The following is a 57671-nucleotide window of genomic DNA, read 5'->3' on the forward strand; positions in this document are numbered from 1 at the left end:
CCTGTCCCTGTCATTAACGACACAAAGCCCTTGCAAAAAGGGGGGAGACCATATACGGACTATCCATGAACTGGCTGCAAATCCGTGCGTTCGGCCCATATCCCAGCTCCATTTTGCCCCATAGCCACTGCTATGAGGCTGCAATTGAGCCGAAATCTGTGCTCAAACGCCCGAATTTTCGCTTCAGCCTGTATAGTCCGACAGTCTCCTAGCGCTGAATACCGAGTTTCTTCAGGTATCGATAGAGCGTTGCGCGATGAACACCGAGGCGCCGGGCCGCGGCGCTCAGATTGCCGCGATGATAGTCCAGGGCTTCGCGGATCATTTCACGGGTCAACCCGACCGGGCAGGTGGAATGGGAGTGCCGGTCGCGGCTGGAAAGCTCGGCCGGGGCTTCGAGCAGGCGTTCAGTCTGCGGCAGGGGATAAGGAGGGACAATCGGAGCGTCCGTCCGCGACTGGCCGCCGGACGCGAACGCCTGCCGCTCCCGCACCCATTCGGCAAAGGCGCGCGCTCCGATCACCTCGGCCCGGGTCTCGATAAAGACCCGCTCCAGGACGTTGCGCAGCTCGCGGATATTTCCCGGCCAGAGATAGGCCTGCAGCAGGGAAATGGCCTCGGGCGTCAGGCGTTCGATACGCCGCCGGTATTTTTTCGAGAAGGACCGCAGGAAATGGTCGACCAGCGGCGGAATATCCTCGACCCTTTCCCGCAACGGCGGCAGGTGGATACGCAGCACCGCCAACCGGTGGTAGAGGTCGGCACGGAAGCGCCCTTCTCCGACCGCCTGCTCCAGCGGCACGTTGGTGGCACAAACGACACGCACATCAACCCGCTGTTCCCGCTCGGCACCGACCCGCTCAATGCAGCCGGTCTCCAGTACCCGCAGCAACTTGGCCTGGATCTCGGCCGGCATGTCACCGACCTCATCGAGAAACAGAGTGCCGCCGTCGGCCCGTTCAAAGCGACCGCGATGGCTGCGGATCGCTCCGGTAAACGCACCCTTTTCATGTCCGAACAGTTCCGACTCAAGCAACTCGGAACTGATCGCCGCACAATTGACCGCCACCAGCGGGCCATCGCACCGCTCACTGGCCCGGTGCAGCGCCGCGGCCACCAGCTCCTTGCCGGTGCCGGTTTCGCCGGTCACCACCACCGCCGCCTCGGTCGGACCATAACGTTCAATCTTGCGAAGCACATCGCGCATCGCCGGGCTGCTTCCGATCAGGCCGAAGGTCTCCCCGGGGGGTTCGGACTCATGCTGTTGCAGGAACAGAGCGACCCGGTAACCGCTGTAATCATCACTCAATCCCAGCGGCTCCAACGCCAGGTTAACCGTCTCGCCGGAAGGAAGACGCAGGACAACCCCGGAGAGAAGCGCGTCCTTCTCCACCACTTCGCGCAACAATTCGACCAGTGACGGCTGGCTGCCGGCGAACAGGGTCGAAAGATCTCTCCCGCGCAGCGCCTCGGGATCACTCGCGAACCGGTCGGCCAGTCGCACCGAGCAGCGTTCAACCCGCCAGCGCGAACCGCCGCCGAGCGCCACCAGGTCGGGTCTGACCGCGGGGAGATGTTCGATGGTCAAAGGAGAGGTCGATTGCATGACACAGACAATGTAACCGCTCTGCGGCGCGGCTTCAAGGGTTTGCGTGGCGGGTGCGGCAGGAATTGGCTTGTGGTTTGCGGATGTTACGGGAACAAGTGGAGCCGGCCGCCCCCCAGCACCACCGTTCCGAGGCGGTCGAGATTCGTGCAGATGCAAGGCGCCCGAGGGCTGAAACCACAGGCGTAGCGACAGCTACGTCGAGGATTGAAGACCGAGGGCAACGCAGCAGATGTGCGGATATCGGCCGCCCTACCTCTCAAGCTGTGTTGTGGTGTCGGATGATCTTCCCTTCAACCATATACACCACATCCTCCGCCACGTTGGTGGTCAAATCGGCGATTCGCTCCAGGTAGCGGGAAATCGAGAGATACTGAATCAGGCCATCGAGTTGTTCGGGCTGCTGACGAATGCGGTCCTTGGTCCTGGCGAAGCTCTCGCGGTGCAGACTGTCAACCTCATCGTCAAGATCAAGGACATCCAGGGCGAGGGCCAGATCCATGTTGACCAGGGAATCGAGGGTCTTCTTGAGCATCTTCTCCACCACCTCACTCATCCGCTGCACGGCGAAGGGCGGCTCCAGCTCCGGATCATTCATCAGCTGCAGGGCGCGTTCGGCGAGATTGCCGGCTAGATCGTTGATCCGTTCGAAATCGTTGTTGATCTTCAGCACCGCGACGATATAGCGCAGATCGACGGCGACCGGCTGATGCAGGGCGAGGATTTTCAGGCACTCTTCCTCAAGGTCGACTTCCAGCTGGTTGACCTGGTCTCCCATTTCAATCACCTTGCGGGCCAGGTCGGCATCTCTTTTCAACAGAGCGAGAACCCCCTGCTGGACACTCTCTTCAACCAGCGCTGCCAGAGCGAGAATCATCTTTTTCAGCTTTTCCATTTCCCGCAGCATGTGCACAGTCATCTTGACCTCCTCAGCCGAACCGGCCGGTAATATAGTCCTCGGTCTGCTTGACCTTCGGCTTGGTGAACATGGTCTCGGTCTCACCGTATTCAACGATCGTCCCCTGGTAGAAAAAGGCGGTGTAGTCGGAAATTCGCGCCGCCTGCTGCATGTTGTGGGTGACGATGACGATCGTGTAGCGACCGCGCAGGGCGCCGATCAGATCCTCGATCTTGGCAGTGGCCACCGGATCGATGGCCGAGGTCGGCTCATCCATCAGCAACACCTCGGGCTGCACGGCGATCGCCCGGGCGATGCAGAGGCGCTGCTGCTGACCGCCGGAAAGGGCGGTGCCGGGTTTGTCGAGCTTGTCGTTGACCTCGTCCCAGAGCGCGGCAGCCTTGAGCGCCTCCTCCACCCGGTCCCGCATCTCGCTGCGGGGCAGAAGATAGTGCTGCTTCAAACCATAAGCGACATTGTCGAACACGCTCATCGGGAAGGGGGTCGGCTTCTGGAAAATCATGCCGATGCGGCGACGCAGCTCCAGAACGTCGATTTTCGAATCGAGAACATTCTCCCCGTCGAGCAACAGTTGCCCCGTAGCCCGCTGTCCCTTGTAAAGTTCGAAGATCCGGTTGTAGATACGCAGGTGGGTCGACTTGCCGCAACCGGACGGCCCGATAATGGCGGTCACTTTGCCGCTCAGAATGTCGAGATCATTGTTGATCAGCGCCTGCTGGTTGCCGTAGTAGAAATTCAATCCGCGCGCGGAAATTTTCACCTCCCCGCGGGGGCGGCTGATAACGTCGGAGTGTGTCCGGTCCATACTGTCGTCGTCCGGGCTGAGAGCCAGGCCGGTCTTGGGAACTGCGGTTGCGATATTCATCGTTTATTTTCTCCTCAACCAGAGGGTGGTTCGGGCCAGCAGGGTGGCACTGAGAACGCCGAGGGTAATCAGCAGCGAGGCGCCCCAGGCCTTGGCCTGCCAGTCGGCATAGGGACTCATCGCGTAGTTGAAGATGGTGACGGTCAGGTTGCCGATCGGCTCGTTGAGGGTCTCGAACCAGAACGGACTGTTCAGCGAGGTAAACAGCAGCGGCGCGGTTTCACCGCTGACCCGGGCCACGGCCAGCAGAATGCCGGTCACCAGACCGCTGCCGGCGGCCCGAAAAAGGATCTGCAGGGTGGTTTTCCAGCGCGGCGTGCCGAGACCGAGGGCCGCTTCGCGCAGACTGTCAGGAACCAGGTTGAGCATCTCCTCGGTGGTCCGGGCCACCACCGGCAGCATGATGATCGCCAGGGCGACGGCGCCGGCCCAGGCGGAGAAATCCCCCAGCGGCACCACGATCAGTCCGTAGACAAAGACGCCGACGATGATCGAGGGGGTCCCCATCAGCAGGTTGCTGCAGAAGCGGATGGCTTCGGCCAGACGAGACTGGCCGCCGAACTCGGCCAGGTAGACCCCGGTCAGCAACCCGAGAGGGATGCCGATCAGGCTGGCCAGCACGGTAATCAGCAGGGTGCCGACAATGGCATTGGCCAGTCCGCCGCCCATCATCCCCGGGGGAGCCGGCAGCTCGGTGAAAAACGCCCAGTTGATAGCGCCGACACCCCGCGCCATGATCACGTAGAGAATCCAGCCAAGGATGAAGAGACCGAACAGGGCGGCCAGCACGGAGATGATCCGCACCAGCAGATCGGTCAACTTGCGCCTCGCCAGCGACCGCTCCCTCACAGCCCACCTCCCATCTTGCGCCGGGTCCGTTTCAGCCACCACTGGGCAAGGATCTGCAGCAGCAGGGTCAGACCGAACAGCACCAGTCCCAGTTCCACCAGTGAACTGAGGTAAATATCCTCGGAGGCCTCGGTGAACTCGTTGGCCAGGGTCGAAGCGATGCTGTTGCCGGCGGCAAACAGACTGGCGGATATTTCATGCCGGTTGCCGATGACAAAGGTTACCGCCATGGTTTCGCCGATGGCGCGCCCGAGACCAAGAAAACAGGCGCCGATGATCCCCTGGATGCCGTAGGGAATGGTCACCTTGCGGGTCACCTCCCAGGTGGTCGACCCCATCCCGTAGGCCGATTCCTTGACCACCGCCGGCACCATGCGGAAAATGTCACGGGTCACCGCGGTGATAAAGGGCAGGATCATCAGCGCCAGGATGAACCCGGCACTGAGCATGCCGATGCCCATCGGCGTTCCGGTAAAGAAGGGCCCGGGAATATGGGCCAGCAGCGGCTGTACCGTTTCGGACATGAAGGGAGCAAAGACGAACAGGCCCCACATGCCGTAGATGATGCTCGGAATCGCCGCCAGCAGTTCGATTCCGCCGCCGACCAGGGCCGAAACCCGCGGCGGCGCCAGCTCCACCAGAAACAGGGCGATCGCCAAACTTAAGGGGACGGCAATCAGCATGGCGATCAGGGTTGAAACCAGGGTTCCGTAAATGGTGCTGGCGGCGCCGAAGGTTTCACTGACCGGATCCCAGGTTTCGGTGACCAGGAAAGACCAGCCGAATTTTTCCAGCGACAACTGGGAGCCCTGCCAGAGCTCCCAGAAAATTGCCCCCACCACCAGCATCAGGACCAGTCCCCCGCCAAGAGTCAGGTAGTGGAAAACAGGATCCCAATCAAAACGTCGATGTGTCTGCATGTATTCAACTCCGAAACCGGACTGCCTATGCACCAAAACCGGCCCCTCTCAACAGGGGCCGGCTCTGATCGTCAGTTTTCTGCTCCCGCAAGGAGCGTTTCGTCTCGAACCTACTTCCAGACCGGCTTTCCGGAAGCCTTGATTTCCTGGCGCCAGGTTGCTTCAACCATGTCCACGACCTTGGCCGGCATCGGCACATAGTCGAGATTGTTGGCAATCTCGCCGCCATTCTTGTAACACCAGTCGAAGAAGGAGAGAACCGCCCGGGCGGTCTCCGGCTTGACCTGGTTCTTGTACATGAGGATGAAGGACGCCCCGGTAATCGGCCAGCTGTTTTCCCCCGGCTGATTGGTCAGGACCATGTAGTAACCCTTGGCGTTGGCCCAATCGGCACCGGCAGCCGCAGCCTGAAACGTTTCACTGGTCGGAGCGACATAGTTGCCGTCGCTGTTTTTCAGCAGCACATGGTTCATCTTGTTCTGCAGCGCGTAGGCGTACTCGACGTAACCGATGGAACCCTTGACCCGCTGGACATAGGAGGCGACGCCTTCATTGCCTTTGCCGCCGACCCCGACCGGCCAGTTGACCGCCTTGTTGTTGCCGATCTTTTTCGCCCAGGAGGACGAAACCTTGGTCAGGTAATTGGTAAAAATCCAGGTGGTCCCGGAACCGTCCGAACGATGCACCACGGTGATCGCCTGGTCGGGGAGGGCAAGACCCTGGTTGTCGGCCTGGATGCGGGCATCATTCCATTTGCTGATCTTGCCCTGGAAAATGTCGGCCAGCAGCTTCCCGGAAAGTTTCAGCTGTCCCGCACTGATACCGGGGACATTGACTACCGGTACCACGCCGCCCATGATCATCGGGAACTGCAGCAGCCCGGCGGCTTCGAGATCAACCGGCTTGAGGGGAGCATCGGACGCACCGAAATCAACGGTTTTGGCCTTGATCTGGCGAATTCCTCCACCGGAACCGATCGACTGGTAGTTGAGTCTGACCTTGGCCACCCGGTAGTACTGATAGGCCCACTGCGAATAGACCGGGAACGGGAAGGTCGCGCCGGCGCCATTGATGGTGCGGGATTTGGCCAGGGCCGGAACCGCGCCGACGGCCAGGGTCAGGGCCAGAGCGATCAGCAGGATCCGTTTACATTGCTGCAGCATCTGTTTCATCCTCTCAAGTCTCCTTTTCGGCCCGGGCTCATCCCGGCGCCACGTTTATTGATCATTCACGCGGTCGATTCTGGAGAGGGCGGGTTAGAGTTTTGTTAGCAATCGGTTAAAAGTCTGCAAAAGGCGACCGGAAGCGGATCTGTTCAGAGGCCGGAAGCCAAGTTCAGCCTGGTTAGCAAACCATTGTTAGGGCGGTGTTAGGACTTGACGAATAACGGCAGGAAGAGAAGAATGTGGTTTCATCAGGAGGAGTACCGACGATGTCCGAACCGATCAACCTGCCAGTCGAGCCGAATCTGCAACTGAAGATCATCGCCCGGGCGCGCTCTCCTTTTCGGGAGAAGTTCGCCGCGCCAAGGCAACCGGGACTGGTTCCGGCAGCAGAGGGATTCATTGAACTGCTGCCGCCCTACAACCGCAAAGAAGCGTTGAAGGACATCGAACAGTACAGCCACATCTGGCTGCTGTTTCTCTTTGACCAGGTTCCGGCCGACAAGCCATGGCAGCCGACGGTGCGGCCGCCACGCCTCGGCGGCAACCGGCGCAGCGGGGTCTTTGCCACCCGCTCCCCTTTCCGCCCCAATCGTATCGGCATGTCGGTGATCAAACTGTGCGGCGTCGAACAACGGGAAGGAAAGCTGGGCCTGGTCGTGACCGGCCTCGACCTGATTGATCGGACTCCCATCATCGATATCAAGCCCTACCTCCCCTACGTCGACCAGGTGGAGAACGCCTCGGCCGGCGCCTTCGCCAAAGCCCCGGCGGCGGAACGCCGGGTACGCTTCAGCGCGCCGGCCCGCGAAGCCCTGGCCGGACGGCAGGAGCTGGAAACCCTGATCAACCAGACCCTCGCTCTCGACCCGCGTCCCGGCTACCGGCACGGCGAAGGCACGGGCGAATTCGGCATGAACCTCTCAGGCTGCAACATCCGCTGGCGGGAAGAAGAAGACGGGCCGCTGGTGATAAACATTGAAGATGATCACGAAAAATGAACCCGGTTCAACTCGCTGATTTTGCCTTATCTATTGATTTCATCGTACGATGCGGCATCATCCCGATTCACGGTGAGACACTTAAATGACACTGGTCCTTGCCTTACTCCAGCAGATGTCGCTGTTCCTGGTCATCGCCTACCTGTTCACCAAGTCGCCGATTTTCCGGCCGCTGGCGGGAGATACTCTGCGTGCCCGCCACAAGCTGATTCTCTATTTCGTCTTCTCAGTCTTTTCGATCCTCGGCACCTATTTCGGGTTGCCGGTCCAGGACGCCATTGCCAATACGCGAGCCATCGGCGCGGTTCTCGCCGGGCTGATCGGCGGGCCGGTACTCGGGCTCTCAGTCGGTCTGACCAGCGGCCTGCATCGCTATTCGCTGGGAGGCTTTACCGCTTTTTCCTGTGGTGTTTCCACCACCATTGAGGGCCTGGTTGGCGGACTGGTCCATCTCTACCTGGTCAGACGCGGCCAGTCCGACAGGGTTTACAGTCCACAGACCGCCTTTGTTGCCACCTTCTGCGCCGAACTGCTGCAGATGGCCATCATTCTGCTGCTCTCGCGACCGTTTGAAGATGCCCTGTCCCTGGTGCGGGCCATTGCCCTGCCGATGGTCCTCGCCAACAGCACCGGCGCCGCCATTTTCACCAGTATCATCCGCGACCAGAAACGGATGTACGACAAATTCGGCGCCATTTTCTCAGCCAAGGCCCTGCGCATCGCCGAACGGGCACTGGGGCTCTTGTCCCGGGGTCTCAATCAGAAAACCGCTGAGCAGCTGGCCCTGATCATCCACGACGAAACCGGGGTCGGAGCGGTGGCGATCACCGACCGGGAGAAAATTCTCGCCTTTGTCGGCGCGGGCTCCGACCACCATCACCCGGGCAGCGCCATCACCTCCGGTTTCACCCGCAAGGCAATCGCGAGCAACCGGGTTGTTTACGCCGACGGCGTGCGGGAACATTTTCACTGCACCATCTCCGGAACCTGCCCACTCGGCTCGGCGCTTGTCGTTCCGCTGCACGTTGACAATGAAGTCATCGGCACCATAAAGCTCTACGAACCGCAGCAGAAACTCTTTCTCAACCTCAACCGCACCCTGGGGGAAGGCATCGCCAACCTGCTGTCCCATCAGCTGCTGAGAACCCGTTTCGAAGAGCAGAAAAACCTGCTGGTCAAATCGGAGCTCAAACTGGTTCAGGCCCAGATCAACCCCCACTTCCTGTTTAACGCTCTCAACACCGTGATTGCCGTCATTCGCAAGGATGCCGACCGGGGCCGGGACCTGCTGCTGCATCTGTCCAATTTTTTCCGCAAGAACCTGAAACGGACCAGCGACCTGGCAACGCTCGAAGAGGAACTTGACCATGTCAACTCCTACCTGAAGCTTGAAAAAGCCCGATTCGAAGACCGGCTCAGGGTCGAGATGGAGGTCGATCCCGCCCTGCTCAAACTGAAAATGCCGATCTTCGTTCTCCAGCCGATCCTGGAAAACGCCGTCAAACACGGGATCTCCAACATCCTCGGGCAGGGGATCATCCGCCTGACCGCCCTCCAGCAGGGAGATTGCGTCGTCATCACCATTGAAGATAATGCCGGCCTCTACAAGGCAGGACACCAGAGCGGACTGGGAATGAACATCGTTGACAAGCGGATCCGGCGCCTGTACGGCGACCAGTTCGGCCTGGCGGTCGATTGCATCCCCGACGAGAAGACCCTGGTCACGATCAGGCTTCCGGGCGAGATGAGGTCGGTCGCATGATACGCACCATGATCGTCGATGACGAACCCCACGCCCGGGAAGAGCTTGAAGCCCTGCTGGAGGAGATCGGTGGATGTGAAATCGTCGCCAGCTGTTCCAACGGAATCGACGCGCTCAAAGCCATCAACCGGATCCACCCGGAAGCGCTCTTTCTCGATGTCCAGATGCCGGTGCTGAACGGTTTCGAGTTGCTGAGCCTGATCGAAGATAAGGTGATGCCGCATATCGTCTTTGTCACGGCCTATGACGAATATGCCTTGAAGGCGTTTGAAGAAAAAACCCTGGACTATCTGCTGAAACCGGTCGATAAGGACCGCCTGAAAAAAACCCTGCGTAAAATGCGTTCGACCCTTCGTTCCGGGGCACATCCGGAATTGACCGCCCTGACCATTGAACGGATCCCCTGCCTGAGAAAAAACCGCATCAAACTGGTCGACCTGGCAGATGTCGAATTCGTGCGCTCCTCCGCCAGCGGGGTCAACCTTGTCACCCCCGGCGGGACTTTCTTCACCGAGCTGACGCTCAAGCTGCTGGAAGACCGAACCCGCCTGCTGCGCTGCCACCGACAGTATCTGGTCAATATCGCCCAGATCGATGAAATAAACCTGCAGGAAGGCGGTGGCGCAGAAATCCGCACCCGGAGCGCCAGGACTCTACCGGTCAGCCGCCGCTATCTGAAAAAACTCAAGGAAACCCTGCTCCTCTAATATTCCTCCGCCGAATCGGCACGACGATCCGTCATCCGCCACCGCTTACCCCGCCGCAGCAACCTCTCGGCTGAAAATACAACCGCTCACCCACCCCGCACTGCCTCCGACGGCCGCCCTGCTCTAGAATCACTCCGGTGAAGGACTGCCAACCCGGTTGACGCCGCAGAAACAGGGCGTCATCCCCTATCTAAGACGGAGGAGAGAAAACATGAGAGGTCAATTCAAACGCATCATCATTCCGATGCTGGTTGTCTGCGGGCTTCTGCTCGGCGGCATCCTGCCCACCCAGGCCCAGGCCGCCGACCAGAAGGTCTATCACTGGCGCCTGGCCCAGACCTGGCCGACCAATTTCCCGATTTTCGGTGACGCGGTCAAGAATATGGCCGAGATGGTCAAGAAGATGTCCAATGGTCGCCTGCTGATCCGCATCGACTCCAAAAACAAGCACAAGTCCCCGTTCGGCATTTTCGACATGGTACGTGCCGGCCAGTACGACATGGGTCATTCAGCCTCTTACTACTGGAAGGGCAAGGACCCCAACACCATGTTCTTCACCACCATGCCGTTCGGGATGATTGCCCCCGAACAATACGCCTGGTTCTACTATGGCGACGGCATGAAACTGATGAAAGAAGTCTACGGCAAGTACGGGCTCTACTCCTTTCCCGGCGGCAACACCGGCAACCAGATGGGCGGCTGGTTCCGCAAGGAGATTAAATCCCTGGATGACCTGAAGGGGCTGAAAATGCGCATCCCCGGATTTGCCGGCGAAGTCATTTCCAAGCTCGGTGTGGTCGTGACCAACATTGCCGCCGGTGAGCTTTACACCGCTCTCGACCGCGGCACCATCGATGCCCTGGAATGGGTCGGCCCCTCGCTGGACCTGAACATGGGTTTCAACAAGATCGCCCCCTTCTACTACACCGGCTGGCATGAGCCCGCCACCGAGCTGCAGTTCCTGGTCAACCAGAAGAAATTCGATGCCCTGCCGGCCGACCTGCAGGAGATTCTGACCGTCGCCATGAAAACCGCGGCCTATGACATGTATGCCCAGTCGTACCATGAGAGCGCCGTCAACTGGGCGAAGATCCAGAAAGATTATCCGAACATCAAGGTCCGCACCTTCCCGAAAGAGATCATCAGCAAACTGAAGGAAGAGAACACCAAACTGCTGAATGAAAAAGCCGCGGCCAACCCGATGTTCAAGAAAATCCTCGATTCCCAGCGCGCCTACATGAAGATGGCCCGCGAATGGACGCGGATTTCCGATTACGCCTACCTGAAAGACAATATCAAGGAATAACCGCAGCACCCCCCCGCCCACCGGCGGGGGGGGATTCTTACAGGAGCCGTCATGCTGCTTAAACTCGAAAGCTGGTTTGATAAATATGCCGACGCCATCGGCAACCTCAGCGCCTTTCTGCTGATCCTCATGCTGATCAATGTTTTTTATGATGCGATCATGCGCTACTTCTTCAGAAGCGGCTCCATTGCCCTGCAGGAAATGGAGTGGCATCTGTTTGCCCTGACATTCCTGTTCGGGATCTCCTATTGCCTGAAAGAGGATGGGCATGTTCGGGTCGACATCATCTACGACCGTCTGCCGACAAAGGCCAAGGCGGCCATCAATATCCTCGGCACCATTTTTCTGCTGCTGCCCCTCTGCTTTCTGATTGTCAACGGTTCCATCGACTTCGTGAAGGAATCCTACATGCTTCACGAAATCAGCGGTGACCCCGGGGGGTTGACACATCGCTACCTGATCAAGGCCATGATCCCCCTGTCGTTCGTAATGGTCATTATTTCAGCCGGTGGGTTCATGCTGCACAACATCAATATGTTTCTCGGCCTGGAACGGGAAAAACCGCACAACATCGAAGATGATGTCCTGTAGCGCAACTGAACCAAACGGCCCTTCTTGCCGGATTCTCTGAATCAGGTGGATTTCAGGCCCCAGCCACGGAAATAGAAGAATGATTGGAATCATCATGTTCGCCGCAGCCCTGGTGCTGCTGCTGGTCGGTTTTCCCGTTGCCTTTACTTTCGGCTCGGTCGCGGTCTTCTTCGGCGTGTTCTCTGAAGGAACCGGCATGTTCGCCATGATGCCGCACCGCATCTGGGCCATCATGAACAACACCATCCTGATGGCGATCCCGCTGTTTATTTTCATGGGAATCGTGCTGCAGAAATCCAAACTTGCCGAGCGGCTGCTGGAATCGATGGGATTCCTGTTCGGCGAGGTGCGCGGCGGCATCGCCATCTCGACTGTTCTCGTCGGTGCGCTGCTGGCCGCCTCAACGGGAGTGGTCGGCGCGAGCGTGGTGGCCATGGGGGTCATCTCGCTGCCGGTCATGCTGAAGTACAAGTACGACAAACGCCTCTCCTGCGGAGCCATCTGCGCAGCCGGCACCCTCGGCCAGATCATCCCGCCGTCGATCGTCCTGATTATCCTCGGCGATGTCTTCCAGGAGCCGGTCGGCGATCTTTTCAAGGCGGCTTTCTGGCCCGGTTTTGTCCTGGTGGCCTTCTACGTTATCTACATCCTGATTATTACCGCCATGCGCAAAGAGCTTGCGCCTCCCGTTCGGCTGGAAAACAACACGCAGACCAAACCGCAGCAGATCAAAACCGCTCTCAAGGCGATTGTCCCCCCCCTGACACTCATCGTTCTGGTCCTCGGCTCGATCCTGTTCGGCGTGGCGACGCCGACGGAATCTTCTTCGGTCGGCGGAATCGGCGCCCTGGTCCTGGCCTTCCTGTACCGGCAGCTTTCCTTCCGCATGGTCAAGGAGAGTGCTCTGGAGACGATCAAGGTTTCGGCCATGGTCTTCGCCATCCTGATCGGCGCAACGGCTTTTTCGATGGTCTTCACCTATACCGGCGGTGACATCATCGTTGAAGATTTCATGATGAATCTTCCCGGGGACAAATGGGGCTTCATCGTCCTCTCCATGATGGTCATCATGGCGCTCGGGTTTTTCATCGACTTCGTTGAAATTTCCTACATCATCGTGCCGATCCTGGCTCCCATCGCCGCCAACCTCGGCATCAATCCGATCTGGTACGCGATCCTGATCGCCATGAACCTGCAGACGTCGTTCCTGACCCCCCCCTTCGGCTTCAGCCTGTTTTACCTCAAGGGCGTCGCTCCACCGGAGGTCAGCACCATGGACATCTACAAGGGCGTCATGCCCTTTATCGGTCTGCAGGTCATCGTACTCGCCATCGTCGCCCTTTTCCCCGGACTTTTCGGGATGGGGTGACCGGACCTGCAACGCTGAAAAAAGCCGTGCTGAACACACCTTCAGCACGGCTTTTTTCATGCCTGCATTTCACTCTTTCCCTTCGTTCTCCTCCCCCCGTGCCATCTCCTGCAACATGGCTTTGGCGAAATTCTTCGCCCGGCCGCCGGGGGCCATCATCCCGTAGGCCATCGCCTCACGGATTTCATCCTCACTTGCGCCGTGCTGCTTCGCGACCGCGAAGTGTTTCTGCAGTCAGTCGGGGCAATGGACGGCGACCGCGCAGGCGACACGGATCAGTTCACGGGTCTTGACATCGAGGACTTCGCTGTACTCAAAATCAAAAAACTTCTTGCGGATCTTCATGCTTCCTCCTCTCACAGGGACGGATCGGTTGTTCAGAAATCTGTCTCAGTCTACCAGATTCAGGTCTACCCAAAATCGAAACCCGCCGCACTCTCATTGAAACCGGGTAAATTTTCTCCGCCGGGGGGTCGATAAGAAAACAATCCCCTTTATGATGCCCGAGATAGTTCACCCTCACCCAACATGATCCGCGTCATCCGCGGTCATCAGCACTTGCCGGGAGCTTCAATGGCCAAAATCGACGGACTGTTCAAAATCCTCCAGGAAAAAGGGGGGTCCGACCTGCACCTTTCTCCGCAGAATCCCCCGCTGATGCGCTCCGGCGGGCAACTGCAGCCGGCACATTCGAAGGTACTGAGCCACCCCCAGTGCCAGGCACTGCTCTACGAAATTATGAACGAGGCGCAACGGGATGAATTCGAGCAGCGGCGGGATCTCGATTTCGCCTACGAAGTCCCGGCTCTCAAGGCCCGTTTTCGCGCCAATATCTTCTGGGGGAGACTCGGCATCAGCGCCGTTTTCCGCATCATCCCGACCGAAATCCTCAGCGCCGAGCAGCTCGGTCTGCCGCAAACAGTGCTACGTTTCACAGAGCACAAGAAAGGGCTGGTGCTGGTCACTGGCCCGACCGGCAGCGGCAAATCGACCACCCTGGCGGCGATGGTCGATCATGTCAACCGCAACCGGTCCGAGCACATCCTCACCGTCGAGGATCCGATCGAATTCGTCCACCAGAGCAACCGGAGCCTGGTCAACCAGCGCGAGGTCGGCAACCACACCGCCTCCTTCGCCGCCGCACTCAAGGCGGCCCTGCGCGAGGATCCGGACATCATCCTGGTCGGCGAGATGCGCGACCTGGAAACCATCGAACTGGCGATCACCGCCGCCGAGACCGGGCACCTGGTGTTCGGCACCCTGCACACCAGCAGCGCCGCCAAGACCGTCGACCGGATCATCAACGTCTTCCCGACCTCGCAGCAGGAACAGATCCGCACCATGCTCGCCGAATCGCTCAAGGGAGTGATCGCCCAGCAGCTGCCGCGCACCGTCGACGGCAAGCGTTGCGCCGCCCTGGAGATTCTCAGCGTCACCCCGGCGGTGGCCAACCTGATCCGCGAAGGCAAGACCTTCCAGATCCCGTCCGTGATCCAGACCGGGCGAGGAGAGGGGATGCAGCTGATGGACCAGTCGCTGCAGGAGCTGCTCAGGGGAAAAAGAATCAGCGCCGAGGAAGCCCACCGTTTTGCCCACAACAAGGCGCAGTTCGCACCACTGCTCAAGGGGGTGAACCATGAGTGACCGACGCCTGGCAACCGCGACCCGCAGTGTCCTGCTGGTCCTGAGCGACGGCAGGCAACTGGCGGGAGAATTGTTTCTACAGCTGGTTAGTCCGCACCACGAAGGCATGCAGCGGGTCGGTGAAATCCTCAACGACGAAGAGCGTTTTCTGCCGCTGCGCCGTACTGACGATGTTATCCTGGTCAACCTCGACCAGGTGATCAGTGTCCAGGTCGGACGGGAAGAAGAACTCGACCCGCTGCTGCTGCTCGGCCAACGTCACCTGGTGCGGATGGAAACCATTCTCGGCCATCGTTTCAGCGCCGAGATCCACGTCAACCTGTCCGGCAGTCGCGGCCGGGTCAAAGATTTTCTCAACGACGACAAACGCTTTGTCGCCTGCCTGCTGCCGGACCAGATTCTCTATCTCAACCCCCGCTTCCTGCTGACCATCGAAGGTTGATGACGTCGCAAAAACTCACCAGCTTTTTGCTTAGCCAACACACTTGATGCTTTTTTGCAAAAGCATCAAGGTTGACATCCTACCAACCGAGTCGCCGCCCATCCATGTGAATCAGGCTGCCGGTGTCGGCCGGGCTCAGGCCGAGCAGCTGCCGGGTCAGCCCGGCCGCCGCCGCTGCCGGTTCCAGCGGCGCCTCGGCGCCCCCCATGCGGGTCCGCACCCAGCCGGGATGAAAGGCGACCACGGTGATGCCGCGCGCTTTGAGATCAAACGCCATGGTGCGCATCAGCATGTGCGCCGCCGCCTTGCTGGTACGATAGATCGGCCAGGTCCCGGAACTGTTGTCACCGATACAGCCGAGTTGACTGCCCATAATCGCGACTATTTTTCGCCCGGAGCAGGCGACATTTTCGACCAGGGACTCGGTCAGCTTCTGCGGAGCGATCACATTGACCCGAAAGACCTCCAGCCATTGCTCCGGATCGGTATTGCCGAAAGCCTGGTCGCGGGAACCGAAGAGACCGGCGTTGTGAAAGAGGATGTCGATGGGACGGCCGGCAAGGTGCCCGGCCACAGCAACAATCTGGTCGGACGCGGCAACATCGAGGTGCAGCAACTCGACTTCCGGTCTGCCATCGGCCATCTGCCGAAGTTCAGTCGCCTGTTGCAGATCACGGCAACAGGCCAGAACCTGCCAACCCAGCGCCGTAAAGCTACGCGCCAGTTCCAGGCCGATACCGCGATTGGCTCCGGTGATCAAAATCGTTTCTGCCATGACCAACTCCCGGGCAAGAGGGGTAATCCCATCTTACTCCTGAATCAAGCGCTCCCGCCAGCAGTGGGACAATAAGACCAGGTCATCGGCCTGCCCGGTTTTCTGAAAAACCGTTCAACTCACACACCTGCTCTCGGTCCGGCACAACCCGCCGTTTCAGAATCATCTCAGGCCCGGGCAAGGCGTGCCTGCACCTTGGGGATATAGACTGATGCAGGAAAATGTTCAACCAGGTTGCGGTAGTAGCCGAGGGCGACCTCGGCAAAACCGAGTTCGTCAAGGATCCGGGCATACTGAAAGAGAACTTTCTCCCGCAGGTCGGCGGGCAGTTGCCGGTCTTCGTTGAGCTGTTCCAGGCAACGTGAGGCCGTCTCCAGATCCCCGTCACGACGGAAAAGCTCGGCGAGCCGGAACTGGACCGCCGGTTCGATCGCGGTGAAATAATCCTGACAATATTCACAAAACGCCTGCATGGCCTGCGGGGGGTCGGTTCGCGACAGGCGGTCGATCGCCCGGGCGTAAAGCTGCCGACCCTCGTCGCAGGCACCGAACCTGGAGAGCAGGCGTGCCAACAGCAGCATCGCTTCGGTATTCTGCGGATCCTGCCGCAACATCCGACGCAGAGATTCCTCCCCCTCATTGAGATTGACCCGGCCACCCTCCAGGGCCGCGGCGCCAATCTCCAGGTGCCGTTCTTCAACGGCCTGATCACCGAGTTTGAAGAACATCGCCAGGCCGATGCCGGCCAGCATGCCGCCGATATGAATCCAATGACCGACACCGCCGACGGCACCATCAGCCAGCTGGGAGAATCCGCCACTTAAATTACCGAGAAAAAACAGACCGATAATGACCAGCGAGTTGAGCCGGACCTTGAGGCTGACCGGCAGAATCAACGAAAAGATGCCGAGAATCGGCAGGGGGAAAACCATGCTTTTAAAATAACAGCGCACGGCGAACACCCCCATCACTCCGGCAATCGCCCCGGAGGCTCCCAGCGCATGCAGAGTCGCCCCCATGAACAGCTTGTGAACAGCGGCCCCGAACAGGTTGGCGGCCACGCCCAGCAGCAGATAGAACGCCAGAAACCGCCCGCTGCCGATACGCCGCTCAACCACCGTGCCGACCGCCCAGAGAAACAGCATGTTGCCCCACAAATGGCCGTTGCCGGCATGCAGAAAGAGTGAGCTGAACAGGCTCAGGGGTACATTCCAGAGGTTCGGATGACGAGGCAGAAAGAGCAGATTATTGACCAGCAGGTCCGAACTGACCCGCAATTCAAACCCGTAGAACACCAGGACATTCAGCAGGATAAGGCCATAGGTAACCCAGGTCTGGCCTTCTCGCCGGCGCTCTCCCTCGGCATACATCACCGGCATGAAGGTGATGTGCTGGGCCAGCACTGCGGAGGGGTCTTCCCCACTGGTCACGGCATGCAACCGGATATAAACGAGGAACAGAACCGGAAACAGGAAGAAAGCGATGATCAGCAGTCCGCCGCTGAGAAACTGGCGAAGAAAGAGAATGGCCAGGATCATACCGAAGGCCTTGAGCAGAAAGGCCCGCTCCGGATGACGGGAAAAATGCCCGGCATCCTCCGGCGCTTCCGCTTCCGGCGGTTTTCCCGGTTTTACCGGCGGTTCCTCGGCCCGGCGGCTGCGCTGCTCGAACTTGCTGAAGACCAGCCCGCACTGAACGCAGCTAAGACCCCGTTCCTGGGGAAATCCGCACTTCGGACAACGGAAGTTCTTCGCGACAGCAACGGCTGGCGCCGCGACCGGCATGGTCTCGATGGCAACCTCCGCCCCGGTCCGGTCCAGAGCAGCCTGGTAACGCCTGGCCCCGGCTTCGTCGAGACCACTCTTGAGGACCGCGCAACGGCCATCGAACAACTTGTCGACGGTTGCCTGATCGTAGCGGCAGAGCCGTTGCAGGTTCTGCTTGACCTCCTCAACCTCGAAACCGTAGCGCAGGCCGCCGCGAAAAACAATCCGGTAGCGTTGTTCGGACATTTCCCCCCTCCCATCAATGGATGTTGCCGGCCCCGAGTTCCGGGAACCGGCAGGTTCAGAGTTGCCGCGCCTGTTGGCGCAGGGCCAGATCGACCAGCACCAGGGCGGTCATGGTTTCGACAATCGGCACTGCCCGCGGAACTACGCAGGGATCGTGCCGCCCCTTGGCCTCCATGACCGCCGGCTTGCCGTCGAAATCAACCGTCTGCTGGCTCTTGCCGATGGTCGCCACCGGCTTGAAGGCGGTGCGAAAAAGGATCGATTCACCGCTCGAGATCCCGCCGAGTACGCCACCGGCGTGATTGGTGAGAGTACCGAGCTGCTCCCCCTTGCGGACAAACAGGTCGTTGTGCTGCGAACCGAGCAGCTCGGTGCCGGCGAACCCGGAGCCGATCTCGAAGCCCTTGGTCGCCGGCAGCGACAGCATCGCCTGAGCCAATCCCGCCTCAAGCTTGTCGAACACCGGCTCGCCCCATCCGGCCGGAACCTTGCGGCAGACACAGGAGACCACCCCGCCGATCGAATCGGCGGCGTCGCGCACCTCGCGTACCGTCTCGGCCATCTGCTCGGCGACTGCCGGATCGGGACAGCGGGTGATATGGGCGTCGACCTGCTCGCGGGTCAGCTGCTCGGGATCAACCGCGCCACAGCGCACGTTGCCGATGCTGGAAACCCAGGCGACGATCTCGATGTCCCAGTACTGTTTCAGTATCTTTTCGGCAATCGCCCCCGCCGCTACCCGGCCGATGGTCTCGCGGGCACTGGAGCGACCGCCGCCGCTGGCGGCGCGGTTGCCGTACTTGACCTGGTAGGTGTAGTCGGCGTGAGAGGGACGCGGCACCCGGCTCATTTCGCCGTAGTCGCCGGGACGTTGGTCCTTGTTGCGCACCAGCAGCCCGATGGGCGTGCCGAGGGTTTTGCCGTTTTCCACCCCGGAAAGGATCGACACCTGGTCCGCTTCCTGGCGCGGGGTGGTCAGATCGGACTGCCCGGGCCGACGTCGGTCGAGCTGGGGCTGGATATCAGCCTCGGAAAGCTCCAGGTTGGCCGGACAGCCGTCAACGACGGCGCCGACACCGATCCCATGAGATTCACCGAAGGTACTGACTTTATACAGGGTTCCGAAACTGCTCGACATAATGGGCTCCTCGGCTGGAAATGAGGCCTATTATAGCTGAAGGGGCGGGAAAGGGAAGTCCCGGGGTCGATCAAAAGCACCCGTCTGCTTCGTTGCCCTGGAACGTTCGCTGGATGGGGGAGGGTCCTGCTCCGACTCAGCGTTGGAGCGTCTCACGGCCGGTCAGGGACGTCGGGCAACCGGATGGTGAAGCAGCTCCCCTGTCCCGGTTCGCTCGCGACGCTGACCGTGCCGCCGTGGGCCTGGACAATGTGCTTGACGATCGCCAGTCCGAGCCCGGTGCCGCCGAGCTTGCGGCTGCGGGCCTTGTCGACCCGGTAAAAGCGCTCGAACAGACGGGAGAGATGCTTGGCGGGAATTCCACAACCCTGATCGCGCACCTCGATAATTATCTCCCGGTCGAGACGTTCGGCCCGGATCAGCACCTCGGCACCGGCCGGGCTGTACTTGACGGCATTGTCAACCAGGTTGGTCACCGCCTGCTCCAGCAGCGGCCCGTTGATGCTCGCCGGCAGCGACTCGGGACATTCGAGGCGGAGAGGAATAGTCTCCTTCCCGGCCTGCATGCAGCAGGCCTGCAGGGCGCTGCGCAACAGCGGGGCGATATCGCCCGGCTCCAGGGGGATACCCTCCAGACCCGCCTCCTGCTCGATACGGGAGAGCTGCAGCAGATCCTCGATGATGGCGTTGAGCCGCTCGGCCTGCCTGAGAACAATGCCGAGAAAGCGCCGGGCATCCTCCGGCTGTTCGATGCCGCCGTCAATCAACGTTTCGACAAATCCCTTGATGGCGGTTATCGGGGTCTTCAGTTCATGCGAAACATTGGCGACAAAGTCACTGCGGACCCGCTCCAGCCGCCGCAACCGGGTGACATCGTTGAGAACGATCAGGGCTCCGAGCTGTTGTCCTCCGGAACCAGTCAGGCGGGTACCATGGGCCTGCAGATAACGATCCCGGGAACCACGCAGCACCAGGTCATCCTCGACCGGCTCGCTGCTGCCCAGCGCCAGGTGGACGAACCGCTGCAGATCGACCTTGCGCACCACTTCCTGCACCGGCCGACCGACCGCGCCGTCGGAACTGACACCGAGCATCTCCGCCGCAGCACGGTTCAGGCGCAACAACCGCTCGTCGACATCGACCGCCAGAACCCCCTCGACCATGCTCGAAAGAACCGCCTCGATTTCGTTGCGCTGCTGCAGCACCGTCCGGATGCGGCCGTGGAGTTCCGCCGCCATGCGGTTCATCGCCTCGGCCAGGCTCCGGGCCTCTTCCGAACCGCCGACCTGCAGCCGTGACTCCAACTCACCACGGGCAAACCGCTCGGCGCCGCGCTTCATCTCCTCCAGCGGCCGACTGACACGCCGCGCGATCCAGAGACTGACCAGCGCGGCAAAAAACGCCACCAGCACCCCGCCGGCGAAAATGCGCCAGTGGATATCCTGCAACGCTGCTTCCACCGCGGTCATCGGCAAAGCGGCACGAATACTGCCGACCACCTTGTCACCATCAACTGCCGGCACGGCCACGTACATCAGGGGTTTGCCCAGGGTATGACTGAAGCGCACCGCACGACCGATTTTCCCGGAGCGGGTGGCAATGATCTCCGGCCGCCCGGCGTGGTTGTCCATCCGCAGCGGATCCTTATCCGAATCACCGAGTACCTTGCCGTCGGCCAGCACCACGGTCAGCCGGGTACCGGTCCGTTTTCCCAGGGCCTTGCACTGGCTGTCAATCCACAGCGCATGACGGAGATCGACCTGACCGCGCAACTGGTAGGCCAGCATCCGCGCCCGCGCCAGCAGATCGGCCTCGGCCTGCTGCATGTGGAACTGGCGCAGGGCATGGGTCATGTACCAGGTCACACCGAACAGGGCGACCAGGGTCACCAGCAGGTAAGCGGGGAAAATATGCCAGAGCAGGCGCCTACGGGCCATGGCTGCTCCGGACTTCGGCATCGAGATCCTTGAAGCGATAACCGACCCCGCGCACCGTTTCGATCAGCGCGCCACAGGACCCGAGTTTCCGTCTCAAACCGACGATCTGCACATCCACCGCCCGATCGGTCACGGCATAATCCTCACCACGCACGGCGTTGACAATCTGGTAGCGGGTAAAGACCCAACCGGGCCGACCGGCAAGAAAATGGAGGACCCGGAATTCCGTGAAGGTCAGTTCAACCGGAACACCCGCCACCAGGACCTCTTTGCGGCCCGGATGAATCGTCAGCTCGCCATGAACCAGGGCTTCGTCATTGCCGCCTTCACTCCCCGCCCCGCTCCGCCGCCGCAGCACCGCGCGTACCCGGGCAATGAGAATTTTCGGGCTGAAGGGCTTGGTGACATAGTCATCGGCACCGAGTTCAAGACCGGTCACCACGTCACTCTCCTCCCCCCTGGCGGTCATCATGACAATCGGCAGTGCCGCCGTTTCCGCGTCCGAACGCAGACGGCGACAGACTTCAAGGCCATCCACCCCCGGCAGCATCAGATCGAGTAGCACCAGGTCAGGGTGGTGCTCGGCCACCATCCGCAGCCCATCCTCCCCGGACGTGGCACAAACGACCTGGAAACCGTCACGGGCGAGGTTGTAGTGCACCAGGGCGAGAATATCTTCTTCATCCTCGATAATCAGAATTGTCTTGTCGGCCATGGGATCATCCTGTTTTCAGGCAAGCGGCGCCGTTTCAGGAAACAGTAATATCATATTGTTGGCATTCTGTTAGGAAAGAGGCGAAAAACAGACAGGCCCCGCCTTTGAGGGCGGGGCCTGTCTGCAAGGGGGTAAGAAGGTGGCTCTTCCCGCGGAAACCCATCGGATCCCCACTGGTGCTTCCCGCAGGTCGCTTCAGGCTTCCCACTGCGCTGTGGGCCTGCTCACCACGACCATGGCCGAAAGTCATAATTCGTCACGTTGATGGAGTTCAGCGTGAGAAGAGCCGTGCAGCACATCGGCTGTTGACTCCTGTTGTTGCCAGTCCCGTGCCAGAATGTATTTCAAGTATTTTCACTCGGTTACACAATCAAGCAGCTCCGCCGAGTCAAAATAATGTCGCTTTTCACCTCACCCGAGGTGTCGGCATTTTGACACACCACCTACAGTTGCGCCCCACAATACTTGCAGAATGCCGCGTCGGAGTCATGCCCCTCGGCACTGCACTCGGGACAGGACTGAGTCGACACTTCCAGCTTCCGGGTCTGGGCCAGCTCCACCGAGACGATTCCGGTCGGGACGGCGATGATGCCGTAACCGAGAATCATGATGAAGCAGGAAATCGCCTTGCCCAGGGGGGTTATCGGAATGATATCACCGTAGCCGACCGTTGAGAGGGTGACTATGGCATAGTAATAGGCCTCAAAGAGATTGGTGAATCCGGCTTCGGGCCCTTCGACCAGGTAGATCAACGAACCGAAAATCACCACCATCGTAGCTACGGCAAACAGAAAAACGATAATCTTGCGGCGGCTCGCCCGCAGCGCCCGCACCAGGTGGTTGGCCTCGCCGACATACTGGGCCAGCTTCAGCACCCGGAAAATGCGCAGGATGCGCAGAATACGGATGGTCAGCAGGTACTGGCTGCCGGGCAGCAGCAAACTCAGGTAGGTCGGCAGGATCGAAAGCAGATCGACAATGCCGAAGAAACTGACCGCGTATTTCAGCGGTCGACCGATACAAAGCAGGCGCAGCAGATATTCGACACTGAACAGGATGGTGAAGCCCCACTCGATCCGCAGGAAGAGCCCTCCGTAATCAGCATGCAGCGGTCCGACACTGTCGAGCATCACCACCAGCACACTGAGCAGGATACTGAAAATCAGCCCCAGATCAAAAAGCTTGCCGGCCGGGGTATCAGCCTCGAAAATGATGGTATGCAGCCGATGGCGGATCGCTGCCGCCTCAGGCCTGGGTGCCGGTTGTGAATGGGGTTTCAGCGTCATGCCGCCTCTCTCGATCATCTGAATCGGTGAGTTCGCTGAATTCAGGTGCAGTTGATTCCTGAACTTCGCCGCACACTCTTGATACTTTTGCAAAAAAGCATCAAGAGTGTTGGCTAAGCAAAAAGCGCCGGCAGCAAGGCGCGCGATTGTCAAGCAATGAGGCGTACTTACGTACGTCGAAGCAGCGAGTCAAGCGCAGCAACGCAGCTGCTGGTGAGTTTTTGCGACGCCATCAAGATTAGCATATTCCGGCCGACTGAGCAGACTGCCAGGGCGGGCTTTGCAAGCGGCGCTGCATGGAGTATCTTGTCACCTTCCACGCTCAGACACCTGGAGACATGCCATGGCCGAAAAACCCCTCACCATTTACCGCTCCGACTACACCCCGCCGAACTGGCTGGTCGACGAGGTCGAACTGCACTTCGATCTCGATCCGGAAACAACTGAAGTCATCAGCCGCCTGCGGCTGCGGCGCAATCCCGAGACCGAAGCCGGTCCCCTGCGGCTTGACGGTGAGGGGCTGGAGCTGCTCGGCGTGCGTCTCAACGGCCGACCGCTGGACGACGAAAACTACCTGCGGAAACCAGACGGACTGACCTTTCCCGAGCTGCCCTCACCCTGCCTGCTCGAAACCCGGGTGCGCATTAATCCTGCGGCCAACACCGCCCTCGAAGGTCTGTACGTCTCCAGCGGTAACTTCTGCACCCAGTGCGAGGCCCAGGGGTTTCGCCACATCACCTACTATCCCGACCGCCCGGACATCCTCGCCCGCTTCACCACCACCATCGTCGCCGACCAGGTCCGTTACCCGCAGCTGCTTTCCAACGGCAACCCGGTCGCCCGCCGGAAACTGCCCGACGGTCGCCACAGCGTCACCTGGGAAGACCCTTTCCCGAAGCCCTGCTACCTGTTCGCCCTGGTCGCCGGCGACCTGGTGGAGATCAGCGACAGCTTTACCACCTGCAGCGGCCGCGACATCGCCCTGCGCTTCTACGTCGAACACCATCACCGCGACAAGGTCGGCCACGCCGTCGAAGCACTGAAAAAAGCGATGCGCTGGGACGAGGAGCAATTCGGCCGCGAGTACGATCTCGACATCTACATGGTGGTGGCGGTCGATGACTTCAATATGGGAGCGATGGAGAACAAGGGGCTCAACATCTTCAACTCCAAGTACGTCCTGGCCCGCTCCGACACCGCCACCGACGCTGATTTCCAGGCGATCGAAGAGGTGATCGCCCACGAGTATTTCCACAACTGGACCGGCAACCGCATCACCTGCCGCGACTGGTTCCAGCTCTCCCTCAAGGAGGGACTGACGGTCTTCCGTGACCAGGAATTCTCCGCCGACCAGGTGCATCGCGACGCCAAACGGATCGAGGACGTGCGCCTGCTGCGCAACAGTCAGTTCCCCGAGGATGGCGGCCCCATGGCCCACCCGGTGCGCCCCGACAGCTACCAGCAGATCAACAACTTCTACACCATGACCGTCTACCACAAGGGTGCCGAACTGATCCGCATGATGCAGACCCTGCTCGGCCGCGACGGCTTCCGCAAAGGGATGGATCTCTACTTCGAACGTCATGACGGCCAGGCGGTCACCTGCGACGACTTCCGCCGGGCAATGGCCGATGCCAACGGCCGCGACCTTTCACAGTTCGAACGCTGGTACAGCCAGGCCGGTACACCGAGGCTGGACATTCGCGACAGTTTCGACGCGAAAACCGGCCGTTACCGGCTGCGGGTCCGCCAGAGCTGTCCTCCTACCCCCGGGCAACCGCAGAAAGAGTCCTTTCACCTGCCGCTGCGAATCGCCCTGCTCGACAGGGAAGGGAAAGAGATTCCACTGCGCCTGCAGGGTGAAGACACCGCCGACGGCAGTGATCGAATTCTCGAAATTCAACACCAGGAAGAGGAATTCGTCTTCTGCGACCTTGCCGACCGGCCGATGCCATCTCTGCTGCGCGGTTTCTCGGCGCCGGTGATTCTCGATTACCCGTGGAGTGATGCCGACCTCGCTTTCCTGCTGCGGTACGATCGCGACCCCTTTGGCCGCTGGGACGCCGGCCAGCAGCTCGCCTGCCGCCAGCTGCTGCAGCTTGTCGAGTTGATCCGCGAAAACCGACCGCCGGCCATCTCCCCGCTGCTGGCCTCGTCGCTGGGCGGGGTGCTGCGGGACGAAACCTGCGAGTCGGCCCTGCGCGTCCAGTTGCTGACCCTGCCGAGCGAGACCTATCTCGCTGAACAGATGCAACCGGCCGACCCGGGCGCCATCCATCGGGCCCGCCAGTTTCTGCGCCGGGAGCTGGCCGCCGAACTGCGGCAACCGCTGCTCGCCCTCTATCGGCAGCTGCACCAGACCGACGGTTACCGCTGCACCCCGGAAGATGCCGGACGCCGCGGCCTGAAAAATCTCTGTCTCGGCTACCTGCTGGAGCTGGAGGAAACAGAATTTCAGCAGCTGGCGGTGGCCCAGTACCGGCAGGCGGACAACATGACCGACCAGCTCGCCGCCCTGCAGGCACTGTGCAACAGCGACGTCGCCGAACGCGAAGAGCTGTTGAACGACTTTCACGCCCGCTGGAAAGACCAACCGCTGGTGCTCGACAAGTGGTTCACCCTGCAGGCGACCAGCCGCCGCGACGACTGCCTGGACCAGGTCATAAAACTCGCCGCCCACCCCGACTTCAACCTCAGGAATCCGAACCGTGCCCGCTCCCTGCTCGGCGCCCTGGCCCACTCCAACCCGGCCGCATTCCACCGTAACGACGGCAGCGGCTACCGCTTCATCGCCGACTATGTCCTGCGTCTCGACCGGCTCAATCCACAGATCGCGGCCCGCCTGGTCAGCTGCTTCAACCGTTGGCGGCGGATGGTTCCCGAACTGGGAGAGCAGATGCGCGCGGAACTGGAACGTATCCAGACCGACAGCAAACTCTCGCGCGATGTCAGGGAGATCGTCGGCAAGGCTCTGAATGGCTGAAAAACTCGCTATTTAGACGACAAGGGGACAGTTTTCGGGTAAACTGTGTGGAATTCCATTCAACCTGGAGCTCCTGACGCGTGACCAACGGTGACACTATCACTGCCCCGCCTTCCCCGGAGCAGCGACTGCTCGAGGCCGCCCGGGTTTTCAGCGCCTGTCGCGGACACGGCGAACTTTTTGCCGCCCTCGGCCGGTTGCTGCCCGGGTTCTGCCGCGGCCGCAGCTGGCAACTCTGGCTGCGCGATCAACTGACCGGTGACTGGCGACCGGCGGACGGCTCCGCGGCCAACCTGCAACAGGCCGCCGAACCGCTCTCCACCCTGGTCAAGGCGGTTGCCGATTCCGGTGAGCCGCGGGACGCGCCGGAAGCCCCGGCTTCCTGCAACTACTGGCTGCCGCTGCCGGGAGTCGCCGAAATCATCGGGGTTCTCGGTGTCGAATGCGGCGCTCCCGCAGATCCCGAGGTGGTGACGAGTCTGGCGTTGCTGAGCGAGCTGCTCGGCAACACCCTGGAACTGATGCTGCTGCTCGAACAGTTGCAGAAACAGAATATCACCGACGATCTGACCGGACTGTACAATGCCCGCCATTTCCGCGAGCTGGTCGACTACGAACTGGAACGCGCCCGCCGCTACGGCAATGACCTGTCACTGGTCTTTCTTGATCTGGATTTTTTCAAAAAGGTCAACGATGCCCACGGACACCTGGTCGGCAGCCGCCTGCTGACCGAGGTCGGTCATTTCATCATGCAGCACACCCGGCGGGTCAATCTCGCCTGTCGCTACGGCGGGGATGAGTTCGTACTGCTGCTCCCTTCAACAAGCAAAAGCGGCGCCCTGACCATGGCCGAAATCCTGCGCCTTGACCTGCGCAGCCAGCGCTTCGAGGCCGGCGCGCCGACACCGATCACCATCACCGCCAGTTTCGGGGTTGCCAGTTACCCCGATGACGCCCGCAGCGCCAGAGACCTGATTCACCTCGCCGATGAAGCCATGTACCGGGTCAAGGCCTCCGGTCGCGACGGCGTTGCCGGCAGCTGACCCGTACTGAACTCGTCACCGGCGGAGAGCACAAACCCGCTGATTCAGCTTCAATGATGACCGTTCGGCCGGTATTCAATGGCCAGCAGGGTCAGATCATCGGGCGGTGACTGACCACCGGAAAACTGATCCAGCACCTTCATCACCATCTCCAACTGATCATCCAGAGGGTTGTCGACACCATTTTCAAGCAGGTCGAAAAAACGCTCCTCCCCGAACAATTCACCACCGGGGTCCGGCAGCTCGGTCACCCCGTCCGAGTAGAGAAACAGGCGATCACCGGGGTTGAGCTGCAGCCGGTCCTCCTCGAAAGGAACCAGTCCCCCCATGCCGACCAGGGTGCCGCCGACATCGAGGGTTTCGACCGTTCCGTCCCGGCGGACCAGCAGTGGCGGCGGATGACCGGCGTTGCAGTAACGGACCTGTCCGCTGTTCGGATCGAGCAGCAGGTAGGCCATGGTGAAAAACTTCTCGAAACGCTCGTAGGGATATTCCCGGTCGAGTTCAGTGATCACCTCGGCCGGGGTCGAAAGCCGATAATGGGGGGGATGATCGAGGGGCTGCTTGATCAGCTGGCTGGTATGCGGCGACAGGCTCTGGTAGACCGAGACGGTCACCATCGCCGCCGATACGCCGTGACCGCTGACATCGAGCAGATAGGCCATCAGGCTGTCTTCAGCCACCTGGCGGAGATGGAACAGGTCGCCGCCGACCGTTTCGCAGGGCCGGAAGCGCCAGGCGAAACGGAAGCTGTCGCTGCGGGGCAGAAAATTGGGCAGCAGCGACTGCTGAATGATCGCCGCCGAGCGCAAGCCCTCGCGCAGTTCGATCTTTTTCGCCTCCAGACGGCCGGCGAGCAGGTCACGTTCCTCGCGCAGACGGACCAGCTCCAGTTGCAGACGCACCTGGTCAAGCACCAGATCCCGCTGTTCGGCTGACAGCAGCGGACCACTGCTCCAGGGTGCCAGTGTGCGCATCCGGTCCGGGTCCATGCCGAGTGAGGAGAAAAGCAGGCAGGGGATTTCTCCGGTGAGACACCCCTGGGCCAGGGGCTCAAGATCGGTCATCGGATCAGCCGCAAGGTCGAGATCGAGGAGCAGCAGGTCGGGAAAACGGCTGAGCGCGGTCTGAGCGGTACCCAGGTTATCGGCCGTGGTCACCGAAAATCCGGCATCCTGCAGCAGCCCCGCCAACTCTTCACCGAGGGGAGCGGCACTATGCGCGATCAGCAATTCTTCGGCCATGATCAACGGTCTCCAACAAGGTCTGCACAGCCTTCTTATCGGCGCTGCGAACAGATTTGATTAGCCCGCAGCTTTAAAATACCGAGGCCAGCCGTTCAAACGACTTGCCCAACCGGGTCGAGACCGCCAACAGCACCCCCTGCAGCAGGCGCACCGAAAGTTCCGGGGCTTCACGGGTCAGGCGCTGAAAATTCTCGCGCGATAAAAGCAGCAGATCAGCATCCTCCAGCGCCGCCACGGTCACGAACCGTTCATGGCCGCTGAGCAGACAGAGTTCGCCGACGATGCTTCCCTTGCCGTAGATGCCGACAATCACGTCCTTGCCGGGGAATTCCGTCTGTTTGCGAATTTCCAGCCGCCCGGAAACGATGAAGGCCAGGCAGTCGCACGCGTCCCCTTCCCGCCAGAGCACTTCACCGGCGGCAACTTTTCGGCATTCGAGCAATTCGGAAATGATCGGAGAGTCTTCCTGGCGTAGAAAATAGAAACTCAGCTCACCCTTGAGCCGTTCACAGAAACATTCTGAATCATGGGTCATGACAACTCCTGACAAGACGCCGAAGGATTCCGGAACCGTCCTGTTTTCAGATTATCCCAAATTCACCGACTGTTTTGCGGACCGAGGGTGGCGGGACGGGTGGAGATGCGAGGCGCCGTGCCGATTCGAGCGGAAACGTAGCCGAGCTACGTTGAGCAACGAATCGGTGAAGGCAACGAAGCAGATTCATCCGTAACGTCAGCCGAATCCCGGAATTGCCGGTGGATTTGGGTTTATTTACGCCCCTTGACAGGGGCCTTTGCGAAGATTAAGTTTTTCCTGTTTGGCCGCCCCCGGTTGATTCCGAAACCACGACAAGGGCGCGAACAAGGGAAAATCACCTTCCCGGCAATGTCCCACGGAGATCAAACTATGGAATGGTACATCGAGGCCGAGTCCCTGCGCAAGGCATTCGGCACCTTGACAGCGGTCGACGATCTCTCCTTCCAGGTCGCGCCCGGCGAGGTTCTCGGTTTTCTCGGCCCCAACGGCGCCGGAAAATCGACCACCATGAAGATGCTGACCGGCTTCCTCACTCCCGACAGCGGCAACGCCCGCATCTGCGGTATCGATGTCGGTCGGCAGCCGGTAGCCGCCAAGGCCCGGCTCGGCTATCTTCCGGAAGGAGCCCCGCTCTACCCGGAGATGACCCCCGCCGGCCTGCTCGCCTTCATTGCCGCCATCCGCGGACTGCGCGGTGACGCGAAGGACCACCGACTTGCACAGGTGGCCGAACAGGTCCAGCTCAAGGAAGTCTGGCGGCAGCCGATCGAAACCCTCTCCAAGGGATTCAAGCGCCGCGTCGGCCTGGCCCAGGCGATCCTGCATGATCCCGAGGTGCTGATCCTCGATGAACCGACCGACGGCCTCGACCCCAACCAGAAACACGAGGTGCGCCGACTGGTGCGGCAGATGGCGGAAAAAAAAGCGATCATCATCTCCACCCACATCCTCGAAGAGGTCGACGCCATCTGCAGCCGGGCGATGATCATCGATCGCGGGCGCATCGTCGCCGACGGCACCCCCGATGAACTGCGTGCCGGCTACCCGAGCCTCGAAGCGATGTTCCGCGACCTGACCGGAAAAGGCCGGGAGGATGCAGCATGAAAAACCTGTGGCCCCTCTTCAAACGTGAACTGGCCGGCTACTTCGTCACCCCGCTGGCCTATGTCTTTATCGTCATCTTCCTGGTCCTGACCGGAGTTTTCACCTTCTATCTCGGCGGTTTTTTTCAGCGCGGCCAGGCCGACCTGCAGGCCTTTTTCCTCTGGCATCCCTGGCTGTTCCTGCTGCTGGTCCCGGCCCTCGGCATGCGTCTCTGGGCCGAAGAACGCAAGACCGGCACCATCGAACTGCTGCTGACCCTGCCGGTTTCCATGACCGAAGCAGTGCTGGCCAAGTTTCTCGCCGCCTGGGCAATGATCGCCATTTCCCTGGCCCTGACCTTTCCGATCTGGATCAGTGTCAACCTGCTCGGTAATCCGGACAACGGCGTCATCATCGCCAACTACCTCGGCAGCCTGCTGATGGCCGGGGCCTACCTGGCGGTCGCCGCCTGCCTCTCGGCCACCACCCGCAACCAGGTGATCGCCTTCGTTCTCTCGACCCTGGCCTGTTTCGCCTTTCTGCTCGCCGGTTTCCCGCTGGTACTCGACTTCTTCCGCCCCTGGCTGCCGCAGGCGGCCCTCGACGCTATTGCCTCGCTCAGTTTCCTGAGCCATTTCGAAACCATCACCCGCGGGATGATCGACCTGCGTGATCTGCTCTTCTTTGTCAGCTTCATCCTCCTCTGGCTCTACCTCGGCGCCTGGGTGATCAGCCGCAAAAAAGCCTCGGGAGGATACCGAACCCGGTCCGGATCAGGCCTTTTCTCCCGTGGCGGCCTGTTGGGCGCCCTGTTGCTGTTCCTGCTGCTCAACGTCGCGGTTTCGCCGCTGCTGCGCGGTCTGCGGCTCGACCTCACCGAACAGCGACTCAATACCCTCTCCAGCGGGACCCGCCACATCCTCGCGGGAATCGACAAACCTCTCTCCCTCAAGTTCTTTCTCAGCAGGGAACAGATCAAGCAGGTTCCCGGCCTGGAAAGTTTCGCCGAACGGGTCGCCACCCTGCTCGACGAATACGCCAATCTCGCCGACGGCAGGCTGACCATCGAACAGATCGACCCCGAACCCTTCTCCGAAGCCGAGGATGAAGCGGTCCGGTTCGGCCTGCGGGGGGTGCAGATCACCGCCGGCGGCGACAGCATCTATTTCGGACTGGTCGGGGAACTTGACGGCCGCCGCAAGGTGATTCCCTTCTTTCAACCGGAACGGGAGCGGTTCCTTGAATACGACCTGAGCCAGCTGCTCTACCAGCTCGTCCATCCGAAAAAGCTGGTGGTCGGCCTGCTCTCCGGAGCCCCCATCGAAGGCGGCTTCACCCCCGGACCGAACCCGCGCATGCAGCGGCCCTGGCTGATCCTCGACCAGCTGCGCCGACAGTTCGAGATCCGCACTCTGCCGCGAACTGCTGAGCCGATCGCCGACGACGTCGATCTGCTGATGCTGGTTCACCCGGCCGGGCTCGATGCCGAAACGCTCTATGCCGTCGATCAGTACCTGTTGCGCGGCGGCAAAGCCCTGATCTTCGCTGATCCCTTGAGTGAAGCCTCCGCCGAAGGCAACCCGGCCGGCGCCATCAACAGCAACCCCGATTTCGAGCGACTGCTGGCCGCCTGGGGAATCGCAATGGAACCCGGCAAGGTGGTCGGCGACCTGCCCCAGTCACACAAGGTCAACTACCAGGGACGACTCCGCAGCATGCAGATCAATTACCTGCCCTGGCTGAATATCGGCCGGAATTCCCTGGCGGACGATGACGTGATCACCAGTCAGCTCGGCAATCTCAATCTCGCCACCGCCGGCGCCCTGCGCCCCCTCAAGGGCGCGAAAACAGTCTTTACCCCGCTGATCAAAAGCAGCGACCAGGCGATGCTGATCGACGCCGCCAAAATCGCCTTCGCGCCCAACCCGGCCAAGCTGCTGGCGGATTTCAAACCCGCCGGAAAACCCTTCGTGCTTGCCGCCCGTATCGACGGTGAAATCGTCAGCGCCTTCCCTGAAGGAAGACCGAAAGCGGCGACGGAAACGAAAGCCGCCGCAAAGGAGAAAAAACCGGTTGCCGAGCACCTGGCGAAAAGCAAAGGTCCGGTCCACCTGGTCGTCATCGCCGACTCCGACCTGCTGCAGGACCGCTTCTGGGTGCAGGCGACCAGTGTCTTCGGCGGCAGCCTGGCGATCCCCATCTCGGCCAACGCCGACCTGGCGGCCAACGCCATCGAATCCCTCGGCGGCAGCCCCGATCTGATCTCGGTGCGCAGCCGCGGCAGCTACCGGCGCCCATTCACCCTGGTTGCAGAACTGCAGCGCAAGGCCGAGATGCGCTTCCGCGCCAAGGAACAGGAACTGACCGACAAGCTGCGTGAAACCGAAAGCAAGCTCAATGAACTGCAGCGCGGACGCGACGATTCCGGCGCCACCACCCTGACCGCCGAACAGCAGCGGGAACTGGACCGCTTCCTCGCCGAAAAGGTCAAATTCCGCAAGCAGCTGCGGGCCGTGCAGTACCAGCTGCGGGCCGAGATCGACAACCTCGAAGCGATGCTTAAAGTCTTCAACATCCTCTTCGTTCCCGGCCTGATCGCCCTGATCGCGTTCGTCGCATGGGTCATCCGGCGGGCCAGGGGAAGAGAATATTAGGCTGATGAAAAACGCCCATCTGCTGCGTTGTCCACGTCCCCGCGTCAACGACGTACCTTCCGGTACGCCTTATGCCGCGGGGACGTGGACGCCTTGCATCTGGACATTTTTGCTCAGCCTGGAGAACGTGACGTTTTCAATCCCCTGCTGACAATCGCCGCTGCCAATCGACGGACTCGTCCTTGACCTGCGGCCGGCGGCGCAGTAAAGTGGGGCCGTCAATAGCTGATAAAAGGAGTCAGATATATCATGTCCGATCACGAAAACTGCGACAGCTGCGGGGTCTCCTCCTGCGGCGCCAGAGATCGCAAGCCCCAGGAGAATGATGAACAGTTCCAGGCCCGGCAGCGGCTGGAACGCAACCTCTGCCAGATCGACAACAAGATCCTGGTAATGTCCGGCAAGGGCGGGGTCGGCAAAAGCACCACCGCCCTCAACCTCGCCCTGGCCCTGGCCAAAGAGGGCAAAGCGGTCGGCCTGCTTGACGTCGACCTGCACGGCCCGAGCCTGCCGACCATGCTCGGCATGGCCGATCAGCGCCCCCACGCCACCGAAGAAGGCATCATCCCCCTCGAATTCCAGGGTCTGCGGGTGATGTCGATCGGTTTTCTGCTGGAACAGAGCGATCAGGCGATGATCATGCGCGGCCCGATGAAGCATGGCGCCATCCAGCAGTTTCTCGCCGACGTCGTCTGGGGACCGCTTGATGTCCTGGTTATCGACTGCCCGCCCGGCACCGGCGACGAACCTCTTTCCGCCGCCCAGCTGCTCGGCCGGGGAGCCGACACGGTGATCGTCACCACCCCGCAGGATGTCGCCCTGGTCGATGTCGAGAAATCGATCAGCTTCTCCCGCCAGCTCAACATCAACATCCTCGGCATTATCGAGAACATGGCCGGCTTCGTCTGCCCGCACTGCGAGGAGGTCACTGACCTGTTCGGCCGCGGCGGCGGCGAAAAACTCGCCGACAAGACACAGGTGCCCTTCCTCGGCCGCATCCCCCTCGATCCGCGCATGGTCGTCGCCGGAGATTCCGGCAAACCCTTCATCCTCGACCATCCCGACACCGAGGCGGCAAAAGCATTGCAGCACGTGGCGCAGACCGCCATCGAAAAGATGGAGAATGCGGCCTGAATCTAGTACCATGTAACCCATAATCTTTCGCATCTTGCTGGTTATTTTCCGCGTCAACTGCGTTGCGCCTCACCGCTTCATAGCTACAGCTATGCAGCGGAAAGCGCGCCTTGTCGACACGGAAAATCCCGGCGCAATATTACGAAATCCTATGAGTTACAAGGTACTAGTGTGGAAAAATGAACCGTAACGGCACCGGCCGCCCCTTCATCGGGGCGGCCGGTGCCGTTTCAGACGATGGGCACCAGACTCTCGGCAGCCCAACCACCAGACAGCCTTCCTCTGCGCCGTTGGCAACGGTCTGGTCCACTCCTGCACACCCCGCGTCAACCCCACCGCGACTCATGGCGATGATCCCCACCGGACATGCGGTGGCCTGCTGGTCACAGTCGACGGCAAAGGTCGATACAATCCCCGTAGGGAGATTGATTCTTCTAAAAACCAGCTCTGTGATACTTGAAAATCATTTTTTTTAGACTACATTAGTAATTAATTATATCAGTTGAAAATCTGAGATCGCCGTGGTGCATCACAGCAACACGGCTCAGAAAATCAAAGGATCCGAAAAACGCGGATTCAAAAAGAGAATTCCACGCCGGAGTGATGTCTGAAACCACGTCCATTTTTATCGACCAGCAAAAAATCGCTGATCGGAAGACTTCGCGTCGCCCTGCCCATTATGAAGAAGAACAGAAAAATGACGGTTGATAGCAGACATAATTTAAAGGATGCGTTAAGTCGCACAAAGAGAGTGTTGTCAACAGTTATCAAATGCCATGGTGTGCTGGTAACTTCTACGACAGAAGATGAAATATATAAACAAATATGCAGGATTATAGTTGCTGACGGCAAATACCGGCTGTCATGGATCGGGATACCAAAAGATGACGATGATAAGAACGTTGTTCCAGCTGCATATGAGGGCGTCGGGAAAGAATATATAGACTCTTTAACAATTCATTGGAAAGCCGATGAATATGGCATGGGACCAACAGACATCGCCATACGTACAAAAAAAACACAGATAAACAACAACATAAACAACGAAAAAAGCTACGAACCATGGCATGAACGCGCAATAGAACATGGATACAGGTCATCAATATCAATACCATGCACTATAGAAAATAGAGTGCTATGTACACTGAATATATATTCAGAAGAACCAAATACTTTCGATAAGCAGGAAGTCGACCTGTTGGAGGAGTTGGCAAAAGACATCGCCTATGGTGTAGAAAACATAAAAACAATCGATGAAAAAATAACTTTACAAAATGAGCTTAAAACAACACTCACCCAGCTTGTCGAAGCCATTGCTCTTACCGCGGAGAAAAGAGATCCCTACACAGGTGGGCATCAAAAGCGCGTGGCGAAACTGGCGACTGCCATCGCCGATGATTTATCCTGGAGCGATGATCGTATCGAAGGGCTCTATTTAAGCGGTCTGATTCATGACATAGGGAAAATATACGTCCCAGCTGAAATATTAAACAGGCCCGGCATGTTGACTGACGCCGAATTCTCCATAATCAAAACCCATCCTCAGATTGGCTATGAGATCGTGTCAAATGTCAGATGCCACTACCCTATTAAAGAAATAATCCTTCAGCATCATGAACGCATAGATGGTTCCGGTTACCCTCACGGCCTGAGCCATAATCAAATTATCCCCGAAGCAAAGGTCCTCGCAGTCGCGGATGTAACGGAAGCCATTTTGTCACACCGCCCCTACCGACCGGCACTGGGGGTCAACGCGGCAATAGAAGAGCTCAAGAGGGGACGTGAGTCTATCTACGACCCAGCAGCGGTCGATATATGCACGAGGCTCATGAATGGCGGCGGTTTTCAATGGGAGTAAGCGCCCCCCTATCTATTTTGTCAACGTCATATCTTTTTCTTTGACATCCCCTGCCGGCACAGAGATGGTTTTCACCTGACACGCTATTTATGTCCCCGGGATCCCAAAGGCCTCAACGTGAACCTCCAGTTGCCGTTTTCTTTTCGCCTTTGGCCTCTGGGATGCCTGCCTGCCTGCCCTCCTCGCCCTCCTTCTGTGCGGCACCGACACATCTGGCGCCGTAGCCCGCAACCACCGAGGCAACGCCGAGAGCTCCCTGTTCACCGCTGAGTACTCACCCGACAGGGCGAGGTCATCGCGATCACGAAAAACGCTCTTTCAATGGCGCAACGAAACATCTTTTTCGGCCACAACCGACCGCGATCAACCATTTGTAACCGACCGACCCGACTTTACCGAGGCCGCCACAACCGTGGGCCGGGGTGTTGCCCAGATCGAATTCGGCTACACCTATACCTACAACAGCGATAATGGCGAAAGAACCAGGTCACAGTCCTTCGGGCAACCGTTGTTGCGCTACGGTCTCCTGGCCGACTGGCTGGAATTCCGCATTGCCCTGTTCCCGACCGTGACCCGCATCACAACCGCCGGGGAATCAACCACTTCAAGGGGAACCGAAGATTTGTACATCGGTTGCAAAATTGCCCTGACCGAACAACAAGGCATGCTGCCGGAGATGGCCTTGATCCCGCAAACGAACATCCCGACCGGCAGCGGTTCCTTGAGCTCAAACGAACTGGAACCGGGTCTGAACTGGGCCTATGCGTGGGACGTCAACGATTTGATCTCGGCTGCCGGATCAACCCAGGGGAACCGCAGGATCGACGACAGCGGTGAAGCCTACCTGGAGTTTGCCCAATCCTGGACCGTCGCCTACCACCTGGCAGACAAACTCGGCGCCTACACGGAATGGTTTGCTTTTTTTCCCTCCGGAGCCGACACTGCAAGAGTTCAGCATTACGGCAACGGCGGGCTGACCTGGCTCGTCAGCGATAATATGCAATTTGACGTATTTGCAGGTATCGGACTCAACGATGCCGCTGACGACTATTTTTTCGGCAGCGGTTTTTCCATCCGCTTCGGACAGGGCATTGAATAACAACTCCCGGAAATCCGTTTCATCGAAGGTGCTGCTTTTTACAACGGGCGCCCTCGTTGCCTTTGCCGGCAACTCGATTCTCTGCCGGCTGGCCCTTGGCGGGGGTTGGATTGATGCTGCCGGTTTCACCTGTATCCGACTGATTTCCGGCACCCTCGTCCTGCTGTTGATCCTGCGATTGTCTGCACAAAAAAGGGCGTCGATATCATCCGGCAACGCGCTCTCGGCAATCACTCTTTTCGGCTACGCGGCAGCATTTTCCTTCGCCTACCTGACACTCGCAGCCGGAACCGGGGCCCTGATCCTGTTCGGTGCCGTCCAGATAACCATGATAGCCGCCGCCATCCTCTCGGGAGAACGGCTTACCGGGACAGAATACGTCGGCGTCTCACTGGCCTTCGGGGGACTTGTCTACCTGCTCTTCCCCGGTGTCACGGCCCCGTCCCTGGCGGGATCTCTGCTGATGACCGCCGCCGGGGTCTGCTGGGGGATTTATTCCCTGCGTGGCCGCGGCCGTGGGAATCCACTGGCGGAAACAACTGTCAACTTTGTCCTCTCCCTGCCGCTTGCCGTTCTTCTCATTTTCCTTTTCCCCGGCCACAGCCATCTTTCCCTCCGGGGAATTCTGCTGGCGGGCCTGTCCGGCGGTCTGGCATCGGGCATCGGCTATGCAGTCTGGTACGCGGCGATCAGGGAGATGACGACAACCACGGCCTCGGTCGTCCAGTTGGCGGTCCCGGTCCTCGCGGCCGGGGGCGGAGTCATCTTTCTCGACGAGGAGATCTCCACCCGCCTGATCATCGCCACCATCATTATTCTCGGCGGCATAAGCCTGGCCGTCTTCAATCACGGAAATCTGCCTGCAACAGGAGCGCCCCATGAATCCACTGGAAATGATGAAAAGCCGACGCAGTATCCGCCAATTCGAGGAGAGAGAGATCGCGGATGAAACCTTGAACCAGATCCTCGAAGCCGCGCGCTGGGCCCCCTCCTGGGCCAACACCCAGTGCTGGGAAGTCATCCTGGTCAAGAACCCGGGTCTCAAACTTAAGCTGCAGCAGCTGCTGACCGACAACAACCCGGCGGCCCGGGCCATGACCCGGGTCCCGGTCATCATCGCACTCTGCGGGAAACTTGAAACGTCCGGATTCTACAAGGGGAGTGCCTACACGAAATTCAAGGACTGGTTCATGTACGACCTGGGCATTGTCACCCAGAATATTTCCCTGGCCGCCCATGCTCTCGGCCTCGGGTCCGTGGTGGTCGGCGCCTTCGACCACGACAAGGCGAGAGGCATACTCAACATCCCCGACGGCTATGAGCTTGTTTCCCTCATCCCCATCGGTTATCCACACAAAATCCCCGCCCCGCCGAAGAGAAAAGAACTCGCGGACTTCACCCACCTGGACCGTTTCAGGACCGACCCATGAGACAGGTCAACGCGGAAAATTCAGGTTCTCCACCAGACCGGTCACCACCAGCACCACAATCGGCAACGGCAGCTGGCCGCGCATCTCCCAACCTTCCTCATTGCCCTTGCCGAAGGGAACGCAGACGCCGCTGCGCAATTCCCAGCCGTTGGTGATTGACCGACCGTAGGGCTTGATATTGTTGCCCTGCACCTGGTAGCCGGAGAGCAGCGAGCCCCGGCAGGGCCTGAGAATATTGCGATTCCACTCGTAGCCCCGGCTGCGGGCACCGCCGCTGGGAGTCAGGTACTGGCCGTCAAACTCCCAGCCACTGCGCAACGAACCGCCGAAGGGTTTGAGCAGCCTGCCGTTCCATTCATAACCGTCAAGCAGCGAGCCGCCAAACCGTTTGATCGTCGCCAGAGCCATCCGCTCGTCAGTCCTGCTTCAAATTGGCCTTGTAGCGTTTCAGCCACTCCTGGAACTCCTCTTCCTCGTGCTTGAGTTCAAAGGGGTTGACCAGACCGCGACGCAGGGAAATGGCGACCGCCCGGTTGCGCAGGTTGAAGGCATCACCGACCCCTTCAGACTGAAACTGCTCCTGATCGGCGCCGAGCTTGCTGTACAGGGAATTGAGACGGCTCTGCACCCCGCGCCGGGAAAGATAGCGACGCTGGGCAATGAGATTGTCGGTCAGGCCGAGCGAAATGTCCACCAGCGCCTCATACTCGATATCGGAGAGCGCGGTCTGGGCATGGCCGGTCCGGCCCTGGACCTTGCGCACCTCGGGGTCGATCCAGCACTGTTCGTCACAGAGGACAGTACGGATGGCGGTCGAGATCCGCTCGGAGGGGTTGGATTTGAGAATGTAACCGTAGACCGTCTCCGGCGGCACGATACGCAGCAGCGAACGGACATACATCTCATCCTTGTACTGGCTCCAGAAAACGATGCGCGCGTCGGGCTTGCGCTGCCAGAGGGCGCGGGCGAACTCGATGCCGTTCATCTCCGGCATCTGAATGTCGCTGATCACCAGCGGAACATCATTCAGCTCCAGTGCCAGTTCGAGCGCGTTGAGGCCGTTCTGGGCACGAAACAGTTCAATCTCTTCATCCCAGTGACCGAGCATCTGCTCGAGAAATTCATAATCCTTCGGATTGTCTTCAGCGATGAGAATCTGCATGCTCATTTTGGCTCCCCTGTTGGCCTGCCGGGCGTACCGGCAGGGTCAATTCAAAACGGGTTCCGGTTGAAAAACGTGATTTCTTCCACTCGACCCGGGCACCGATGGTCCGCGCCCGTTCGCGAATATTGTTCAGGCCGCGGCCGCCGGAGGAAACCTGGTCCGGCAGACCGATGCCGTTGTCCTCGACCACCATCACCAGCTTTCGTCCCTGACGTTCCAGGCAGAACTCGCAGCGGCTGGCCTGGGCATGCTTGACGACATTGTGCAGGGCCTCGACCGCCACCCGGTAGAGGGTCAGGCTGACCAGGCGCGGCATCTTCAGGTTATGCAGTTCGGGCTGCAGGTAACAATGGTACTTGAGCGTCCCGCCTTTGCTCTGCAGCTGTTCGATATGGGACTCAAGGGTCGGCCCCAGACCGAGGATTTCGAGTGACTGCGGATGCAGATTGTTCATCACCTCGCGCAGGTTGGACATGGTTTTCTGCAATTCTTTCTCAAGCTGCCCGGCCCGTTCCGGGTCGGGATTTTTTTCCATCTCCTGCAAGCCGCGCAACACCGACGAGAGGTCGGCAAGGGTCTGGTCATGGAGATCCATGGCAATCCGCCGCCGTTCCTCTTCGGCCCCCTCAAGCAGCTTCTCGGTACCGACCACGCGGATCAACTGTTCAGCCATGCGGTTGATCGAGAGCGCCAGGTCATCCAGTTCGTCCCGCACCAGCTCCGGCTCCTTGGGCGGCGTCAGCTGCCCGCGGGCAACCTTGCCGGCACTGTCGGAAAGCGCCTGGATGCGCCGCAGGATGCGCCGCGCCAGGGTCAGGGAAAGAAAGATACCGATCAGGATTGCCACGCCGAGAACCACGATTGAAACAAAGGTGGTACGCTCGACCAGGGCATCGATATCCTGCGTGTGGACCTCGCGCAGGCGTTCACGTTCGCTGCGGATCAGTTCCGAAAGCTTTTCCAGCTCGGGGCGGAGACTCTTCAGCGCCGCCTTGAACCGCTCTCTGTCGAAACCCTGCTCGGGATCAAGATCGGAGACCGCCTGGCGCCAGTGTTTCTCCGTCTCGTCGGACAGGGTGACAATGCTGAGAATCCTCTGCGCCGCACCGGCCAGATGGGCATGCAGCTCCTCCATCTCCTCAAGCCGTCCGACATCGACCATCGGGGTGCGCCCCAGACGGGCCACCAGGGCTTCCATCCGCTGGCTGGCGAGGTCGGCCTCGGCCATGGCGATGAAGAGAGTTCCCACCTTGCGCTGCGCCTGGCGTTTGACCGACAGGTCCCAGTAGGTGTACTGCAGGAACGCCAGCAGCAGACTCATCAGCAGCAAAACGATGGCCGGGGCGAGGATGATCTGATGTTTAAGGGCAAGACGCATGAACTACTCTCTTAACATAACGACCGATGATTGCCACTGTGCTTTGCCACAGGTGAGCCGATTCCCTGCTGATTCAGGCATCATTTTATCAAACCCCGGAGGTTTCGGGATTCATCCACCCGCCGCGGCCGCTTCCCGCCGCGCCCGCTCGGCTTCACGCCAGAGCGCCCGTGGCTGATCCTGGTATCGCGGTGAGTGATGAAAAACCAGCAATCGCCCGACCCCGGCCCGGCCGGCAGCCTCTCCGGCGAGACGCGCGGTCAGGTGGTTACGCTTCCGGGCCCGCTCGACGTCACAATGCAGAAAAGGCGCCTCGATCGCCAGCAGATCGGCCCCACGAGCCAGGCTGACCACCCGGTCCAGGTTCGCCTCCGTCGGCTGCAGGTCGGTGACATAGCAGACCTTGACCCCGGCGCGACTGCGGGCAATCTCTCCGGACAGTTCGTCGAGACGATAGTCACGCATCCCGCCATCGGCAAGTGGTGCCTGAAGCCGGGTATCCCCCGGCGCCTGCTCGCGCAGCAGGCGCTTGAAGTTCCCCAGCCAGGGGCCGGCAAGCAATCCGCAGCGCTGCAACGCGACAACGTCAATCACGACCTGCCGTCGCTGCTCAAAACGGAACCCGAGCGACAGGACCCCGCCATGATCGAACGGCAACGCGCTGACCCGGTCATCCCGTCCGCGGCAGAGCCAGCCATCCTGCTGATCGACAGGCGGCAACTCCTCCAGGACAAAGGCACGGGCGGCAGAGAACTGCGCGCAGCGCCCGAGTCTCTCGGACCACTCGGTAACCCGCAGCACAAAAGGAAAATTCTCCAACAGTTTCCAACTGTAACCGCGCAGGCGATGGTCGATCTGCGCCACCAGTCCCGGGGGACCATAGAGCTGCAGGCACAGGTCACGATAAAGAGAGAGACGCAGCAGCTGGTCGAACCCGGCCAGGTGATCGATGTGAGCGTGACTGATAAAGACCCGTCGCACCTTGAGACAGGCCCGCGGAGCAAGCGGATGGAGGTCTCCGCAATCGAACAACAACGCGTCGGGCTGATGCGGCAGACGCAGATAGAGGGCCGGGTCGCCGAAGGGACCGTTGACCAGACGAAAAAAAACGCGCCCGTCCATCTACCTCTGCCGAATCGCTTCACGACCGAGCAGCGAAGGTCCCGCAATCGGCAGGTCGACACGAAAAGTGGTTCCGACCCCCGGCATCGACTGGACATCGATATGCCCCTCGTGGGCATCCACTACCCATTTGACGATTGCCAGCCCGAGGCCGGCTCCCCCGACCGCCCGGTTGCGCGCCTCATCGACGCGGTAGAAACGTTCGAAAATATACGGCAGATGGTCGGCAGGAATACCGATGCCGGTATCACTGATACTGATCACCGCACGATCCCCATCCAGGTGCAGGCTTATTTCCACCCTCCCCGGCGCCGGTGTGTACTTGACGGCATTGGTAATCAGGTTGAGAAACAGCTGCCGCAACCGCAGCTCATCGCCCTGAACCAGCACCTCGCCATCAACCTCCAGGTTGAGCACCACGTCCAGGCTCGGATCCTCGCGCAGGGAACTGCCCCGCAGGTAAATCTCCTGCATCAGGTCGGAGAGGCTGACCGGTTTTTTCTCCAGAGGCAGACCGCCCGAATCACTCTTCGCCAGCAGCAGCAGATCCTCGATGATCCGCTCCATGCGGTTGATCTCCTCAAGGTTGGACTCGAGCATATTACGGAATTCCTCCGGGGTCTTGGCCCAGCGCAGGGCGACCTCGGTTTCCCCCTTGAGAATGGTCAGTGGAGTGCGCAGTTCGTGGGAAGCATCGCCGGAAAACTGTTTGACCCGACCGAAGGATTCTTCCAGGCGCGCCAGCATTTCGTTGAAGGTTGCGGCCAACTCGGCAATTTCACGACCGGCATTACCGACCGTGAGTCGCTCCGAGAGATTCTCGGCATTGATGCGCCGCATCGAACGGGTGATGCGCAACACCGGCGCAAGAGCACGCCCGGCCAGAAACCATCCACCCAGGGTGATCAACAACAGCAGCAGCGGACTGAAGGTGGCCAGCACCATCCGCAAACGCTCCAGGGCGCTTTCAACATCGCGGGTGTGGGCGCCGACCTGCACCACGCCAACCGTTTCCCCCCCGATCTCAAGCGGCAGGTTCAGCAGCCTCACACCGGCAAAAGGAGCCGCGGCCAGGGACTCCAGAACCGGAAGATGCTGTTTGATAACCTTGTCCCCGGCAGCGCCGAACGGCAGTCGGGCACTTTCAAGGTTGCGGGAAAAACAACGAATGTTTCCATTCAGGTCACGAATCTGGACAAATTCGCTCCAGCTGTGGCGACGCAGAAAATCATCCAGGGATTGGCAGCTGCCGACGACGGAAGAGGGCGGCACCTTGTCGCTGAGAGCATAGAAGGTGGCGACATCCTCGGCGATCAGCTTGAGACGCTGATCGAGGTGGGAATGCAGTTCCCGGCCCAGGTAGTAATGCCAGAAAAAGCCGCTGGCCGCCAGAATGACGGCCAGCGACAGGGCATACCAGAGAGTCAGTCGGGACCGCAGCGAACGGAACAAATCTTACCCCTGCTGCTTGAGCACGTACCCGATACCGCGCACCGTGTGGATCAGTTTCTGCTGGAAGTCGCGATCAACCTTTTTGCGCAGGTAATTGACATAAACGTCGATGATATTGGTGAAGGAGTCGAAGGTATAATCCCAGACATGCTCGGCAATCATAGTCCGAGTCAGTACCTGTTCCGGATTGCGCATGAAATATTCGAGCAGGGCATATTCCTTGGCGGTCAGGTCGATCTCCTTCTCACTGCGCCAGACCTTGTGGGTCACCGGATCGAGACGCAGGTCGGCAAAGGTCAGCTCGGCACCGCGGTCCTGGGAACCACGCCGCAACAGGGCCCGCACCCGGGCCAGCAACTCGGCGAAGGCAAAGGGCTTGGTCAGATAGTCATCACTGCCCGAATCGAGCCCGGAAACGATATCCTCCACCGTATCCTTGGCGGTCAGGCACAGCACGGGGGTGGTGATCTCCCTGGTCCGCAGTTCGCGAACCACCGAAAGACCGTCCATTTTCGGCAGCATCAGATCCATGAGAATCAGATCATAACGATTGCTTTGCGCCAGTGTCAGGCCCTCTTCGCCATCCCCGGCGACGTCAACACTGAAATTCTCCTCTTCCAGCCCACGCTTGATGAAACTGGCTACTTTTTTCTCATCTTCGACCACCAGGATTTTTGCGCTCATCGATTTTATTCTCCTTTGATCTGGGATACGCTCTCTATCTACGTCCATACATCGACAAAACCTACTTCATCTTCAGCTTGACCAACACTTCGTTGGCCGTCTCTTCGATCGCTTTGCCGGTCACGTCGATCACCACCCAGGGATTGCGGCGGAAATAAGCCCGTGAAAAGCGGATTTCATCCTCCACCCTGGCATAATCGGCATAGGCAAGACGCGGATCCTGCCCCAGGTGCTTCATCCGCGCGGCGCGGATCTCGACCAGACGCTGCGGGTCGATGACCAGACACGCCACCCGCCCCGGATCAATCTCCGCCAGTTCCGGCGGTGGCTCAATCCCGGGGACCAGCGGCACGTTGGCCACCTTCCAGCCACGGTGCGAAAGGTAGATCGACAACGGCGTCTTGCTGGTGCGCGACACCCCCACCAGCACGATATCAGCCTGCGGCAGGTGCCGCGTTTCCTGTCCGTCATCATGCTTGACGGTAAATTCCATCGCCTCTATTCGACGGAAATAGTCCTCATCCACACCATGCAGCAACCCCGGGGTCTCCTTCGGCGAAAGGCCGAAGAAGGCCGCCAGCTTGCGCAGCAGTGGAGTCAGCAGATCGATGGCCGGTAGTCCGAGCGCATCGCATTCGTCGCGCACCAGCCGGGCCAATTCACGATTGACCATGGTATAAACAACCAGGGCGCCCTTCTCCAGAGCGTCATCCAGAGCCTGATAGACCTGGCTCTTGGTGCGCACATTGCTGAAACGCAACAGCCGCACCTGTTTTTCCCGGAACTGGGAAAGGGCGGCGGAAGCCATCTTTTCCGCGGTTTCCCCGGTCGCGTCTGAGAGCAGGTAAACATGCTGCAACGGGGCCATAGCCACCCTCATGAAATTATCATTAGAGACAGTGTAGCATTCCTTTAATAATTCGCAAGAGGCCGCCTGTTCCAATGGCAAACCGGTTTCGACTCGCTACACCGACAAAAATATACCATCAATGTTAGCGACTCATTAAAAGACTTCGAAAAAGTACTGGCATCACCCTCATTTGTCAAGGCTCATAATGACTGAAAACCGAAAAACCGTCTCCGGCGTCACCATCAATGGATTGCCAAAGCAGTCATCCTTCTGCTAAACAGACATCATGAAACCACCATGGACCGAAATCACCCTGCAGGTTCCGGCAGCCGGCGTCGACCTGGTCAGCTATGTCCTGACGGACCAGGGAGCAGCCGGCGTCGTCACCGCGGTACACAAACTCGACACCTTCATCCCCCCCGCCCCCGACCAGCCGGATATCGGCGACCAGACCCTGCATGGATATTTTCCCGCGGTGGACAACAGCGAAGAGTTGTGCGTCCGGCTGCGGGCCGCCCTGGTCGACGTGGCACCGCTGATCCCCGGGCTCAACCCCGGAGACCTGCTCGTGCGACAGGTTGCCGAGGATGACTGGGCCGAAAACTGGAAGCAGCACTTCAAGCCCTTCCGGGTTGGTCCACTGCTGATCCGACCGACCTGGGAGCAGGAGCAGCCCGCAGCCGACGAAACATTGCTGCAGATCGACCCCGGCATGGCCTTCGGCACCGGCAGCCACGCCACCACCAGGCTCTGCCTCGAAGCCCTGGTCGCAATCTTCTCCCGGAAACCGCCCCGCAGGGTCCTTGATGTCGGCACCGGTTCCGGCATTCTCGCCATTGCCGCCGCCCTGCTCGGAGCCGGGCACGTGGTCGGCTGCGATATCGAAGAAGAGGCCTGCCGCGTCGCAAAGGCCAACGCCGTCCTCAACCGGGTCGAAGAGCGACTCGACCTGAATCTCACGCCGCTGGAAAAGATCCCCGGCCGCTTCGACCTGGTACTGGCCAACATCCTCGCCGAGGAAAATGTCCGGCTGTCCGCCCCGTTGCGCCGACACCTGGCGGATGAGGGCAGCCTGGTCCTTTCCGGTATCCTGGAGGAGAAAGTTCCCCTGGTACGGGAGGCTTTTGATCCCCTTTTCAACCGCCCGGCACAACTGCTGCTGCAGGAGGAATGGGCCTGCCTGGTGTACCGGGGCTAGAGTCGATGCGCCGCTTCTTTATCGACCCGCAGCTGCTCACCGAAGAACAGATCAGGCTGCCGGAAGAGATTCTGCGCCACCTGCGGGTTCTGCGACTACAGCCGGGGATGGAGATCGAACTGCTCGACGGCGCGGGACTGAGCTGCAGCTGCGAACTGCTCGAACTCGACCGCAGGCGAGGCCTGGCCAGAGTCAAAAAACGCCACCGGGTCAGTGAAAACACCCTGCCCCTGACCTTGCTGCAGGGTCTGCCGAAGGGGGACAAGTTCGACCTGGTGCTGCAGAAAGGGACCGAACTCGGCATCAGCCGCTTTGTCCCCACCCTCTGTGAACGCTGTCAACCGAGCGGCCGACCGCGGCTGCCACGCTGGCAGAGAATCATCCGTGAAGCCGCCCGCCAGTCCGGCCGGATGCTGCTGCCGGAGCTGGCGGAGCCCCTTCCTCTGGGCGATGCGCTGAATCGATGCCGCAGCGAACTGCGGCTGGTTCCCTGGGAGCAGGACACAACCCCGCTGCAGGCGGTCCTGCCCTCGACTGCGCCGCGGGATGCCGCCATCCTGATCGGCCCCGAGGGGGGATTGAGCGCCGCCGAGGTAGAAATGGCGCAGCAACAGGGCTTTATCCCGGTCAGTCTTGGTTCACGCATCCTGCGCACTGAAACCGCCGGATTTGCCGTGGCCGGAATTTTGCAGTATCTTTACGGGGATTTGGGAACCAACCGGGAGCGGTCGACTGGCGACAGCGACAGCTCTCTGAACAGACCCCGAAAAGGGCGGGGACTGTGATTGTTCGGACCCGTCCGGTCCGAACCTTTGAGCGGGAGGAGTGCCGATGAAATGTCCGAAGTGTGGATTCACCAGTTTTGATTTCCTCGACAACTGCAAAAAATGTGGCCAGGACCTGCAGAGCCACAAGCAGAAATTCGGTCTCCGCAGCCTGATTTTCCCCACTGTCGGCAAGAGTGAAGCCCCTGAAACGACAGCCGGGCCGGAGGGCAGTGAAGCCACAACGGCAACTGCCGACACCGATTTCGGCTTCGATTTCATGAGCGAAGAACCGACGGTCGCAGAAACCTCCGCGCCGCTAGAACCAGCCGATATTGCTGAGGAACCCGCGGCCGATGAACCACCTCCCCAACCGGAACCGGTCGCCGCGGAGAACGATGAGGCTCTGGATGACTTCAGTTTTGACGAAACCGAAGTGGCGACAGCGCCTGAGGATGAGGGCATCGAGCTGGCTGATGATTTCGATTTTGCCGCGACCGAAACTGAAGAAGATGCCGCGCTGGACACCGCGGAAACCATCGACGAAAACGACGAGTTCGCCTTTGCCGCCGCCGAAGACAGTATCGAGATAGCCGACGAAGGTGACGATCCCGATACAGACGAACCGGCCGCGGACCTCGACTTCGACGAAGTCGTCGAAGACCTTGATTTCAGCGAACCGGCCACCGGCGATGACGATCTCGAAGGCTGGGATGAAATCGAGGAGCCTTCCACCGACCAACAGCCGGAACCGGAGAAGACCACACCCGAGGAAACCCGGGAGCCCTCCGACCCTTTTGATTTACGGGGGTTCGCGGAAGCTGAGCGGGCCCCCGACTTCAGCCGGGCGATGACTGTCGACAACGATCAGGACCAGGACTCTGCCGACCCGGAAAACGCGGCAGAATCACCCCCTCGCGAGTTGTTTACCGAAGCCGAAGACTCCACCCCGGATGATGCAGTGGAAAAGCCCTTCGATTTCATGGGTGAAGAGACCGATCAGGGTGAAGAGGTTTTTTTCACCTCCACAGCAGAGAACGAAAAAACGGCCGACGAAACTGATGCCGTCCCGCTCGCCCCGTTCGGGGCGCGCCTGGCAGCGGGATTCTGCGACCTGCTGGTTCTCACCCTGGTCTTCGTGCTGTTCCTTATCATCGGCCAGCAGATTCTTCAGAACCCCGCGCAGGGTGAGCTGCTGCCCGACACGGCAACCCTGGTCGAACTTTCCGGTCCCTACTTCCTGGTCCTCTTCGCTGTCAGCTTCGGGTACTTCACCCTCTTCCATTTTCTCACCGGCCAGACCCCGGGCAAAATGCTTTTCCACCTGCGGGTCGAAGACCTGGCCGGACAACCGCTGCTCTTCTCCCAGGCCTTTCTCCGCAGCGTCGGAGGCCTTTTTTCACTGCTGCCGGCGGGACTCGGGTTTCTGGTGATCTTTTTCAGCAGCACCCGTCGCGGCTGGAATGACCTGCTCGCCGGCAGTCGCCTGGTCCCTGTCTACGGCACAGCTGATGACGAGAGCGATCCGGTGGACTGCTGAGCCGGGCAACCTTGCCCCGATACAGGGGATTCATGCCGGCGGGAAAGGAGTTCCCCGTGCCGGGTCAGAGCCCGCTTGAGCTGAGAGAGTCGGTAATCGCCAGCTCCTGCAGCCGGACCACCATCTTGCGCCGCACCGCGGTGGGAATTTCCACGTGCAGGCAGAGGGGGGCGCCAGGAAGCTTGCGTGCTTCGATGCGCTGCAGGGCATTGGCTCCGGCACCGGGAAGCCAGCGCACCATGTCGGCCGGCAGGTAAGTACGTTCCTCCCCTTTCAGCAGACTGGCGATATCCTTGCGCAGATCGATCCGCCGTCCCAACGCCTGGAGCCCGCCGAGTACGGCAAAATGGTAACAGCAGCCGGACGCGGTGCAGAACTGCAAAAAGACCTCCTCCGACAACTCCCGCACCAGATGCAGGCCCCGCTCCAGCGGCGTCGCCGGGAAGAGATGCAGGATATCTCCCCGTTGTTCGACCCGGCCCAGTTCCGCAAAGGAACAAAACGGCGGCAGTCCCCCCAGACCGACCACCACCTTGCGATCTTCCGGGCAGGTCCCGACACAACCGTGGATGTCGAGAATCAGCTGCGGTTCGGCAATGCCGAGCTGACGGATAAACTGCCGCAGACCACTCTCCATCTTGTAGCTGTTGGGATGACCATGTTCATCGACATAGGGGTAGATGACGTCGATATTGCTGGGGTTGAGAGGCACGCCCCAGCTCTGCAACTGCCGCAGGTTGGCATCGGTGAGCGGCTCGCGGCCGGCGAAACCGAGATTGACGGTCGCCGCCCCCCCCTTGCCGGTGCGCAGAAAGTAGAGGGCCACTTCCAGCGTGTGCGGATCGTAAGGGCCATGGGTCGCGGTCAGCAGCGGCAGGCCCTCGCCGCCGGAGATACGCCGCAGCAGCAGGGCGCCGCCGGCCGCGTCCGGAAGGAAACGCGCTTCGAAGTCGGGCAGCAGACTGCGGCAGGGGCGCCAACCGCTGTCGGCAAGGGGGACGACCCCGAAGAATTTCTTCAGTACCTTTTCCCGCCACAGGGGCACAAAGCGGATGGTCCGGTCACCGCAGAGATAATAGACCCGGTAGCTGGCCTCATCGAGCAGCACCCGGATTCCGAGCGACATCAGCAGATTGCGGTTGTAATTGTTCTGAGTGGTCGCCAGCAGCCGCTCGGTGATATCCAGCATCGCCGCCGCTTCAGCCTCCGTCAACGGCTGTTCGAGCAGTTCCACCCGTTTCAGGTGACGGTAATCCTCCTGGCCGATCTCCACCTCAAGCCGGTTGAGGTGCCGCTGGAACGGGGCGCTGTCGTCAACGGTGAAGCGCGACAGAAAAAGAGGGGGGATCTGCGGTTTCGGCGGCACATTCATCTCCAGGAAGGTTCTCTGCCCCGGCAGCATATCCGCTAACCGGGCCGACAACATCCTGTTTATTATGCCGTCACCCGGCCCGGTCAGACAACCGGCCCCCCGGTTTTTTTGCGAAAAAGTCTCCGGCAACACCTGAAAATGCGATGGAGAATACTCCCGTCACCCCTGCCGACACCTGTGATATCATCAGGTTAGCAACCATCACGGCTCAACGTTCGCCCTGTTTCCCGATGCCGTGCCGACGGCATGACAATTGCGTAACTTCGCCCCGAGTACCATGTCGGCCGGCAGGAAACCGGTCTGCCGACGTCTATTCACGAGTTGCTCGACAGGAGAAATCTTCTTGCCCATTGCACCCCATGAGGTTGAAATCATCATTCTCGGCTCCGGCGGCAGCCCCGGCGTACCGATGCCTGCCTGCGACTGTGCCGTCTGCCGTTCAGAGGTTCCCGAAAATCGGCGTACCCGCTGCAGTATCCTGCTCAGTTACCATGGCCGCAACCTGCTGATCGACACCGCCACCGATCTGCGCCAGCAGGTGCTGCGGGAAAAGATCAATCACATCGACGCGGTACTCTACACTCACACCCACGCCGACCATGTCCACGGCATTGACGACCTGCGCCCCTTCAACCATCGTCAGCAGCAGCTCATCCCCCTGTACGGTTCGGCCTCGGCCATGGAACATCTGCGGCGGGTTTTTCCCTATATCTTCGACCCCGCCATCAAGCTGGGTTACCGCCCGCGGCTGGAAACCCGGATTCTTGAAAAACCGGAGGACATCCTCGGCCTGCCGGTGATCCCGATCCCCCTGCGCCACGGGGACGACGAAGCCACCGGCTACCGCGTCGGCCCCTTTGCCTACCTCACCGACTGCAGTGAAATCCCCGCCGCTTCGCGAGGTCTGCTGCGGGGGCTCGACCTGCTGATCCTCGACGGCCTGCGGCTGCGCCCCCATCCGACCCATTTCCATGTTGCCGCCGCCGTGGCCGAGGCCCGACGGATCGGAGCCCGCCGCACGCTGCTGACCCATCTCAACCACGAGATCGATCATCATCGCCACGAATCCGAACTGCCGCCCGGAGTCGGCTTCGCCTACGACGGGCAACGGTTGACTTTTTCTCTTGCCGATCAGGAGCATGCCCCTTGAATCACGGCGATTTTCAGGTTTAATAGGGGAGACTTGAAACCCTGCTCCAGGAACCGCCCCTAACCCGCCGGACTCTGTTTCCGGCACCTCAGGCCGCCATGCATCAGGAAATCCGCCTTCACGGGCACCTCGACGAGACCATCGAATATTTCGCCAGTGTCGCCGGCCGCGACGTCCGGCAGAGCTATTTCTATGAGCAGGATGGTCACGGACTGAGGATTTTCAGTCCCGGCAACGAATTTGTCCTCAGCAGCGACGGCATCAGCCATCGCGGCAACGGCGGATCTTTCTGCGAATACATGTTCGGTGTCGACCAGCCGCTGGCAGATCTCGCCAAGGGCGATATCCGCAACCGCCTGGCACTCTACGGCGCCACCTACAGCGACCGGCATGAACTGCTCTTCACCGACCGGACCGACGGCAGCAGCAGCTATGACAAAATCTTTCTTGAAGGCAACGCCGTCTGCAACTATTTCTTCTTCCTCTCCGGCTCGGTTTCAGGCCGCCGCCGCGAGCAGCAGGAGGAGATCGCCCGCCTGCTTGGCAAACAGCTCAAACGCAGCCCCCACGTCCAGCACGGCGACGACATCGAACTGCTCGATGAGCTGATGGGGTACCTCGGTCACCGCAGTGCCCTGTATCTGATCAAGCTGATTCACAAACGTCACAAAGCCTACCACGACACCTTCGCCGAACTCTATTTCGCCGACAAAAGCATTTCCGAAGAGGACTACGACCGCCTCAGACAACTGGCCGAGGATCTACAGATCGACCGCTATCAGCAGGAACGCATCCGTATCGACGTGATGTACAAACATCCCGACAACCGCCGCATCGTCGATGAATACCGGAGCATCCTCATCGACTGCAACCTTGCCGGAGAGATCAGCACCGCCGACAACGCCCGCCTGACCCGACTGAAAACTCTCTCGGTCCGCAACAAGATTCCTTCGGCGCTGTTCTACACTCTCGACGAGATGCTCAAACATGACAAGCTGGTCCATCTCGACGAAAAGGATGACTACCTGGCCGAAACCCGGCAGATTCTCGAAGGGATTCTGCTGCAGGACGCTGACATCGACGCCGGCATCACCAACGACGACATGCTGCGGCTGCTCGACGCCAAACGCCAGGCGAGTGAAAACCGCGACCACCAGTTTGAACAGTTGCTGCTGGAAACCGGCAAGGCCTGTGATGAGCGCATTCGTGACGGGGCGGATCTCTCCCTGCTGGAGAGTTTTTCACGTATCGTCACCTTCTTCGACCGCTACGACAGCGTCTCGGCACACATCAGTCAGCTCGCCTTCATGGAGGGGATGCACCTCGGCGAGGAGGCAATCCGCAGCCTGCTCGGCAACCGCAACGCCTTCGAAGAACTTGACGCCGGACTTTTCGACCGACTGTTCTTCCTCTCCCTGCTCGACAACAAGTACCTCGGCCGCTACGGACGAACCAAGGTCGAGATCCTGCGCAAGGGCCTGGCCGCCATCGCCGACGGCAGCATGACCATCCAGGAGCTGCTGGAAAAGGAACGCCGGACCGCAGAGCAGGAGCGTCTCTATCACCAGCTGCTCGACCACGTCAAAGACCGCATCCGCAACTTCTACTCGCGCTACAACACCCGCGCCGAGCAGGAAGCACTGCGCCGGGAGATCAGCGAAGAATTCACCAACAAGGGACTTTACGACGGCGACATCCCCAAGGGTCTGTTCCGCGACGTGGTGGTCAACATCAAGAAAGAAGCCATCTACCTGCACAACCTGCTGCCGGAAATCGTCGCCGCCCGGGATGCCTCGCTGCGTGAAGATTTTCTCGACAACAGCGGTCTCGACCGTTTTTATGTCGAAGAACTGGAACGGGAATATTTCGAACTCAACCAGCTCAACCCGGAAAGTCTCAACCAGATCCGCAAGGGGCTCAACCCCTGAACAGGACCACCAATGAGCCAGCCGCCCCTCGACCAGTTGCGCAACTTCGGCATCATCAGCCATATCGATGCCGGCAAAACCACCGTCTCGGAACGTTTTCTCTTCTACACCGGTGAAATTCACAAGATGGGCGAGGTCCATGACGGTTCGGCGACCATGGACTGGATGGAGCAGGAACAGCAGCGCGGCATCACCATCACCGCCACCGCCACCAGCTGCCGCTGGCGCGACTGGTGGTTCAACCTCATCGACACCCCCGGACACATTGACTTCACCATCGAGGTCGAACGTTCGTTGCGCGCCCTCGACGGGGCTCTGGCCATCTTCAGCGCCGTCGAAGGGGTCCAGCCACAGAGCGAGTCGGTCTGGCGTCAGGCGGACCGTTACCGGGTACCGCGCATCTGCCTGATCAACAAGATGGACCGCGTCGGTGCCGATTTCGAAGCGGTGCTGCAGCAGATGCGGGAGCAACTGCAGGCACGGCCGGTGCTGCTGCAATGGCCGATCGGCAGCGAAACCGAATTCAACGGCATCATCGACCTGCTTGAACGCCGGGCGTTCCGTTTCGACAATGACCGGCCGACCATCGCGGAACCGGTCCCCGAAACCTTGCGCGCACAGGTCGAGCAGGCCCGCGAGCGCCTGGTCGAAACCGCGGCCGACTTCGACGAGGAGATTCTCAACGCCTTCCTCGACGGAGAGGAGGTCAGTGCCGATCAGCTGCGCCCGGCCCTGCGTCGCGGCACCATCGCCGGACGCATCTTCCCGGTACTGCTCGGCTCGGCACTGCGCAACAAGGGAATTCAACCGCTGCTCGACGCCATCGGCGACTATCTCCCCTCCCCCCTGGACATCCCGCCGGCCACCGCCCATCTGCTGACCGACGTGGAACAGCAGCGGGAGGTCCGTTGCGACCCGGAGCAGCCCCTCTGCGCCCTCGCCTTCAAGGTGCTCTCCGACGAAGGACGCAAACTGACCTATCTGCGCCTCTACTCCGGGCGCCTGCGGCCCGGCGACAGCATCTTCAACAGCCGGCTGCAGAAGGAAGAAAAGGTTGCCCGGCTGTTCCGCATGCACGCCCACAAACGCGAACGACTCACCGGTGCCCGGGCCGGGGATATCGTTGCCGCGGCCGGGCTGAAGGAGTCCCTGACCGGCGACACCCTCTGCGCTCCCGAACAGCCGCTGGTGCTGAGCGGCCTCAGCATCCCGGAACCGGTGGTGTCCCTGGCGGTTGAACCGAAGGGCGTCGATGACCGCGACAAGCTCTTTCCGGCGCTGGAGAAGCTGCAGTGGGAGGACCCGACTTTTCGTGTCCACGAGGACGAGGAGACCGGGCAGACGATTCTCACCGGCATGGGCGAGCTGCATCTCGAAGTGGTCACCCGCCGCCTTGCCGATGACTTCGGCGTCGCCGTCATCACCGGCCGGCCACAGGTGGTCTACCGTGAGAGTATCCGTCGAAATGTTGAACACCGCGAGATTTTCCAGCGCGAGACAGAGGGGAAAATCCAGGCAGGAGATGTGCTGTTGGCCCTGACCCCGCTGGCGCGCGGCGAGGGCGTGATTATCGAGCTGCCGAAGGAAGAACTGCTCCCCGCGGAATGGCGCAGCGCCCTCGAAGAGAGCCTTGAGTTGGCCTGCCGGGCGGGAGCCCGCACCGGCTACCCCCTGACCGACCTGCGTGTCGAGGCGCGCGAGGTTCCGATCGAAAGCGGCGTGACCACCGAAACCGGTCTCCGCGCCGCCGCCCAGCGCGGCTTGACCATGGCCGCCCGCGATGCCGGAATCCTGCTGCTCGAACCGTTGATGATGCTGGAGATTACCACCCCGGAAGAATTCGCCGGCAAGGTTCTCGGTTCACTGCAGCAGAAACGTGGACAGGTCGAGGGAATGACTCCCCAGGGCGGCATGGAATTGATCCGGGCGCGGGTACCCCTCTCGGAAATGTTCGGCTACATGACCGAACTGCGCAGCGCCACCCGCGGCCGCGGCACCTTCTCGATGGAGTTCTCCCATTTCGACCGGGCCCCCGACGAAACCCAGCAGCGCTTCGGACTGGCCTGAAAGCAGCAGTTCTCTCTCCTCCATCGCGACGGCTCCCATCTGCTCCGAAGAAAACCAATCCTCATGGAATAATACCTGAATCAGTGAGCTCCTTGTCGGCGGATAGCACAAGTCATTGATCTGCCTGAGCTTCCCAAAAATCACCAGCGAACCTATGGGTGCGCTTCAGATTTTTGGAAATCTCATTCAGGCCAAGCACTTGCACTCTCCATCCAACAGAAACTCACTGATTCAGGTAACAGCTACATCGCCTCGCAAACGGAAGATTTCCGGCTATACTTTTCGGTACCACGCACTGCCGTCGCGGGAACACTTCCAGGAGGCGAAACCATGGCTCAACGACACACCGCTCCAACCCTGGTCAATCACATCAAGGCCGTCAAAACCGGTAAGCAACGTTTCGAAAATGCCGTTCAGGGGGTCGCCCGGATGATCCTCGAACAGGATATCGAGAAGGTGGTGGTCAACGGCAAAACGACCTACGATTTCCAGATTTTCCGCCGGGGCGGCAAGCACGTGATCGGCATGTTCGACGAAATCAACAGCTTCGTCTCCTTCGCCAAGGATGCCGCCGAGGGGGGATCATCAGCCGAAATGGCCTTTGTCCTGGTCGGCGAACCGGGCAACGGCAAGACCTTCTTCGTCGAATATCTCTGCGACTGCTACCGGCGGTTCCTGAGTCGCCCCGAGAACCGCAAGCACACCTTCGTTTTCAAGGGAATCGACCGGCTCGGCAGCTACGGCCGACTGAAGAATATCGAGTCCCAGACCTACGAGGACCCGATGATACTGGCCATGAACATCGGTGAAACCCGCGAAGAAAGCCAGGGTTTTCTGGCCGAAAAGGGCGGCTTCAGCGACACCGAGATCGACCAGTTCTACGCCGCCTACCGCCCGCTGGGAGCCTGCAGCGAGTACATCTGGAACGACATCCGCCGCCACACCGACGGCAAACTCGACGAAATGCTCAAGTTTATCGAGATCGTTCCGGTACCGATGACCGAAAGCCTCGGCACCCTGACCGGTAAATACTCGGCCAAGGACAAGATCACCTCCTCGGCCGTCGACCTGCTCGGCGAGGAATCGATCCAGCGGCTGCTGCACATCACCGACACCAACAACCCCTACCGCTTCGACCTGCGGCGCGGGGCCCTGGCGCGTGTGGCCGGCGGCGGCATCCATTTCTCCGACGAAATCTTCAAGAACAAGAAAGACCTGGTCCAGGTCTACCTCGGGGTGATCCAGAACCGCACCATCGAAATCGACGGCTACAAATGGCCGATCGACACCCTGATCATCGCCACCAGCAACAACTCCGAGTTCAACCGTTTCCTGGCTGAAAAGGAAGAGGCGCCGATCGTCGACCGCTGCCGGGTCTGCTACGTCTCGCACAACACCGATTACCGCCGCCAGGCCGAGCTGACCACCTACGCTATCGGCTCGCAGACCAAGACGACTCTGACCAAGGAGGATCTGCACCAGGATCCGAACCTGAACTATGCCATCTCGGCAGCCGTGGTCCTCTCCCGGCTGCCGCGCTCAGAGAAGCTGACCCCGATCGAAACCATGAAACTGGCCGCCGGCGAAGTGGCCGGGGAAAAGAGCATCAAGACCCTGGCCGAGGTGATCGACACTCTCAACCAGAACCCCGACATCACCAAGCGTTTCGGCCAGAAAGGACTCGGCCAGCGCAACCTCGGCCGTGCCGTACAACTGCTCGGTGAAAGTTCCGAGACCAACGAAGGCCGTTGCATGGTCGCCATCGACATCTTCCCGGCCCTGGAACGAGTGGTGCTCGATTATGTCTCCGACGCCAATGACCGCGCCAAGTACCTGGAAGATCTCAAGATCGCCCGCAGCCTCTACCGTGAACGGGTGATGACCGAAATGTTCAACGCCTACATGGACGAACCGCTGGCGATCCGCAAGGACGTGTTGAACTATGTCAACATGATCATCGGCATCGATGCCGAGAACCTCGGTCCGGACAAGATGTGGAAATACAAGGACCCGCAGAGCGGCGAGCTGCGGGCGCTGAAAATTGATGAGCGCTTCATCAAGAGCGTCGAGGAGCTGCTGGGGCTGAAGACCGAGGAACAGCGGGAGACCTTCCGCACCGCGATCCGCAAGATCTACGGGCAGAAGATTTCGCTCGATCCCAACTACGACTTCATGGACAACCTCGAACTGGTCAAGGCGGTCACCGACGTGCGCCTGAAATCGGACATCGCCGGCGCCGGCAGCCTGGTCGGGGCGCTGGCCAACCGTACCAACGAAGAGAACCAGAAACTCTATGACCGGATGATCAGCACCATGCTCGACAAGCTCGGCTACTGTCGAACCTGCGCGCAGAAGACCATCGAGTACTTCTGCACCCAGGAGGATGAATCCTGAACCCCGATCCGGGGCGGAAAGATGTTCGCATGAAACGGGATCTATGGCACCGCTACCAGCAACTGCGCCGCCGCGGGCTGAACGCGCGGCAGGAGGAGATGATCCGGCGCGAAATCGAGGATGACGGCGAACACGGTCTGCCGTCTCTCCCCGAGGCGACGGTCCCCTTTCCCGAAAATCTCTACGCCTGGCAGGACCTGGCCATGTTGCAGAGCATCGGGTACCCGAGTGGTGGTTACGTCACCCGCATCCGCTCCCTCGATGACCTGCTGGAACGGGACCGCCAACGCGAAGAGGATGGGTTCCCGCGGAAAATCCGTGTCGGCCGCATGATCCGGCCGGGACGCGGCGATGACGACAAGGTGGTGGTGGTGCCGACCACCGTCGAGGAAAAATTCCTCCACGACCCCAGCATCCAGCAGGAACAGCAGGGCTCGGGATCAGGGGGGTCCGGCGAAGGCGAAGAGGGTGAAGTGATCGGCGAACAGCCGGTCCGCCAGGGGGGCGAAGGCTCCGGCCAGGCCGGCCAGG

48 protein-coding genes (1 of these 48 running past the window's edge) are annotated in these 57671 nt (G+C 60.2%); 25 read left to right on the top strand and 23 right to left on the bottom strand.

Annotated features, from left to right (window positions below):
- Nucleotides 1-208: 208 nt before the first annotated feature.
- From B5V00_RS06245 to pstS, 6 genes are all read right to left on the bottom strand, one after another.
- Nucleotides 209-1606 carry a sigma-54 interaction domain-containing protein gene (locus tag B5V00_RS06245; RefSeq protein ID WP_085009913.1) on the bottom strand — a complete coding sequence of 466 codons (1398 nt, stop codon included), beginning with the start codon at nt 1604-1606 and terminating at the stop codon, nt 209-211.
- 259 nt (nt 1607-1865) lie between these two features.
- The gene (gene phoU, locus B5V00_RS06250; protein WP_085009914.1) at nt 1866-2525 is read right to left on the bottom strand and encodes a phosphate signaling complex protein PhoU; all 660 of its coding nucleotides are present in this window, start codon (nt 2523-2525) and stop codon (nt 1866-1868) included.
- 10 nt (nt 2526-2535) lie between these two features.
- Entirely contained in the window at nt 2536-3330 is a 795-nt protein-coding gene (gene pstB / locus B5V00_RS06255; RefSeq protein ID WP_085010042.1) for a phosphate ABC transporter ATP-binding protein PstB, read from the bottom strand.
- Between the two features lie 63 nt (nt 3331-3393).
- The gene (gene pstA / locus B5V00_RS06260) at nt 3394-4239 is read right to left on the bottom strand and encodes a phosphate ABC transporter permease PstA (protein ID WP_085009915.1); all 846 of its coding nucleotides are present in this window, start codon (nt 4237-4239) and stop codon (nt 3394-3396) included.
- Nucleotides 4236-5159, bottom strand: a complete 924-nt coding sequence (gene pstC / locus B5V00_RS06265; protein WP_085009916.1) for a phosphate ABC transporter permease subunit PstC — start codon at nt 5157-5159, stop codon at nt 4236-4238. The genes pstA and pstC overlap by 4 nt, the downstream gene beginning before the upstream one ends.
- A gap of 110 nt (nt 5160-5269) precedes the next feature.
- A complete protein-coding gene (gene pstS / locus B5V00_RS06270; protein WP_425432582.1) occupies nt 5270-6322 on the bottom strand; it encodes a phosphate ABC transporter substrate-binding protein PstS in 1053 nt (350 codons plus the stop codon).
- A gap of 269 nt (nt 6323-6591) precedes the next feature.
- Here pstS and tsaA point away from each other — a divergent pair, with 269 nt between their 5' ends.
- The 6 genes from tsaA to B5V00_RS06300 all read left to right on the top strand — a co-directional run bounded on the left by tsaA (nt 6592) and on the right by B5V00_RS06300 (nt 13058).
- Nucleotides 6592-7323 carry a tRNA (N6-threonylcarbamoyladenosine(37)-N6)-methyltransferase TrmO gene (gene tsaA, locus B5V00_RS06275; protein WP_085009918.1) on the top strand — a complete coding sequence of 244 codons (732 nt, stop codon included), beginning with the start codon at nt 6592-6594 and terminating at the stop codon, nt 7321-7323.
- 85 nt (nt 7324-7408) lie between these two features.
- Nucleotides 7409-9085, top strand: coding sequence for a sensor histidine kinase (locus B5V00_RS06280; RefSeq protein WP_085009919.1), 1677 nt, complete (start codon nt 7409-7411; stop codon nt 9083-9085).
- The gene (gene btsR, locus B5V00_RS06285; RefSeq protein WP_085009920.1) at nt 9082-9792 is read left to right on the top strand and encodes a two-component system response regulator BtsR; all 711 of its coding nucleotides are present in this window, start codon (nt 9082-9084) and stop codon (nt 9790-9792) included. Before B5V00_RS06280 ends, btsR begins: the two co-directional genes overlap by 4 nt.
- 244 nt (nt 9793-10036) lie before the next feature.
- Nucleotides 10037-11098, top strand: coding sequence for a TRAP transporter substrate-binding protein DctP (locus B5V00_RS06290; RefSeq protein ID WP_139800692.1), 1062 nt, complete (start codon nt 10037-10039; stop codon nt 11096-11098).
- 51 nt (nt 11099-11149) lie between these two features.
- Nucleotides 11150-11689: a TRAP transporter small permease subunit gene (locus B5V00_RS06295; RefSeq protein WP_085009922.1), complete on the top strand. Its 540-nt coding sequence runs from the start codon at nt 11150-11152 to the stop codon at nt 11687-11689.
- A gap of 79 nt (nt 11690-11768) precedes the next feature.
- Nucleotides 11769-13058 carry a TRAP transporter large permease gene (locus B5V00_RS06300; RefSeq protein ID WP_085009923.1) on the top strand — a complete coding sequence of 430 codons (1290 nt, stop codon included), beginning with the start codon at nt 11769-11771 and terminating at the stop codon, nt 13056-13058.
- A gap of 69 nt (nt 13059-13127) precedes the next feature.
- Here B5V00_RS06300 and B5V00_RS17520 read toward each other — a convergent pair whose 3' ends face one another.
- On the bottom strand, nt 13128-13403 hold the full coding sequence (locus tag B5V00_RS17520; RefSeq protein WP_281249662.1) for a GSU3128 family (seleno)protein: 276 nt from the start codon (nt 13401-13403) through the stop codon (nt 13128-13130).
- A 228-nt stretch (nt 13404-13631) separates the two neighbouring features.
- Between B5V00_RS17520 and B5V00_RS06305 the strand changes: the two genes are divergently transcribed.
- Together B5V00_RS06305 and B5V00_RS06310 are read left to right on the top strand one after the other, a co-directional pair.
- A complete protein-coding gene (locus B5V00_RS06305) occupies nt 13632-14702 on the top strand; it encodes a type IV pilus twitching motility protein PilT (RefSeq protein WP_085009924.1) in 1071 nt (356 codons plus the stop codon).
- Nucleotides 14695-15144: a hypothetical protein gene (locus B5V00_RS06310; protein WP_085009925.1), complete on the top strand. Its 450-nt coding sequence runs from the start codon at nt 14695-14697 to the stop codon at nt 15142-15144. The genes B5V00_RS06305 and B5V00_RS06310 overlap by 8 nt, the downstream gene beginning before the upstream one ends.
- Nucleotides 15145-15223: 79 nt before the next feature.
- Here the strand turns inward: B5V00_RS06310 and B5V00_RS06315 are convergent, their stop codons facing one another.
- From B5V00_RS06315 to B5V00_RS06340, 6 genes are all read right to left on the bottom strand, one after another.
- Nucleotides 15224-15919 (bottom strand): SDR family oxidoreductase, encoded by a 696-nt coding sequence (locus B5V00_RS06315; protein ID WP_085009926.1) that lies wholly within the window; start codon nt 15917-15919, stop codon nt 15224-15226.
- Nucleotides 15920-16086: 167 nt separating this feature from the next.
- Nucleotides 16087-17931: a rhomboid family intramembrane serine protease gene (locus B5V00_RS06320; RefSeq protein ID WP_085009927.1), complete on the bottom strand. Its 1845-nt coding sequence runs from the start codon at nt 17929-17931 to the stop codon at nt 16087-16089.
- Nucleotides 17932-17986: 55 nt separating this feature from the next.
- Nucleotides 17987-19069 carry a chorismate synthase gene (gene aroC, locus B5V00_RS06325; protein WP_085009928.1) on the bottom strand — a complete coding sequence of 361 codons (1083 nt, stop codon included), beginning with the start codon at nt 19067-19069 and terminating at the stop codon, nt 17987-17989.
- Between the two features lie 152 nt (nt 19070-19221).
- The gene (locus B5V00_RS06330; protein ID WP_172399638.1) at nt 19222-21006 is read right to left on the bottom strand and encodes an ATP-binding protein; all 1785 of its coding nucleotides are present in this window, start codon (nt 21004-21006) and stop codon (nt 19222-19224) included.
- Entirely contained in the window at nt 20996-21721 is a 726-nt protein-coding gene (locus tag B5V00_RS06335) for a response regulator (protein WP_085009930.1), read from the bottom strand. The genes B5V00_RS06330 and B5V00_RS06335 overlap by 11 nt, the downstream gene beginning before the upstream one ends.
- 443 nt (nt 21722-22164) lie before the next feature.
- Nucleotides 22165-23007 (bottom strand): ion transporter, encoded by an 843-nt coding sequence (locus B5V00_RS06340; RefSeq protein ID WP_085009931.1) that lies wholly within the window; start codon nt 23005-23007, stop codon nt 22165-22167.
- A 343-nt stretch (nt 23008-23350) separates the two neighbouring features.
- On the opposite strand from B5V00_RS06340, the gene pepN reads away from it, so the two are divergent.
- Nucleotides 23351-25990, top strand: a complete 2640-nt coding sequence (gene pepN / locus B5V00_RS06345) for an aminopeptidase N (RefSeq protein ID WP_085009932.1) — start codon at nt 23351-23353, stop codon at nt 25988-25990.
- 80 nt (nt 25991-26070) lie between these two features.
- The gene (locus B5V00_RS06350; protein WP_085009933.1) at nt 26071-27033 is read left to right on the top strand and encodes a GGDEF domain-containing protein; all 963 of its coding nucleotides are present in this window, start codon (nt 26071-26073) and stop codon (nt 27031-27033) included.
- 50 nt (nt 27034-27083) lie between these two features.
- Here B5V00_RS06350 and B5V00_RS06355 read toward each other — a convergent pair whose 3' ends face one another.
- Both B5V00_RS06355 and B5V00_RS06360 read right to left on the bottom strand, forming a co-directional pair.
- Nucleotides 27084-28277 carry a PP2C family protein-serine/threonine phosphatase gene (locus B5V00_RS06355; protein ID WP_085009934.1) on the bottom strand — a complete coding sequence of 398 codons (1194 nt, stop codon included), beginning with the start codon at nt 28275-28277 and terminating at the stop codon, nt 27084-27086.
- Between the two features lie 73 nt (nt 28278-28350).
- Nucleotides 28351-28815: a Crp/Fnr family transcriptional regulator gene (locus B5V00_RS06360; RefSeq protein WP_085009935.1), complete on the bottom strand. Its 465-nt coding sequence runs from the start codon at nt 28813-28815 to the stop codon at nt 28351-28353.
- A 372-nt stretch (nt 28816-29187) separates the two neighbouring features.
- Between B5V00_RS06360 and B5V00_RS06365 the strand changes: the two genes are divergently transcribed.
- From B5V00_RS06365 to B5V00_RS06395, 7 genes are all read left to right on the top strand, one after another.
- Nucleotides 29188-29922, top strand: a complete 735-nt coding sequence (locus B5V00_RS06365; RefSeq protein WP_085009936.1) for an ABC transporter ATP-binding protein — start codon at nt 29188-29190, stop codon at nt 29920-29922.
- A complete protein-coding gene (locus tag B5V00_RS06370; protein WP_085009937.1) occupies nt 29919-32555 on the top strand; it encodes a Gldg family protein in 2637 nt (878 codons plus the stop codon). Before B5V00_RS06365 ends, B5V00_RS06370 begins: the two co-directional genes overlap by 4 nt.
- Nucleotides 32556-32804: 249 nt before the next feature.
- Nucleotides 32805-33689 (top strand): Mrp/NBP35 family ATP-binding protein, encoded by an 885-nt coding sequence (locus B5V00_RS06375; RefSeq protein ID WP_085009938.1) that lies wholly within the window; start codon nt 32805-32807, stop codon nt 33687-33689.
- A gap of 697 nt (nt 33690-34386) precedes the next feature.
- Nucleotides 34387-35547, top strand: coding sequence for an HD domain-containing phosphohydrolase (locus B5V00_RS06380; RefSeq protein WP_172399639.1), 1161 nt, complete (start codon nt 34387-34389; stop codon nt 35545-35547).
- Between the two features lie 412 nt (nt 35548-35959).
- Complete coding sequence (locus B5V00_RS06385; RefSeq protein WP_172399640.1) at nt 35960-36646, top strand: transporter; 687 nt, start codon at nt 35960-35962, stop codon at nt 36644-36646.
- Nucleotides 36639-37595: a DMT family transporter gene (locus B5V00_RS06390; RefSeq protein ID WP_245803921.1), complete on the top strand. Its 957-nt coding sequence runs from the start codon at nt 36639-36641 to the stop codon at nt 37593-37595. The genes B5V00_RS06385 and B5V00_RS06390 overlap by 8 nt, the downstream gene beginning before the upstream one ends.
- Nucleotides 37525-38076, top strand: a complete 552-nt coding sequence (locus B5V00_RS06395; protein ID WP_085009942.1) for a nitroreductase family protein — start codon at nt 37525-37527, stop codon at nt 38074-38076. Before B5V00_RS06390 ends, B5V00_RS06395 begins: the two co-directional genes overlap by 71 nt.
- 6 nt (nt 38077-38082) lie before the next feature.
- On the opposite strand, the gene B5V00_RS06400 is transcribed toward B5V00_RS06395, so the two are convergent.
- The 7 genes from B5V00_RS06400 to B5V00_RS06430 all read right to left on the bottom strand — a co-directional run bounded on the left by B5V00_RS06400 (nt 38083) and on the right by B5V00_RS06430 (nt 44745).
- The gene (locus B5V00_RS06400; protein WP_085009943.1) at nt 38083-38484 is read right to left on the bottom strand and encodes a hypothetical protein; all 402 of its coding nucleotides are present in this window, start codon (nt 38482-38484) and stop codon (nt 38083-38085) included.
- Between the two features lie 7 nt (nt 38485-38491).
- The gene (locus B5V00_RS06405; protein ID WP_085009944.1) at nt 38492-39244 is read right to left on the bottom strand and encodes a response regulator transcription factor; all 753 of its coding nucleotides are present in this window, start codon (nt 39242-39244) and stop codon (nt 38492-38494) included.
- Entirely contained in the window at nt 39219-40619 is a 1401-nt protein-coding gene (locus B5V00_RS06410) for a sensor histidine kinase (protein WP_085009945.1), read from the bottom strand. The genes B5V00_RS06405 and B5V00_RS06410 overlap by 26 nt, the downstream gene beginning before the upstream one ends.
- Before the next feature lie 111 nt (nt 40620-40730).
- Nucleotides 40731-41741 (bottom strand): MBL fold metallo-hydrolase, encoded by a 1011-nt coding sequence (locus B5V00_RS06415; protein WP_085009946.1) that lies wholly within the window; start codon nt 41739-41741, stop codon nt 40731-40733.
- Nucleotides 41742-43193 (bottom strand): heavy metal sensor histidine kinase, encoded by a 1452-nt coding sequence (locus B5V00_RS06420; protein WP_085009947.1) that lies wholly within the window; start codon nt 43191-43193, stop codon nt 41742-41744.
- A 3-nt stretch (nt 43194-43196) separates the two neighbouring features.
- On the bottom strand, nt 43197-43877 hold the full coding sequence (locus B5V00_RS06425) for a response regulator transcription factor (RefSeq protein ID WP_085009948.1): 681 nt from the start codon (nt 43875-43877) through the stop codon (nt 43197-43199).
- A 61-nt stretch (nt 43878-43938) separates the two neighbouring features.
- Entirely contained in the window at nt 43939-44745 is an 807-nt protein-coding gene (locus B5V00_RS06430) for a pyruvate, water dikinase regulatory protein (protein ID WP_085009949.1), read from the bottom strand.
- Nucleotides 44746-45013: 268 nt separating this feature from the next.
- Between B5V00_RS06430 and prmA the strand changes: the two genes are divergently transcribed.
- Genes prmA through B5V00_RS06445 form a run of 3 tightly spaced genes read left to right on the top strand, consistent with a single transcriptional unit; the run spans nt 45014 to nt 48229 of the window.
- Nucleotides 45014-45925, top strand: coding sequence for a 50S ribosomal protein L11 methyltransferase (gene prmA / locus B5V00_RS06435; RefSeq protein ID WP_085009950.1), 912 nt, complete (start codon nt 45014-45016; stop codon nt 45923-45925).
- On the top strand, nt 45898-46710 hold the full coding sequence (locus tag B5V00_RS06440; protein WP_085009951.1) for a 16S rRNA (uracil(1498)-N(3))-methyltransferase: 813 nt from the start codon (nt 45898-45900) through the stop codon (nt 46708-46710). The genes prmA and B5V00_RS06440 overlap by 28 nt, the downstream gene beginning before the upstream one ends.
- A 46-nt stretch (nt 46711-46756) precedes the next feature.
- Nucleotides 46757-48229 carry an RDD family protein gene (locus B5V00_RS06445; protein WP_085009952.1) on the top strand — a complete coding sequence of 491 codons (1473 nt, stop codon included), beginning with the start codon at nt 46757-46759 and terminating at the stop codon, nt 48227-48229.
- 64 nt (nt 48230-48293) lie between these two features.
- On the opposite strand, the gene B5V00_RS06450 is transcribed toward B5V00_RS06445, so the two are convergent.
- The gene (locus tag B5V00_RS06450) at nt 48294-49631 is read right to left on the bottom strand and encodes a hypothetical protein (protein ID WP_085009953.1); all 1338 of its coding nucleotides are present in this window, start codon (nt 49629-49631) and stop codon (nt 48294-48296) included.
- Nucleotides 49632-49944: 313 nt separating this feature from the next.
- On the opposite strand from B5V00_RS06450, the gene B5V00_RS06455 reads away from it, so the two are divergent.
- From B5V00_RS06455 to B5V00_RS06475, 5 genes are all read left to right on the top strand, one after another.
- Nucleotides 49945-50751, top strand: a complete 807-nt coding sequence (locus tag B5V00_RS06455; protein WP_281249663.1) for a GPMC system MBL fold metallohydrolase — start codon at nt 49945-49947, stop codon at nt 50749-50751.
- Nucleotides 50752-50849: 98 nt separating this feature from the next.
- Entirely contained in the window at nt 50850-52679 is a 1830-nt protein-coding gene (locus B5V00_RS06460) for a TIGR04442 family protein (RefSeq protein WP_085009955.1), read from the top strand.
- 12 nt (nt 52680-52691) lie between these two features.
- Complete coding sequence (gene fusA, locus B5V00_RS06465; RefSeq protein ID WP_085009956.1) at nt 52692-54746, top strand: elongation factor G; 2055 nt, start codon at nt 52692-52694, stop codon at nt 54744-54746.
- A 330-nt stretch (nt 54747-55076) separates the two neighbouring features.
- Nucleotides 55077-57140, top strand: coding sequence for a serine protein kinase (locus tag B5V00_RS06470; RefSeq protein WP_085009957.1), 2064 nt, complete (start codon nt 55077-55079; stop codon nt 57138-57140).
- A gap of 29 nt (nt 57141-57169) precedes the next feature.
- Nucleotides 57170-57671: the start of a DUF444 family protein gene (locus tag B5V00_RS06475; protein ID WP_085009958.1), read on the top strand. Its footprint extends 869 nt past the window's final position; only the first 502 of its 1371 coding nucleotides appear in the window; the start codon lies at nt 57170-57172; its stop codon lies off the right edge, out of view.

The sequence above is a fragment of the Geothermobacter hydrogeniphilus genome (assembly GCF_002093115.1).
Classification (GTDB): domain Bacteria; phylum Desulfobacterota; class Desulfuromonadia; order Desulfuromonadales; family Geothermobacteraceae; genus Geothermobacter_A; species Geothermobacter_A hydrogeniphilus.

Excerpts from the sequence above, each read along its gene's own strand:
- B5V00_RS06245 (WP_085009913.1), bottom strand. The coding sequence starts at position 1,606 with ATGCAATCGACCTCTCCTTTGACCATCGAACATCTCCCCGCGGTCAGA.
- phoU (WP_085009914.1), bottom strand. The coding sequence starts at position 2,525 with ATGACTGTGCACATGCTGCGGGAAATGGAAAAGCTGAAAAAGATGATT.
- pstB (WP_085010042.1), bottom strand. The coding sequence starts at position 3,330 with ATGGACCGGACACACTCCGACGTTATCAGCCGCCCCCGCGGGGAGGTG.
- pstC (WP_085009916.1), bottom strand. The coding sequence starts at position 5,159 with ATGCAGACACATCGACGTTTTGATTGGGATCCTGTTTTCCACTACCTG.
- pstS (WP_425432582.1), bottom strand. The coding sequence starts at position 6,322 with ATGCTGCAGCAATGTAAACGGATCCTGCTGATCGCTCTGGCCCTGACC.
- tsaA (WP_085009918.1), top strand. The coding sequence starts at position 6,592 with ATGTCCGAACCGATCAACCTGCCAGTCGAGCCGAATCTGCAACTGAAG.
- B5V00_RS06280 (WP_085009919.1), top strand. The coding sequence starts at position 7,409 with ATGACACTGGTCCTTGCCTTACTCCAGCAGATGTCGCTGTTCCTGGTC.
- btsR (WP_085009920.1), top strand. The coding sequence starts at position 9,082 with ATGATACGCACCATGATCGTCGATGACGAACCCCACGCCCGGGAAGAG.
- B5V00_RS06290 (WP_139800692.1), top strand. The coding sequence starts at position 10,037 with ATGCTGGTTGTCTGCGGGCTTCTGCTCGGCGGCATCCTGCCCACCCAG.
- B5V00_RS06295 (WP_085009922.1), top strand. The coding sequence starts at position 11,150 with ATGCTGCTTAAACTCGAAAGCTGGTTTGATAAATATGCCGACGCCATC.
- B5V00_RS06300 (WP_085009923.1), top strand. The coding sequence starts at position 11,769 with ATGATTGGAATCATCATGTTCGCCGCAGCCCTGGTGCTGCTGCTGGTC.
- B5V00_RS06305 (WP_085009924.1), top strand. The coding sequence starts at position 13,632 with ATGGCCAAAATCGACGGACTGTTCAAAATCCTCCAGGAAAAAGGGGGG.
- B5V00_RS06310 (WP_085009925.1), top strand. The coding sequence starts at position 14,695 with ATGAGTGACCGACGCCTGGCAACCGCGACCCGCAGTGTCCTGCTGGTC.
- B5V00_RS06315 (WP_085009926.1), bottom strand. The coding sequence starts at position 15,919 with ATGGCAGAAACGATTTTGATCACCGGAGCCAATCGCGGTATCGGCCTG.
- B5V00_RS06320 (WP_085009927.1), bottom strand. The coding sequence starts at position 17,931 with ATGTCCGAACAACGCTACCGGATTGTTTTTCGCGGCGGCCTGCGCTAC.
- aroC (WP_085009928.1), bottom strand. The coding sequence starts at position 19,069 with ATGTCGAGCAGTTTCGGAACCCTGTATAAAGTCAGTACCTTCGGTGAA.
- B5V00_RS06330 (WP_172399638.1), bottom strand. The coding sequence starts at position 21,006 with ATGGCCCGTAGGCGCCTGCTCTGGCATATTTTCCCCGCTTACCTGCTG.
- B5V00_RS06335 (WP_085009930.1), bottom strand. The coding sequence starts at position 21,721 with ATGGCCGACAAGACAATTCTGATTATCGAGGATGAAGAAGATATTCTC.
- B5V00_RS06340 (WP_085009931.1), bottom strand. The coding sequence starts at position 23,007 with ATGACGCTGAAACCCCATTCACAACCGGCACCCAGGCCTGAGGCGGCA.
- pepN (WP_085009932.1), top strand. The coding sequence starts at position 23,351 with ATGGCCGAAAAACCCCTCACCATTTACCGCTCCGACTACACCCCGCCG.
- B5V00_RS06355 (WP_085009934.1), bottom strand. The coding sequence starts at position 28,277 with ATGGCCGAAGAATTGCTGATCGCGCATAGTGCCGCTCCCCTCGGTGAA.
- B5V00_RS06360 (WP_085009935.1), bottom strand. The coding sequence starts at position 28,815 with ATGACCCATGATTCAGAATGTTTCTGTGAACGGCTCAAGGGTGAGCTG.
- B5V00_RS06365 (WP_085009936.1), top strand. The coding sequence starts at position 29,188 with ATGGAATGGTACATCGAGGCCGAGTCCCTGCGCAAGGCATTCGGCACC.
- B5V00_RS06370 (WP_085009937.1), top strand. The coding sequence starts at position 29,919 with ATGAAAAACCTGTGGCCCCTCTTCAAACGTGAACTGGCCGGCTACTTC.
- B5V00_RS06375 (WP_085009938.1), top strand. The coding sequence starts at position 32,805 with ATGTCCGATCACGAAAACTGCGACAGCTGCGGGGTCTCCTCCTGCGGC.
- B5V00_RS06380 (WP_172399639.1), top strand. The coding sequence starts at position 34,387 with ATGACGGTTGATAGCAGACATAATTTAAAGGATGCGTTAAGTCGCACA.
- B5V00_RS06395 (WP_085009942.1), top strand. The coding sequence starts at position 37,525 with ATGAATCCACTGGAAATGATGAAAAGCCGACGCAGTATCCGCCAATTC.
- B5V00_RS06400 (WP_085009943.1), bottom strand. The coding sequence starts at position 38,484 with ATGGCTCTGGCGACGATCAAACGGTTTGGCGGCTCGCTGCTTGACGGT.
- B5V00_RS06405 (WP_085009944.1), bottom strand. The coding sequence starts at position 39,244 with ATGAGCATGCAGATTCTCATCGCTGAAGACAATCCGAAGGATTATGAA.
- B5V00_RS06410 (WP_085009945.1), bottom strand. The coding sequence starts at position 40,619 with ATGCGTCTTGCCCTTAAACATCAGATCATCCTCGCCCCGGCCATCGTT.
- B5V00_RS06415 (WP_085009946.1), bottom strand. The coding sequence starts at position 41,741 with ATGGACGGGCGCGTTTTTTTTCGTCTGGTCAACGGTCCCTTCGGCGAC.
- B5V00_RS06425 (WP_085009948.1), bottom strand. The coding sequence starts at position 43,877 with ATGAGCGCAAAAATCCTGGTGGTCGAAGATGAGAAAAAAGTAGCCAGT.
- B5V00_RS06430 (WP_085009949.1), bottom strand. The coding sequence starts at position 44,745 with ATGGCCCCGTTGCAGCATGTTTACCTGCTCTCAGACGCGACCGGGGAA.
- prmA (WP_085009950.1), top strand. The coding sequence starts at position 45,014 with ATGAAACCACCATGGACCGAAATCACCCTGCAGGTTCCGGCAGCCGGC.
- B5V00_RS06440 (WP_085009951.1), top strand. The coding sequence starts at position 45,898 with ATGGGCCTGCCTGGTGTACCGGGGCTAGAGTCGATGCGCCGCTTCTTT.
- B5V00_RS06445 (WP_085009952.1), top strand. The coding sequence starts at position 46,757 with ATGAAATGTCCGAAGTGTGGATTCACCAGTTTTGATTTCCTCGACAAC.
- B5V00_RS06450 (WP_085009953.1), bottom strand. The coding sequence starts at position 49,631 with ATGCTGCCGGGGCAGAGAACCTTCCTGGAGATGAATGTGCCGCCGAAA.
- B5V00_RS06460 (WP_085009955.1), top strand. The coding sequence starts at position 50,850 with ATGCATCAGGAAATCCGCCTTCACGGGCACCTCGACGAGACCATCGAA.
- fusA (WP_085009956.1), top strand. The coding sequence starts at position 52,692 with ATGAGCCAGCCGCCCCTCGACCAGTTGCGCAACTTCGGCATCATCAGC.
- B5V00_RS06470 (WP_085009957.1), top strand. The coding sequence starts at position 55,077 with ATGGCTCAACGACACACCGCTCCAACCCTGGTCAATCACATCAAGGCC.